The sequence below is a fragment of the Cupriavidus agavae genome (assembly GCF_004217045.1).
GTDB classification, from domain to species: Bacteria; Pseudomonadota; Gammaproteobacteria; order Burkholderiales; family Burkholderiaceae; genus Cupriavidus; species Cupriavidus agavae.
On the sequence record NZ_SGXM01000012.1, the window covers coordinates 56,905 to 114,575 of the forward strand.

Annotated in this window: 50 protein-coding genes (1 of these 50 running past the window's edge); 4 read left to right on the forward strand and 46 right to left on the reverse strand. The window is 68.0% G+C overall.

Features of this window, described 5'->3' with window-relative positions:
* The 5 genes from EV147_RS24500 to EV147_RS24520 all read right to left on the reverse strand — a co-directional run.
* Positions 1-777, reverse strand: partial view of a MinD/ParA family ATP-binding protein gene (locus EV147_RS24500; RefSeq protein ID WP_130393830.1) — the 5' portion only. 39 nt of this gene lie to the left of the window's left edge; only the first 777 of its 816 coding nucleotides appear in the window; it begins with the start codon at positions 775-777; the stop codon falls past the left edge of the window.
* A gap of 12 nt (positions 778-789) precedes the next feature.
* On the reverse strand, positions 790-3,345 hold the full coding sequence (gene flhF, locus EV147_RS24505) for a flagellar biosynthesis protein FlhF (RefSeq protein WP_130393831.1): 2,556 nt from the start codon (positions 3,343-3,345) through the stop codon (positions 790-792).
* A 10-nt stretch (positions 3,346-3,355) separates the two neighbouring features.
* Positions 3,356-5,446 carry a flagellar biosynthesis protein FlhA gene (flhA, locus tag EV147_RS24510; protein ID WP_130393832.1) on the reverse strand — a complete coding sequence of 697 codons (2,091 nt, stop codon included), beginning with the start codon at positions 5,444-5,446 and terminating at the stop codon, positions 3,356-3,358.
* On the reverse strand, positions 5,443-6,588 hold the full coding sequence (gene flhB / locus EV147_RS24515; RefSeq protein ID WP_130393833.1) for a flagellar biosynthesis protein FlhB: 1,146 nt from the start codon (positions 6,586-6,588) through the stop codon (positions 5,443-5,445). Before flhB ends, flhA begins: the two co-directional genes overlap by 4 nt.
* A 331-nt stretch (positions 6,589-6,919) precedes the next feature.
* Positions 6,920-7,627, reverse strand: a complete 708-nt coding sequence (locus EV147_RS24520) for a YceH family protein (protein ID WP_130393834.1) — start codon at positions 7,625-7,627, stop codon at positions 6,920-6,922.
* Positions 7,628-7,774: 147 nt separating this feature from the next.
* On the opposite strand from EV147_RS24520, the gene EV147_RS24525 reads away from it, so the two are divergent.
* Positions 7,775-8,725: an ABC transporter substrate-binding protein gene (locus EV147_RS24525; protein WP_130393835.1), complete on the forward strand. Its 951-nt coding sequence runs from the start codon at positions 7,775-7,777 to the stop codon at positions 8,723-8,725.
* A gap of 88 nt (positions 8,726-8,813) precedes the next feature.
* Here EV147_RS24525 and cheZ read toward each other — a convergent pair whose 3' ends face one another.
* The 18 genes from cheZ to EV147_RS24615 form a co-directional block, all read right to left on the reverse strand.
* A complete protein-coding gene (gene cheZ, locus EV147_RS24530; protein ID WP_130393836.1) occupies positions 8,814-9,449 on the reverse strand; it encodes a protein phosphatase CheZ in 636 nt (211 codons plus the stop codon).
* Positions 9,450-9,461: 12 nt separating this feature from the next.
* Positions 9,462-9,848, reverse strand: a complete 387-nt coding sequence (cheY, locus tag EV147_RS24535; protein ID WP_124685961.1) for a chemotaxis response regulator CheY — start codon at positions 9,846-9,848, stop codon at positions 9,462-9,464.
* A gap of 92 nt (positions 9,849-9,940) precedes the next feature.
* Positions 9,941-11,011, reverse strand: a complete 1,071-nt coding sequence (locus EV147_RS24540; protein ID WP_130393837.1) for a protein-glutamate methylesterase/protein-glutamine glutaminase — start codon at positions 11,009-11,011, stop codon at positions 9,941-9,943.
* Between the two features lie 24 nt (positions 11,012-11,035).
* Positions 11,036-11,698, reverse strand: a complete 663-nt coding sequence (gene cheD, locus EV147_RS24545) for a chemoreceptor glutamine deamidase CheD (protein WP_407923286.1) — start codon at positions 11,696-11,698, stop codon at positions 11,036-11,038.
* Entirely contained in the window at positions 11,695-12,606 is a 912-nt protein-coding gene (locus EV147_RS24550) for a CheR family methyltransferase (RefSeq protein WP_130393838.1), read from the reverse strand. Before EV147_RS24550 ends, cheD begins: the two co-directional genes overlap by 4 nt.
* Before the next feature lie 69 nt (positions 12,607-12,675).
* Positions 12,676-13,170 (reverse strand): chemotaxis protein CheW, encoded by a 495-nt coding sequence (locus EV147_RS24555; RefSeq protein WP_130393839.1) that lies wholly within the window; start codon positions 13,168-13,170, stop codon positions 12,676-12,678.
* Positions 13,171-13,194: 24 nt separating this feature from the next.
* Complete coding sequence (gene cheA, locus EV147_RS24560; RefSeq protein ID WP_130393840.1) at positions 13,195-15,225, reverse strand: chemotaxis protein CheA; 2,031 nt, start codon at positions 15,223-15,225, stop codon at positions 13,195-13,197.
* Between the two features lie 60 nt (positions 15,226-15,285).
* A complete protein-coding gene (motB, locus tag EV147_RS24565; protein ID WP_130393841.1) occupies positions 15,286-16,263 on the reverse strand; it encodes a flagellar motor protein MotB in 978 nt (325 codons plus the stop codon).
* A 13-nt stretch (positions 16,264-16,276) separates the two neighbouring features.
* Positions 16,277-17,140, reverse strand: coding sequence for a flagellar motor stator protein MotA (gene motA, locus EV147_RS24570; RefSeq protein WP_130393842.1), 864 nt, complete (start codon positions 17,138-17,140; stop codon positions 16,277-16,279).
* Positions 17,141-17,267: 127 nt separating this feature from the next.
* Complete coding sequence (gene flhC, locus EV147_RS24575; protein ID WP_130393843.1) at positions 17,268-17,873, reverse strand: flagellar transcriptional regulator FlhC; 606 nt, start codon at positions 17,871-17,873, stop codon at positions 17,268-17,270.
* Positions 17,870-18,187 carry a flagellar transcriptional regulator FlhD gene (flhD, locus tag EV147_RS24580; protein WP_008647543.1) on the reverse strand — a complete coding sequence of 106 codons (318 nt, stop codon included), beginning with the start codon at positions 18,185-18,187 and terminating at the stop codon, positions 17,870-17,872. Before flhD ends, flhC begins: the two co-directional genes overlap by 4 nt.
* Before the next feature lie 398 nt (positions 18,188-18,585).
* Positions 18,586-19,338 (reverse strand): DUF4088 family protein, encoded by a 753-nt coding sequence (locus tag EV147_RS24585; protein ID WP_130393844.1) that lies wholly within the window; start codon positions 19,336-19,338, stop codon positions 18,586-18,588.
* A gap of 91 nt (positions 19,339-19,429) precedes the next feature.
* A complete protein-coding gene (locus tag EV147_RS24590) occupies positions 19,430-21,307 on the reverse strand; it encodes a methyl-accepting chemotaxis protein (protein WP_130393845.1) in 1,878 nt (625 codons plus the stop codon).
* A gap of 176 nt (positions 21,308-21,483) precedes the next feature.
* Positions 21,484-23,121: a methyl-accepting chemotaxis protein gene (locus tag EV147_RS24595; RefSeq protein ID WP_130393846.1), complete on the reverse strand. Its 1,638-nt coding sequence runs from the start codon at positions 23,119-23,121 to the stop codon at positions 21,484-21,486.
* A gap of 70 nt (positions 23,122-23,191) precedes the next feature.
* Entirely contained in the window at positions 23,192-23,677 is a 486-nt protein-coding gene (locus EV147_RS24600) for a chemotaxis protein CheW (RefSeq protein ID WP_130393847.1), read from the reverse strand.
* A gap of 189 nt (positions 23,678-23,866) precedes the next feature.
* A complete protein-coding gene (locus EV147_RS24605; RefSeq protein ID WP_130393848.1) occupies positions 23,867-24,250 on the reverse strand; it encodes a response regulator in 384 nt (127 codons plus the stop codon).
* Between the two features lie 208 nt (positions 24,251-24,458).
* A complete protein-coding gene (locus EV147_RS24610; RefSeq protein ID WP_130393849.1) occupies positions 24,459-26,456 on the reverse strand; it encodes a putative bifunctional diguanylate cyclase/phosphodiesterase in 1,998 nt (665 codons plus the stop codon).
* A gap of 136 nt (positions 26,457-26,592) precedes the next feature.
* Complete coding sequence (locus EV147_RS24615; protein WP_130393850.1) at positions 26,593-28,374, reverse strand: methyl-accepting chemotaxis protein; 1,782 nt, start codon at positions 28,372-28,374, stop codon at positions 26,593-26,595.
* Between the two features lie 457 nt (positions 28,375-28,831).
* Here EV147_RS24615 and EV147_RS24620 point away from each other — a divergent pair, with 457 nt between their 5' ends.
* Complete coding sequence (locus tag EV147_RS24620; protein ID WP_130393851.1) at positions 28,832-29,143, forward strand: H-NS histone family protein; 312 nt, start codon at positions 28,832-28,834, stop codon at positions 29,141-29,143.
* Positions 29,144-29,251: 108 nt separating this feature from the next.
* On the opposite strand, the gene galE is transcribed toward EV147_RS24620, so the two are convergent.
* Together galE and EV147_RS24630 are read right to left on the reverse strand one after the other, a co-directional pair.
* Positions 29,252-30,271, reverse strand: a complete 1,020-nt coding sequence (gene galE / locus EV147_RS24625) for a UDP-glucose 4-epimerase GalE (RefSeq protein ID WP_130393899.1) — start codon at positions 30,269-30,271, stop codon at positions 29,252-29,254.
* A gap of 106 nt (positions 30,272-30,377) precedes the next feature.
* Positions 30,378-31,451 carry a tyrosine-type recombinase/integrase gene (locus EV147_RS24630; RefSeq protein ID WP_407923287.1) on the reverse strand — a complete coding sequence of 358 codons (1,074 nt, stop codon included), beginning with the start codon at positions 31,449-31,451 and terminating at the stop codon, positions 30,378-30,380.
* Positions 31,452-31,618: 167 nt separating this feature from the next.
* Here EV147_RS24630 and EV147_RS24635 point away from each other — a divergent pair, with 167 nt between their 5' ends.
* Positions 31,619-32,608 carry an NAD(P)H-dependent flavin oxidoreductase gene (locus EV147_RS24635; protein WP_130393853.1) on the forward strand — a complete coding sequence of 330 codons (990 nt, stop codon included), beginning with the start codon at positions 31,619-31,621 and terminating at the stop codon, positions 32,606-32,608.
* Positions 32,609-32,611: 3 nt separating this feature from the next.
* Here EV147_RS24635 and EV147_RS24640 read toward each other — a convergent pair whose 3' ends face one another.
* Positions 32,612-33,193: a PadR family transcriptional regulator gene (locus tag EV147_RS24640; RefSeq protein WP_130393854.1), complete on the reverse strand. Its 582-nt coding sequence runs from the start codon at positions 33,191-33,193 to the stop codon at positions 32,612-32,614.
* Between the two features lie 339 nt (positions 33,194-33,532).
* On the opposite strand from EV147_RS24640, the gene EV147_RS24645 reads away from it, so the two are divergent.
* Entirely contained in the window at positions 33,533-33,766 is a 234-nt protein-coding gene (locus EV147_RS24645; RefSeq protein WP_130393855.1) for a hypothetical protein, read from the forward strand.
* 182 nt (positions 33,767-33,948) lie between these two features.
* On the opposite strand, the gene EV147_RS24650 is transcribed toward EV147_RS24645, so the two are convergent.
* The 20 genes from EV147_RS24650 to EV147_RS24745 form a co-directional block, all read right to left on the reverse strand.
* On the reverse strand, positions 33,949-34,953 hold the full coding sequence (locus EV147_RS24650; RefSeq protein WP_130393856.1) for a Bug family tripartite tricarboxylate transporter substrate binding protein: 1,005 nt from the start codon (positions 34,951-34,953) through the stop codon (positions 33,949-33,951).
* 112 nt (positions 34,954-35,065) lie between these two features.
* Positions 35,066-35,797, reverse strand: coding sequence for an SDR family NAD(P)-dependent oxidoreductase (locus EV147_RS24655; RefSeq protein ID WP_130393857.1), 732 nt, complete (start codon positions 35,795-35,797; stop codon positions 35,066-35,068).
* A gap of 261 nt (positions 35,798-36,058) precedes the next feature.
* A complete protein-coding gene (pcaF, locus tag EV147_RS24660) occupies positions 36,059-37,261 on the reverse strand; it encodes a 3-oxoadipyl-CoA thiolase (protein ID WP_130393858.1) in 1,203 nt (400 codons plus the stop codon).
* 29 nt (positions 37,262-37,290) lie between these two features.
* On the reverse strand, positions 37,291-37,938 hold the full coding sequence (locus tag EV147_RS24665; RefSeq protein WP_130393859.1) for a 3-oxoacid CoA-transferase subunit B: 648 nt from the start codon (positions 37,936-37,938) through the stop codon (positions 37,291-37,293).
* Positions 37,939-37,956: 18 nt separating this feature from the next.
* Positions 37,957-38,649, reverse strand: a complete 693-nt coding sequence (locus tag EV147_RS24670) for a 3-oxoacid CoA-transferase subunit A (RefSeq protein WP_130393860.1) — start codon at positions 38,647-38,649, stop codon at positions 37,957-37,959.
* Between the two features lie 428 nt (positions 38,650-39,077).
* Positions 39,078-42,131 (reverse strand): AAA family ATPase, encoded by a 3,054-nt coding sequence (locus EV147_RS24675; RefSeq protein ID WP_130393861.1) that lies wholly within the window; start codon positions 42,129-42,131, stop codon positions 39,078-39,080.
* On the reverse strand, positions 42,128-43,273 hold the full coding sequence (locus tag EV147_RS24680) for an exonuclease SbcCD subunit D (protein ID WP_130393862.1): 1,146 nt from the start codon (positions 43,271-43,273) through the stop codon (positions 42,128-42,130). Before EV147_RS24680 ends, EV147_RS24675 begins: the two co-directional genes overlap by 4 nt.
* 97 nt (positions 43,274-43,370) lie before the next feature.
* Entirely contained in the window at positions 43,371-44,735 is a 1,365-nt protein-coding gene (locus tag EV147_RS24685) for a sigma 54-interacting transcriptional regulator (protein ID WP_130393863.1), read from the reverse strand.
* A gap of 10 nt (positions 44,736-44,745) precedes the next feature.
* The gene (locus tag EV147_RS24690) at positions 44,746-46,449 is read right to left on the reverse strand and encodes a TadG family pilus assembly protein (RefSeq protein ID WP_235844983.1); all 1,704 of its coding nucleotides are present in this window, start codon (positions 46,447-46,449) and stop codon (positions 44,746-44,748) included.
* 11 nt (positions 46,450-46,460) lie between these two features.
* Positions 46,461-46,799, reverse strand: a complete 339-nt coding sequence (locus EV147_RS24695; RefSeq protein WP_130393864.1) for a DUF3613 domain-containing protein — start codon at positions 46,797-46,799, stop codon at positions 46,461-46,463.
* Positions 46,796-47,635 (reverse strand): tetratricopeptide repeat protein, encoded by an 840-nt coding sequence (locus EV147_RS24700; RefSeq protein WP_130393865.1) that lies wholly within the window; start codon positions 47,633-47,635, stop codon positions 46,796-46,798. The genes EV147_RS24695 and EV147_RS24700 overlap by 4 nt, the downstream gene beginning before the upstream one ends.
* On the reverse strand, positions 47,632-48,723 hold the full coding sequence (locus EV147_RS24705; protein ID WP_198680358.1) for a type II secretion system F family protein: 1,092 nt from the start codon (positions 48,721-48,723) through the stop codon (positions 47,632-47,634). Before EV147_RS24705 ends, EV147_RS24700 begins: the two co-directional genes overlap by 4 nt.
* A gap of 18 nt (positions 48,724-48,741) precedes the next feature.
* Positions 48,742-49,680 carry a type II secretion system F family protein gene (locus EV147_RS24710; protein WP_130393867.1) on the reverse strand — a complete coding sequence of 313 codons (939 nt, stop codon included), beginning with the start codon at positions 49,678-49,680 and terminating at the stop codon, positions 48,742-48,744.
* Positions 49,661-50,977, reverse strand: coding sequence for a CpaF family protein (locus tag EV147_RS24715; protein WP_130393868.1), 1,317 nt, complete (start codon positions 50,975-50,977; stop codon positions 49,661-49,663). Before EV147_RS24715 ends, EV147_RS24710 begins: the two co-directional genes overlap by 20 nt.
* A 1-nt stretch (position 50,978) precedes the next feature.
* Positions 50,979-52,199 carry a cellulose synthase operon protein YhjQ/BcsQ gene (locus EV147_RS24720; RefSeq protein ID WP_130393869.1) on the reverse strand — a complete coding sequence of 407 codons (1,221 nt, stop codon included), beginning with the start codon at positions 52,197-52,199 and terminating at the stop codon, positions 50,979-50,981.
* Between the two features lie 36 nt (positions 52,200-52,235).
* Entirely contained in the window at positions 52,236-53,645 is a 1,410-nt protein-coding gene (locus EV147_RS24725; protein WP_130393870.1) for a type II and III secretion system protein family protein, read from the reverse strand.
* A 13-nt stretch (positions 53,646-53,658) separates the two neighbouring features.
* A complete protein-coding gene (gene cpaB, locus EV147_RS24730) occupies positions 53,659-54,606 on the reverse strand; it encodes a Flp pilus assembly protein CpaB (RefSeq protein WP_130393871.1) in 948 nt (315 codons plus the stop codon).
* Between the two features lie 24 nt (positions 54,607-54,630).
* On the reverse strand, positions 54,631-55,092 hold the full coding sequence (locus EV147_RS24735) for a TadE/TadG family type IV pilus assembly protein (protein WP_130393872.1): 462 nt from the start codon (positions 55,090-55,092) through the stop codon (positions 54,631-54,633).
* A gap of 362 nt (positions 55,093-55,454) precedes the next feature.
* Positions 55,455-55,649 carry a Flp family type IVb pilin gene (locus EV147_RS24740; RefSeq protein WP_130393873.1) on the reverse strand — a complete coding sequence of 65 codons (195 nt, stop codon included), beginning with the start codon at positions 55,647-55,649 and terminating at the stop codon, positions 55,455-55,457.
* 423 nt (positions 55,650-56,072) lie between these two features.
* Positions 56,073-57,263, reverse strand: a complete 1,191-nt coding sequence (locus tag EV147_RS24745; protein WP_130393874.1) for a collagen-like triple helix repeat-containing protein — start codon at positions 57,261-57,263, stop codon at positions 56,073-56,075.
* Positions 57,264-57,671: the final 408 nt, after the last annotated feature.

Sequence of the window (57,671 nt, forward strand, 5' to 3'; positions counted from 1 at the left end):
TTCGTGGCGCAGCGGCCAGGCGCCGGTACGGCTGGCGATATGCCGCAACGCACCGGTGGCCGCGGCGGCGGGGTACGCCTCCACCACGCAGCGTCCCAGCTGGAGCGCACGCGCCACCAGCGGATCCATCGGCAGATGCCCTGCCAGGCTGGCCTCCACGCCCAGGTACTGGCTCGCCGTGCGAGCCAGGTTGCGCGCGAGGGCCGTCACCGTCCCTTCCGCCGTCGCAAGATTGACGACGAGCTGGAACTGACGGCATGCGTATTCATGGTGCAGCCGCTTGATGCATGCGTAGGCTGCGGTAATCGAATTGGCTTCCGGCCGCACCACGATCACCACGTTGTGCGCGGTGGCGGCGAGCGGCGACAGCGCGCCAGTGGCGTCGCGCCGCGCATCGACGATCACGGTGCGCAGGTCGGCCCACTGGCCCTGCAGTGCCGCTTCGTCGAGCCGCTGGCCCGGCGCCATGGCGCCAGCCGGCAGCACGGCGATGCCGCTCGCGGCACGCGTGCCGATGGCCGCGGCCAGGCCGGCCCGCCCGGCCAGCACGTCGGCGCACGTGGCCGTCGGCACAGCGCCGGAGAGCCGCGTGGCGCGCGCGCCGAACGTGTCCTCGTCGACCAGCATGACGCGCTCGCCCTGCATGGCCAGCGCATTGGCCAGCCCAAGCGCCACCGTGGTGGTGCCGGCGCCAGAGTCGGCGCCCACCACTGCAATCCGCCGGGTGACGCGCGGCGCCAACAGGCGGCGCAGGCTTTCGGCCTGATCGGAAGCCATCGGATTCAAGGCTTACTCCTCTGCGGCCGCGAACTGCGGCAGCGCTTCCATGGCTTCCATGGCCTGCATCGCGTGCAGGGCGGACTCCGACGGCTCGTCGGCGAGGTGCGCGGCAGGCGCGTCATCGACCTGAGCCGGCGCGGCGTTACGGCCCGGATAGTTCTCGAGCACATCCAGCAGCGCCAGCAGGCGGCCCATGCCTTCGTTGAGCACGGTGCCTGCGACCGGCGCGTTGACGCGAGCCGAGGCACGGCCGGCCAGACGCGACAGGAATGCCGGAGCAGTGGGGGTCGGCGCATGTTGCAGGCGCAGCGTGGTCAGGCCCAGTTGCAGCGATGCCAGGCTCGTGCCGAGCGCGGCCTCGTCGTCGCCGGGCTGTGCGAAATGCTCCATCGCATGGCGCAGCGTGCGGAACTGCTCCTCGGCGGCCAGCGTCCATTGCGACCAGCGTGCCACCTGTGCGGCCACATCGGCCAGCGCGGGATCGCACAGCAGGTAGTCCACCGACAGCATCTCGCCGGTCTGGCGGTCCACCAGGCGCGACACCACGAGGCAGGCTTCGCTGCCCACCTCGCCGGCACCGCGCTGGCGCGCCGCCGTGCGGACCTGGCCGTCCGGAATGCGGACGATGCCGTGCGCGAGCCAGTGCACGGCGTCACGCTCGCGGTGGAGCACGTCGCCGATGGCGTGGAACGTCAGCGTGTCGGCGATCGTATCGAGCTTGTTGGCCTGGCCATCGGCAATCACGCGCGTGGTCTTGCGCGTGCCAGCCACCCAGCGCTCGCCCAGTTGCTGCCAGCGGGCCAGCGTGGCCGGCGTGGGCAGCGACGAGACCAGATTCACGACCGTGCGGGCCGCGGCCAGCGTGCTGCGCACGGTGGCGGCCTCGGCATCTGCCTCGGCTTCGGCGATCGACTGGCGCGCACGCGTGGCGGGCACCACGGTGGTGGCCAGCGGCATGCCGTCACGGTCGGCCAGCCACAGCGTGTGCTGCATCATCTGCGGCGCGCGGCGGCCCTGCACGGCGTGCGCGGCGTTGTGCGTGACGGCCAGCACGTAGCGCTCGCAGGCGCGGCTGGCTTCGCGGCACATCGTCAGGCGCACCTGCTGGGCCATCGGGCGCAGCGCGGTGGCACCGGCCGTGCGCTGCAGCCAGAGCTGGCGGGCCAGCTCGAAGCCATAGCGTTCGGTATTCAGTTCTTCCACGCAGACGCCCACGGCGCTGGCGCTGTCGGTCAGCGAGCGCAGTACGTCATCGGCGCCGCTGCGCTCGGCCTGGCGCGGGGCTGCGGCTTCGGCGCTGGCGGCCTGGCGGCGCGCCACGTCGACGTCATTGAACAGCGAGCCACGGCGCGGGGTCAGGAAGGCACGCTCCACGAGCGCGCCGGCCTGTGCCAGTTCCAGGTGTTCGGGCACGCGCTGGCCGGTGGACGCGTAGTACACCGGCAGGCGGTGGCGGATCACCACGTCGAGCACGGAACCCAGGTGCGTGGCTTCGTCGAGCTTGCTGATGATGCAGCCGTCGATGCCGCCGGCCGCGCCGGCTGCGTCGTTGCGGTACGCGTGCACCACCTCGTTGAGCGTATCGCCGTGCGCGGCGCCGTTGAGCAGCAGCACGCGCTGCATCGGCGCCTGCACGCCGGCCAGCATCGCGATCTGGTCAGACAGGCTGCGGTCGCGCTGGCTCATGCCCACCGTGTCGATGATGACCAGGTGCTTGTCCTTCATGGCCGACAGCGCGAAGCGCAGGTCCGCCGCATCCTTGACCGCGTGCACCGGCACGCCGAGGATGTCGCCGTAGATGCGCAGCTGTTCGTGCGCGCCGATCCGGAAGCGGTCGGTCGTCAGCAGCGCCAGGCTTTGCGGGCCGTGGCGCAGCACGAAGCGCGCGGCCAGCTTGGCCGTGGTGGTGGTCTTGCCCACGCCGGTCGGGCCGATCAGCGCCAGCACGCCGCCCTGGGCAAACAGTGAATCCTCGTTCTCCAGCACGGGAACCTTGCTGGCCAGTTCGGCGCGAATCCACGCCATGGCCGCGGGGCGGTCGGTGCCCACCGGCAGGCGCGCCAGCAGCGTGCGCGACAGCTGGCCCGAGAAGCCGGCGTTGATCAGCCATTCGAACAGCGACTCGCGCAGCGGATCGCCGGCAGCCACGCCCGGCGCGCTCTGGCCCAGGCCGGCGAACTGCCGCTCCAGCAGCGAGCGCATCGACGCCAGCTCGCCGCGCAGGTCGCCCAGGCCGGTGTCGTCGGCGCCGGACAGCGGCGCGGTGGCGGCGAACGCATGCGGTGCGGACAGCGCGGCGGCCAGCGGCGCCGCCGACGGATAGGTATCGTGCACGGCTGCCATCATCGGCAGCGCCGCGGCCATCGGCTCGCGCACCGGCGCGGCAGCCTGGTAGACCGGGGCGCTGGCGCTGACCGCGCCGAGATCGGTGTCGCGCATGGCCACGATCTCCACGCCGCCTTCGATGGAGCGGTTCGACAGCACCACGGCGTCGGGACCCATGGCCTCACGCACCTTGCGCATCGCTTCGCGGCCATTGGCCGCCACAAACTTTGCCACGCTCATGATTCAGTCCTTACGCTGCACCGCCGATCATGGCGGTAATGCGGATGTTGCGGTTGTCGGGTACTTCGGCGTGCGACAGCACCTTCAGTTGCGGCAGGGTGCGACGCAGGAAGCGCGCCATCAGCGTGCGCAGCGGCGCCGGCACCAGCAGCACCGGATCGAGGCCCATCTGCTCCTGGCGCACCACGGCGCCCTGTGCCTGCTGCAGCAGCGCATCGGCCAGGCCCGGCTCGATGCCGCCGCCGTTGACCATGGCCTGCGACAGCACCCGCTCCAGCCCGGCGTCGAGGCCAATCACCTGCATGTCGGCGTTGTTCGGGAACAGCTGCTGCGTGATGGCGCGGCCCAGCGCCACGCGCACCAGCGTGGTCAGCTCGGACGGATCGCTGATCTTCGGCGCCTGCTCGGCCACCACGTCGAGGATGGTGCGCATGTCGCGGATCGCCACGCCTTCGTCCAGCAGGTTCTGCAACACCTTCTGCAGGCCTGTCAGCGAGATCGTCTTCGGCACCAGGTCTTCGGTCAGCTTCGGCGCTTCCTTGCCGATGCGGTCCAGCAGCGACTGCACTTCCTGGCGGCCCAGCAGTTCGGACGCATGCATCTGGATCAGGTGGTTCAGGTGCGTGGCCACCACGGTGCTGGCATCCACCACCGTGTAGCCGTACGCCTGCGCCTGCTCCTTGAGGTTGGCGTCGATCCACACGGCCGGCAGGCCGAACGCCGGATCGCGCGTGACCGCGCCCTGCAGCGTGCCGCTGACCTGGCCCGGATTGATGGCCATCCACTGGCCGGGGTTGGCCTCGCCGCTGCCGATCTCCACGCCCTTGAGCGTGATGCGGTAGGCGTTGGGCTTCAGTTCGAGGTTGTCGCGGATGTGCACCACCGGCACCAGGAAGCCGATGTCCTGCGCGATCTTCTTGCGGATGCTCTTGATGCGGCCCAGCAGTTCGCCGTTCTGGCCGCGGTCCACCAGCGTGATCAGGCGATAGCCCACTTCCATGCCGAGCGGGTCCACCATCGTGACGTCTTCCCAGGTGGCTTCCGCCGCCTCGGCCGCCACGGCCGGCTTGCGCTCTTCCTTGGCCTTGGTTTCGGTGGCCTGGACCTCGCGCTTGCTCATGTGCCGGCCCAGCCAGATCAGGCCGCCGGCCAGCAGCAGGAACGCGAAATGCGGCATGCCCGGGATCAGGCCCATCAGGCCGATGATCGCGGCGGTGATGTACATCACACGCGGGTTCGAGAACAGCTGGCCCGTCAGTTGCTGGCCCACGTCCTGCTCGTTCGAGACGCGCGACACGATCACACCGGCCGCCGTGGAGATCACCAGCGCCGGAATCTGCGCCACGAGGCCGTCACCGATGGTCAGCAGCGTGTAGTTGTGCACGGCGGTGCCAAAGTCCAGGTCGTGCTGGACCATGCCGACCACCATGCCGGCGGCCACGTTGATGAACATGATCAGCAGGCCGGCGATGGCGTCGCCGCGCACGAACTTCGAGGCACCGTCCATCGCGCCATAGAAGTCGGATTCCTGTGCCACCTCGGCGCGGCGCTTGCGGGCGCCTTCCTCGTTGATCAGGCCGGCGTTCAGGTCGGCGTCGATGGCCATCTGCTTGCCGGGCATGGCGTCGAGCATGAAGCGCGCGCCAACTTCGGCAATACGGCCGGCACCCTTGGTAATCACCATGAAGTTGATCACCACGAGGATGGCGAACACCACGATACCGACCGCGAAGTTGCCGCCCACCAGGAAGTGGCCGAAGGCTTCGATCACCTTGCCGGCGGCGTCCGGGCCGGTGTGGCCCTCCAGCAGCACCACGCGGGTGGAGGCCACGTTCAGCGACAGGCGCAGCAGCGTGGAGAACAGCAGCACGGCCGGAAACGCGGCGAAGTCCAGCGGGCGCTGCGTATACATGCCCACCAGCAGCACCATGATGGCCAGCGCGATATTGAACGTGAACAGCAGGTCCAGGATGAACGGCGGCAGCGGCAGGATCATCATGCCGAGGATCATGACGATCAGCAGCGGACCCGCCAGCGCCTTCATCTGGGCGCCACCGCGCATCATCGCGGGCAGGTTGAAGAGATTGGTCAGGGCGTTCATGCGCGGCTTTCCGGTACGGCGAGTTCATCGGGCACAGCCAGGTCCGACGGCGCGTCGGGCTGCGGTCCATAGCTGTAATGCCAGTTCTTCAGTTGAAACACCCAGGCCAGGAGTTCAGCCACGGCGGTATACAGACCCGCCGGGATTTCATGGCCCAGTTCCACGTGCCGGTGCAGCGCCCGCGCCAGCGGCGGAGCGGACAGCACCGGTACGCGATGCTCGGCGGCCAGCTCGCGGATGCGGGCGGCCACCTCGTCGGTACCCTTGGCCACGACGCGCGGCGCATTCCAGCCCCCTTTTTCGTCGTAGCGCAGCGCCACGGCGAAGTGGGTGGGGTTGGTCACCACCACGTCCGCCTTTGGCACCTCGGTCATCATCCGGCGGCGCGCCATGGCGCGCTGTTGCTGGCGGATACGGCCCTTGACGTGCGGATCGCCGTCGGTTTCCTTCATCTCCTGCTTGACCTCTTCCTTGGTCATGCGCAGTTTCTTGTAGTACTCCCAGAGCTGCCAGGGCACGTCCAGCGCCACTACCAGCAGCAGCGAGCCGGCCACGATTCCGCACACGTACAGCACGATCTCCATCGTGTGCAGCATGGCCTCTTCCACCGGCGCGCTCATCAGCGCGATGGCCTCTGGCAGCTTGCGCCAGACCATCCAGCCGCCCACGCAGCCCACCAGCGCCGACTTGGCGATGGCCTTGGTCAATTCCACCAGCGAGTGCGCCGAGAACATGCGGCCCAGGCCGGACAGCGGCGACAGGCGCTTGAAATCGGGCATGAACGACTTGGTCGAGAAGATCCAGCCGCCCAGCGCCAGCGGCGCCACCAGCGCCGCCACGCCGAACATCAGCAGCAGCGGCATGAATGCCAGCAGCGCGTCGAAGATCGCCATGGCGAACTGCGACAGCATCCGGTTGGTATCGAATGCGGTGGCCGGCTCGAACGCCAGGCTGCCGTGCATGACCGCGTTGAGCTTGCGCCCCAGCGTGCCACCCATGGTCCAGAGCCCGATCACGCCGGTCATCAGCATCACGAACGTGCCGAGCTCGCGCGAACGCACAACCTGCCCCTCCTCGCGCGCCTTTTCGAGGCGCCGGGGTGAGGCGGGTTCGGTTTTTTCGAGATCGCTTTCCTCGGACATGAATGCTCCAGTACGACGCGCGCGCACGGCACTTCGTCACCGAGGATTATCAAATCCCGGACTGGAAAGCATTGGGGGGAAAAGGCGGGGAAACAGGTGCCTGTTTCAGGAATGAAGGGGGCAGCGGAAATAACGGCCCAGGGGGTGCGATCTTTAGAGCCGGATCGCCGATTTTGTGACGTTTGTGACGGATATCAGGCCGATTTGGCCGGAATCCGACCGCATGATGGCACGTTTCGGCGGTGAACTCCGGGAGATAAGCGGCCAGTTTCGCAGGGTTGCGCGGGCGGTGGGCCCGCGCCGGGCACCCTGCGTATACATATAGATGCGCCTAATCCAGCCGCCCCGGCTCCACGTCGATTCCCAACTGGCCGGCCATTTCCACCACCAGCGCCTGCAGGCGCTCCACCTTGTTTTCCAGCGCCCGATGACTGATGCGCAGCGCTTCGAACTCGGCGGGCGACGCCTGTGGGTCGGAACCAGTGCGGGTGGCCGGGGCAAGGTCCGCGGCACTGACTTCGCCGCAGAGCAGGTGCATCCAGCGATGCTCGCGCTCCCCGGCGCCGCGCGGCAGCCTCACCACCAGCGGCGGCGTGCGCTCGGCCAACTCGTCCAGGAAGCCCTCGACCGACGAGATATCGGCAAAGGCGTGCAGGCGCGCGGTGTTCAGGCGCAGCTCGGCGGCGGTCTGGGCGCCACGCAGCAGCAGCGTCGACAGCAGCGCCGCCGACTGGCTCGGCACGCCCAGCACTTTCGCCAGATTCTGCTCGAAGCGTGGCACGCGGCTGCTGCTGCCCTCGAAAACGAGGCTCAGCGACTTGAGCCCATCGATGGCGGTCAGGATCTCGGCCTCGGATGCGTTCATCACGGGCGCGCGGGCGGTCTTCTGGTTGCAGCCGGCCGCCAGCGCGTTGAGCGAGAGCGGGTAGGTATCGGGCACGGTGTACTGCTTTTCGAGCAGCACGGCCACGACGCGGCCTTCGAGGGGCGTCAGGGCGCGCAGGGCGGGACGGGAGGGCGATGCGGGAGTGGATTCCATCGGGATTCGGCAGGCGGTTGGCAGTTGCCCATTGAATCGCAACCCTCGTGGCGATGCAACCGGACATAAGGATCCGCGAAAACATTCGTTGGCCGGGATGGCCTTTGGCCGTAGGTTCAGGGTTTTCGGCTTCCCGACCTGCCTGCCATGAATTCGTCCCGCCGCCACTTCCTGAACACCGTCAACGCGCTGGGCACCGGCGCCCTGCTCGGTCTTGCCCCGGCCATACACGCCCAGACCCGCCCCGTGCTGAAGGCCGGCGACCAGAAAGGCGGCCTGCGCGCGCTGCTGGAAGCGGCCGACGGGCTCAAGGGGCTGGCCTACGACATCCAGTGGACCGAATTTCCGGCCGCCGCCCCGCTGGCCGAGGCGCTCAATGCCGGTGCCGTGGACAGCGGGCCGATCGGCGACGCGCCGGCAATCTTCGCACTTGCGGCCGGCACCCGGATCAAGCTGATCGGCGTGAACCGTTCGGACCCGTATGGCACAGCCGTGCTGGTGCGGCCGGATTCACCGCTGAAGACCGCCGCCGACCTCAAGGGCCGGCGCATCGGCACCAATCGCGGCTCGATCGGGCATTTCGTCACACTGAAGGCACTGGCGTCTGCCGGGCTCAGGCCCGAGGACGCAGACATCCGCTTCCTGCCTCCGGCCGATGCCAAGCTGGCGCTGACCAATGGATCGGTCGATGCCTGGGCGACATGGGAGCCGTACACGGCCATGGCAGAGACCAGCGGCCACGCACGGGTGCTGGTGAGCGGACGGGGATTGTGGTCTGGCCTGAGCTACCTGGCGGCTACGGAATCGGCGCTGGCGAGCAAGCGGGCGGTACTGGGAGATTTCCTGCAACGCGTGGCGCGGGCGCAGGCGTGGTCCTACCAGCACGTGCCCGAGTTCTCGGCCACGCTGGCACGTATCATCGGCATTCCGCCGGAAGCCGCACGGCTGCAGTTCGAGCGGCGGAAGACGCAGTGGCAGCCGATCGACGCAGAAGTCGTGGCCGTGCAGCAGCAGACGGCGGATTTCTACCTGAAGTCGGGATTGTTGAAGCAGCGGCTGGAGGTGGCGGGGACGTTCGAGCGGTTGGCGGTGGGGTGAGCGCCTTGCGGGTGGTTTGCTCGCCAACGGTTTGCTCCCCTCGCCCGCGATGCGGGAGAGGGGAGCCAGAACAGCGGGCAGGTCTGCCTCAGAACCCCAGACTCGCCAGCAAGTCATCCACCTGAGACTGGTCGGCCACGACATCGGCCTTGCCTTCGGGGTTGATCTGCGGGCCGTTCATCAGCGTGGGCGGCGCTTCCACGCGGCGGTCGGCCGGCACGTTGTCGATCAGCACCTGCAGCAGTTCCTGTTCCAGGCCGCGGATCATGTCCATCATCTTCTTGATGACCTGGCCCGTCAGATCCTGGAAGTCCTGCGCCATCATGATTTCCAGCAGGTGGCTGCCCGTGGCGCGGGTCTTGGCCGGCACGTCGGTCAGGAACTCACGGGTGTCGAGCACCAGCGCGCGGGCGTCGCCCAGTTCCACGGGCTTCTCGAACCAGGCTTCCCAGCGCTTGTCGAGCGCGTTGGCGCGGGCTTCGAGTTCTTCCTGCAGCGGCTGGGCCAGTTCCACGGCCGTGAGCGAGCGCTCGGCGGCCTGCTCGGTCATCGCGGCGATGTAGCTCAGGCGGTCGCGCGCATCGGGAATGGCCTGGGCGGCCTTCTCGATCTCCTTGTCGAGCCCCAGCTCCCGCATGTTGTCGCGCAGCATGCGCGTCAGGTTGCCGATGCGATGGATGATCTGATCGGCCGATTCTTGGCTGAAAGTCGGAGTCGTCGACATGTCGCGTACCTCTTATTGACCCAGCTTCTCGAAGATCTTGGTGATCTTTTCGTCGAGCGTGGCGGCCGTGAAGGGTTTCACGACATAGCCGTTGGCACCGGCCTGCGCCGCGGCGATGATGTTTTCCTTCTTGGCTTCGGCGGTCACCATCAGCACCGGCGTCTTCTCGATGCCGGGCGTGGCACGGATCGATTGCAGCATGGTCAGGCCGTCCATGTTCGGCATGTTCCAGTCCGACACCACGAACTGGAAGCTGCCGTCCTTGGCCTTCTCCAGGCCGGCGGCGCCGTCCTCGGCTTCCTCGACGTTGGTGAAACCCAGCTCCTTGAGCAGGTTGCGGATGATCCGACGCATGGTCGGGAAGTCGTCGACCACGAGGATCTTGATGTTCTTGTCCACTGTACGGCTCCAATACGGTTGCGGATGACTTTGCCATCCGGTTGTTGTTGCTGATCTGACCTCTTCGCGCGCCGCGCCGGTGGCGTCCCGGCCTACACGCGCTGCGCCCGCGCGCCAAACGTGGCCAGGTGCGCCATGACGCGCTGGCTCATCTGGTGCAGGGGCACCACTTCATGCACGCCGCCGGTGGCGATGGCCTCCTTCGGCATGCCAAACACGATGCAGGACTGTTCGTCCTGCGCCAGGTTGTACGATCCGGCGTCCTTCATGCGCAGCATGCCGCGCGCGCCGTCCTTGCCCATGCCGGTCAGGATCACGCCGGTCACGTTCTTGCCGCCGTGCACAGCCGCCGAATCGAACAGCACGTCCACCGACGGACGATGGCGGTTGACCGGCGCCTCCTGCGACAGGTGCGCCACGTAGTTGGCGCCGCTGCGCGTGAGCAGCAGGTGCGAATCGCCGGGGGCGATATAGGCATAGCCCGGCAGCACGCGCTCGCCGTGCTCGGCCTCCTTGACCGTGATGCGGCACAGGCCGTTGAGACGCTGTGCGAACGATTTCGTGAAGCCGGCAGGCATGTGCTGCACGATCATGATCGCGGGCGAATCCGGCGGCAGCGGCATCAGGAATTCCTTGATGGCCTCGGTACCGCCCGTCGACGCGCCCACGATGATCAGCTTCTCGGTCGACAGCAGCGGCGCGCGCAGCATCGGCGCGGCGGTGCCACCGGCGGCGGCATCGGGCCGCGCCTTGACGCGGGCACGCGACGCCGCGCGCAGCTTGTCGGCGATCGTCTGCGTATAGTCGATCAACCCCTCCCGGATGCCGAGCTTGGGCTTGGTCACGAAATCCACGGCGCCCAGTTCCAGCGCGCGCATCGTGATCTCGGAGCCGCGCTCTGTCAGCGACGACACCATCAGCACCGGCATCGGGCGCAGGCGCATCAGGCGTTCGAGGAAATCCAGCCCGTCCATGCGCGGCATTTCCACGTCGAGCGTCAGCACGTCGGGGTTCAGGCGCTTGATCATCTCGCGCGCCACCAGCGGATCGGGGGCGGTACCCACCACCTCCATGTCGGGCTGGCTGTTGATGATCTCCGTCATCAGGCTGCGAATCAGCGCGGAGTCGTCCACGCACAGCACCTTGATCTTCGCGGCGGTCATGTTTGTCTCTACGTCTCTCAGGTTTCAGGTCGGCGTCTTGGCCGATGCCTGCCGCGTGAACAATGCGACGGCGCCACGCGCGGGCGCCTTGGTCGACGTGGACAGCGTGCGTGCCAGGGCGCGTTCCTCGCGCTCCACGCCCACGGTGTCGTCCTGGCGGGTCAGCCTGCGCACCAGCCCCAGCCCCGTCTTCGGGAAGTAGCTGACGCGGCGCGCATGCGGCCCGCGCAAGTCCTGCGCCGCGACCCGGATCTCTTCGGTGCGCAGGTACTTCAATACGAAATCGGCATTCCGGTCCCCAATATTGAGGGTCGTCATGTTCGCCAGCACCGCACCGCCGCCAAAAACCTTGGCTTCCAGCCGCTCGCGGCGCGCGCCCATCTTCAGCAGCTCATTGATCAGCACTTCCAGCGCATAGCAGCCGTAGCGCATTGACGCCGACAGCATGCGGTCGGGGCCGGCGTTCTCGTCGTCCGGCAGCATGAAGTGGTTCATGCCGCCCACGCCCGCGTATTCGTCGCGGATGCAGGCCGATACGCACGAACCCAGCACCGTGGTCAGCACCACGTCGTCGCCGGTCACGTAGTACTCGTTGGGCAACAGCTTGATGGCCTGCTTGTCGAACTCGCGGTCGAAATACTTGCGGGTGGCAATGGCCTCGGGCATCTGTGGGGTGCCGCGCATCATGCACCTCCGCCCTTGCCCGACAGTTCGTACACGGTCTGCCCGCGCAGCTGGAACGCGCGCGTGACATACGAGAAATTCTCCGAATGCCCGGCAAACAGCAGGCCGTGGGGCTTGAGCATCGGCGCAAACCGCTCCAGGATGCGGCCCTGGGTCGGCTTGTCGAAGTAGATCATCACGTTGCGGCAGAAGATCGCGTCGAACTTCTCGCGGATGCCCCAGTCCGGCGCCAGCAGGTTCAGCGGATCGAACGTGATCGTCGAGGCCAGGTCGGGCTTGACCTTCACGGCGCCGGCGCGTGCACCCGTGCCCTTCAGGAAGAAGCGCCGCAACTGCTCCTGCGACAGCCGCGCCACCTGTTCGGTCGTATAGACCCCCGCGCGGGCCTTGGCCAGCACCTGGGTGTCGATGTCGGTGGCCAGCACCGTGCCGGCGCGGTCGCCCAGCGCCTCGGCCAGCGTGATGGCGATCGAGTAGGGCTCCTCGCCGGTCGATGCTGCCGCGCACCAGACGCTGTACGGGCGGCCCACCTTCTTCGCATGCTCGGCGAGCAGCGGAAAGTGATGAGCCTCACGGAAGAACGAGGTCAGGTTGGTGGTGAGCGCGTTGGTGAAGTACTCCCACTCGTCGGAGCGGTCGTCGGCTTCGAGCAGTTCGAGATAGGTGCCGAAGTCGCTCAGCTGCAGCGACCGCAGGCGCCGCGCCAGGCGGCTGTAGACCATCTCGCGCTTGTGCGCGCCCAGCGAGATGCCGGCGCGCTTGTGGATCAGCGCCCGCACTTTCTCGAAATCGCGTTCGGTCAGCAGGAAGTCACGCATGTCGTCGCGCAGCGGCGCCAGCACCGGCGCCGCCGGGCTGGCGGCCGCGCCTGGCTTCCCGATGGGGCTGGAGGAAGAACGGAGCGGCGTCATGGGTGTGTGTCGTCAGGAATGCCGATACGCGGCAAGGCAGGGGCTTCGGGGTTGCTACCGGCGCGCTCTTCAGGCGAGCTCGGCTTCGATCAGCGACATTTCCGCGCTGGTCATCATGCGTTCGATATCGATCAGGATCAGCATGCGGCCTTCCACCGAGCCGAGCCCGGTCAGGTGCTCGTTCGACACCGACACGCCAAACTCGGGCGCCGGCTTGATGTCGTCGCCAGTCAGCGTGAGCACGTCGGACACACCGTCCACGACGATGCCGACCACGCGTCCCGCCACGTTCAGGATGATGACCACGGTCTGGTGGTCGTAGCGCACGTTGCCGAGGTCGAACTTCAAGCGCAGGTCGACGATCGGCACGATCACGCCGCGCAGGTTCGTCACGCCCTTGATGAAGTCCGGCGCGTTGGCAATGCGCGTCACGGTTTCGTAGCTGCGAATCTCCTGAACCTTCAGGATATCGATGCCATATTCCTCGGTGCCCAGCGTGAAGACCAGGTATTCCTGGCCAGAGGCTTCGCTGCCCTGGGTATCGATCTGTCCGATGCCGGCCATGTCCGTTCTCCTTGCTTCTTTCAATTACGCTACGGCCACCGGGTCCTGGCGGCGCACGCCGGTGCGCTGCAACGCACCCACGTCCACGATCAGCGCGACGCTGCCGTCGCCCAGGATCGTCGCGGCCGAGATGCACGGCACCTTGCGATAGTTCGTTTCGAGGTTCTTCAGCACCACCTGGTGCTGGCCGATCAGCTGGTCCACCAGCAGCGCGAAGCGCTTGCCCTCGGCGGCCAGGATCACGGCGATGCCCTGCGTGGGCTCCTGCACCGCGTTGGCCACGTTGAAGACCTTGTGCAGCTCCAGCAGCGGCAGGTACTCGCCGCGCACGTTCATCACGCGCTCGCCGTTGGCGGCCGTGTGCACGTCCTCGGATTTGGGCTGCAGGGATTCCATCACGCAGTTCAGCGGCAGGATGAAGGTCTCCTCGCCGGTGCGCACCGACATGCCATCGAGGATGGCCAGCGTCAGCGGCAGCACGATGCGGGTGGTGGTGCCCAGGCCCGGACGCGAGCCGATTTCCACGTGGCCGCCCATTTCCTGGATGTTCCGCTTGACCACGTCCATGCCCACGCCACGGCCCGAGACATCGGTCACCACTTCGGCCGTGGAGAAGCCCGGCGCGAAGATCAGCTGCCAGACCTCGTCGTCGGTCATGCTTTCCGATGCGCCCGGCAGGTTGTTCTGGATCGCCTTGGCCAGGATGCGCTCGCGGTTCAGGCCACCGCCGTCGTCGCTGACCTCGATCACGATGTTGCCGCCCGCATGTTGCGCGGACAGGATCAGCTGGCCCGTGGGTTCCTTGCCGGCGGCCACGCGCTTCTCGGGCGTCTCGATGCCGTGGTCCAGGCTGTTGCGCACCAGGTGCGTCAGCGGGTCGATGATCCGCTCGATCAGGCTCTTGTCGAGTTCGGTCGCCTTGCCGAACGTGACGAGGTCGATCTGCTTGTTCAGCTTGCTGGCCAGGTCACGCACCAGGCGCGGGAAGCGCGAGAACACGTAGTCCATCGGCATCATGCGGATCGACATCACCGCTTCCTGCAGGTCGCGCGCATTGCGTTCGAGCTGCCCCATGCCGGAGAACAGGCGGTCGAACAGCACCGGGTCGAGCGACGACGCGGTCTGCGCCAGCATCGACTGCGTGATGACCAGTTCGCCCACCAGGTTGATGATCTGGTCGACCTTCTCGGTCGGCACGCGGATCGAGCCGGAATCCGGCGCGTGCGCGGCGGCTGCGGCGGCCGGCTTGGCTTTGTCCTTGGCGGCGGGTGCCGCGGCCGGGGCAGCGGCCGGAGCCGGGGCGGCTACCGGAGCGGGCGCGGGGGCCGCTGCGGCTGCGGCGGCCGGAGGCGGTGCCTCGCCGGCTGCCACGGTTTCCACCACGATCTGCTTCTCGTCGATCACGAAGCAGCAGACCGCGATGATGTCGTCGGGGCCGCAGGCGCTGTTCAGCCAGATGGTCAGGTCACCGTCGGCTTCTTCCTGGCCGGTGATCTCGCCCAGGTTGGCCAGTTCCTCGCGCAGCAGCGCCTGGTCGGCCGCCGATACCTTGACCAGCCGGACCTTCAGGTTGCCGGCGCCGCCGGCCGGCGCGGCGGCCGGGGCTGCGGCGGCAGCAGGTGCGGGGGCCGGAGCCGGAGCCGGGGCCACGTCGCCGTTGGCCTCCTGGGCCAGCTGCTGCAGCACGGCGCAGATGCGCTTGAACGTTTCCGGATCGGGTTCGGTGCCGTTGCGATAGGCGTTGAGCTGGTCTTGCAACACGTCCTTGGTTTCCAGAAAAGTGTCGATGATGACCCGCGTCAGGGCCAGTTCCCGCCGACGCGTGCGGTCGAGCAGGTTCTCGAAGATGTGCGTGGTCTCGGTCAGCGCCGTGAAGCCGAACGTCGCGGCGCCGCCCTTGATGGAGTGCGCGGCACGGAAGATGGCATTGAGCGCCTCGGCATCGGGGGACTCGATGTCCACCTCGAGCAGCAGCTGCTCCATTTCAACGAGCAGCTCTTCCGCCTCCTCGAAGAAGGTCTGATAGAACTGCGTGATATCGATATCGACAGACATGATCGTCCTGACTCGCTAGATTGCTCTGGAAGATGCGCCGCCCTCCCCAGGCGGCGCGCCTCATTCTGTCCTGCCCCTGGGCGCGGAGGCCGGGCGGGCTGCCGGTGCGGAGGCGGCTTCGAGCTGCGTCTGCATCTCGTCGGCCATGCGCCCCTTCTGGGCCTGCACGGTCACTTCGGCAGCGCTGGCGTTCTCCGCCTCGAACTGCGCCTGGGCCCGCTTGTTCAGCACCACGATGCTGATACGACGATTAACGGCAGCAAGTGGGTCTTTCTGTTCCAGCGGCATCGTTTCCGCCAGGCCGAGTACGCGCAGCACCTTGCCGGCCTGCATGCCGCCGGCGATCAGTTCCTGCCGCGACGCGTTGGCGCGGTCCGCCGAGAGCTCCCAGTTGCTGTACGCGCGCTCGCCCATCATGTAGGTGGCCGAATCGGTATGCCCCGACAGGCTGACCTTGTTGGGCATCTCGTTGAGCACCGGGCCGATCTCGCGCAGGATGGTGCGCATGTACGGCTCCACGGCGGCGCTGCCGGTGCGGAACATTGGGCGGTTCTGGGTATCCAGGATCTGGATGCGCAGCCCCTCGCTGGTGATGTCCAGCAACAGCTGCGGCCGGAACTGGCGCAGTTGCGGGTTGTTCTCGATGATCTGTTCGAGCCGGCCCTTGAGCGCGCGCAGGCGCTCGGTGTCGAGCTGGTCGCGGCGGCGCTGGGCGTCGGCCGGATCGTTGGTCATGGCCTTCATGACCTCGCCGTCCTTGGCCATCGGGTCCTTGCCGCCGCCGGGAATCACGCTCTTCGACAGGCTGCTCTTGTCGCCGCCCGCCATCGCCACCTTGAGCGGCGTCTTGAAGTAATCGGCCACGCCGACCAGGGTCTTGGGCGACGACGAACTCAGCAGCCACAGCACCAGGAACAGGGCCATCATCGCCGTCATGAAGTCGGCGTAGGCGATTTTCCAGCTGTGGTTGCCATGGGGCTTGGAATGCCCCTTGACCTTCTTGATGACGATGGGACGGAGGTCCTGGGCGCTGCTCATGGCTGCTCTCCCGTCAGGTCAGGCTCTTGACTTCGCGCACATGGTCGTCCAGCTCAAGGAACGACGGACGCACCGTCGAGTACAGCACCTTGCGGCCGAATTCCACCGCTACCAGCGGCGCGTAACCATTGAGCGAAGCCAGCAGCGTGACCTTGATGCACTCGTACATCTTGATGCTCTCGGACACCTGGTGCTCGACCCGCGAGGCCAGCGGCGAGACAAAGCCGTACGCCAGCAGAATGCCCAGGAAGGTACCGACCAGCGCGTTGGCGATCAGCGCACCCAGCTCGGCCGGCGGCAGGTCGGCCGAGGCCAGTGCGTGCACCACGCCCATCACCGCGGCCACGATGCCGAAGGCGGGCAGGCCGTCGCCGACGCGCGACAGCGCATGGGCGGGAATCTCGGCCTCGTGGCGGTACGTTTCGATTTCGTGGTCCATGAGCGCCTCGATCTCGAAGGCGTTCATGTTGCCGTTGACCATCATCCGCAGGTAGTCGGTCAGGAACTCCATCATCTTGGCGTCGGCCAGGATGCGGGGATACTGGCTGAAGACGCTGCTGGAGGCAGGATCGGCAATTTCCTTTTCGAGGAACAGGATGCCCTCGCGGCGGGCCTTGGACAGCAGCACGTACAGCAGTGCCATCACGTCCAGGTAGAGTTCCTTCTTGTACTTGGAACCCTGCAGCAGCATCGGCATGGCCTTCATGGTGGCCTTGATGGCCTTGCCGCTGTTGGAGCTGATGAACGCGCCAACGGCCGCGCCGCCGATGATGATGAGCTCCGCCGGTTGGTAGAGCGCGCCCATGTGGCCGCCGACGAGGGCGTAACCGCCCAACACCGCCACCACTACGACGACATAGCCAAGAACTACTAGCACGATCGGATCCCCGTCTGAAAAACACGCGTCAGGCGCACAAGGGCTCCCTGGCGTACCGGCGAGCGCCTTCAGCGCCTGCCGGTACGACCGGGGCCCACCTGCCTTGCAGACGTACCGCCCGATGAACTCAGGCTGCGGTCTGCGCGGCTGTGGCGTCCTTCGAGAGCTTCTTTACCTTTCCGGCCCGCGAGGGCGGACGGCACAGGCTGCAGACAAAGTTCGCGTGCGGCTCATAGGCATGCGTCACGAACTGGCCGCCGCAACAGGTGCACGTGGAAAGCTGCAGCATGTTGCTCTCGAAAAACCGTACTAACGTCCAGGCACGGGTGAAACTTAAGACGATTTCGCCGCCGAGCAGCGAAACGTGTTCCAGGTACAGACGGTAAGCGGCCACTACGGCACGAATGCCCGACGTCTCGCCTTCCTGCACCATGAACTGGTACGCGGAGAAGAACAGCGACGAATGGATATTCGGCAGCCAGGTCGTGAACCAGTCTGTCGAGAACGGGAGCATGCCCTTGGGCGGCGAGGCGCCGCGCAGCTCCTTGTAGAGGCGGATCAACCGGTCGCGCGAGAGCGTGGTCTCGGCTTCCAGCACCTGCAGGCGCGCACCCAGGCCAATCAGCTCGATGGCGAGCTGGGTCTGGTTGGCGTCCTGCAGGACGCTTTTACGGTTGGGTACCGGTGTGGCCGTAAAGCTGCGGCTCGGCGTAGCCTGGAGGAGCGCGGTCAATTGAGCGACTCCACAGGTTGCCGGGCCAGCAGGATAGCAGCGTGGATCTGCTGCATATCATGGCTCTTGGCCGTGTGGGTGAGCGTGGACAGCAGCGCATGGTCGTCAAAGCGGAAACGGCACAGCACCATGTTGGATGCTGCCAGCTTGACGAGTTGCGCCGAGGTCAGCTTGGCAAGAATCTCAGCAATTTCCTTGCTGACACCAAGCCTGAACATGGCTTCCACCTGGTTTTCGCGCACCAGTCGTTGCGCAAGCAGAAGATAGGCAAGGTTGACCTCCCTGATCTCCTGGAGAACTTCACTGCTTTCCAATTTTTCCCCGCTACCAAATAACCTCTCGACCGCTTGTCCGGCGCTTACCGGCAGGTACTGATTGCCGGCGACCAGATCGTTTGGTGCGTGTTCGAGTAGGTACGACGTACTACGAAAGGAACTTCGCCCGGTTACACCTCTTCTCTGAAACGTTACAGATGTTACAGAGTGTAAGTGAAACTGTTACGTTTATATCGGCAATCGACCCGGAATGCCAATCCCTACTTACGTTGGGGTTTGGCAAATGTCGCAAGGATCAGACATAGGGGGCGAATTTTGTAACAGCCGCGATTTCTGACTTCTGATTTACATCAAGGCTGTGACAGTTGTGTACACAACGCAAGCCGCCCTGCTGCGGTGCACACGTCACAGCGCGAGAAAGTTGTTACTGAATTCCACTATTGACGAGCGAGCGCAGTTTGGCTAAACGCGCGCCGCAGCCAGGCGGCCAGCCGTGCAAACACGTCGTCGGGCGCCTCGCGGAACAGATGGGGCCGCGAACGCTCCACTTGCTCCAGCACCCGGGCGGCTTCCTCGGCACTCACCGAGCCATATTCCAGGGCCAATCCCAGCAGCGCGCGCAGTTCGCCCACCTTGCTGCGTCCCAGCGCCTCGCTCTGTTCGGTCTGGAGCGCATACATCACGTCATAGGCACGTTGACGCAGCCCGTCGGCCATGCGCCAGGCGGGCGTGCGCATGCGTTCCTCCAACGTGCGGATATCCACCGCGGATGACGCAATCTGGCCCGCCAGCGCCTCCGTAAAGGCGGCGTCGGCCCCGGCCTCGCTCAGGATGTTGGTGGCCCACTCCCGCGCGTGCTCCATGCGCTGTTGCTGGGTCCAGGCCGGCTGCACGGCCAGCCCGAAGCCGAATCGTTCGGCGTCGCGCATCAGGGCCGCCAGCGCGTTGGGCAGTTGCTTGTCGAAGACCTTGCGGGCCCAGCCGTACTCGCCGCTGGCCAGCAGCCGCATCACGGCGCGCTCGGTCAGCGGGCCGTCCTGCTGCAGCAGGCGTGCGCGCAGGAAGTCGTCGAACGCGGGCGGGATGAACTCGGCGTCGAGTCCGGTTGAAACTCTTACAAAGGCGTCGAAGTCCGCGCGCAGCCGCGCCGTGGCTTCGGCCGACAGGGACAGGCTGATATCGGTTTGCATGATGTTCTTTGAACGAGTGAGCGCCCCGGCGTAACTTTTTCAAGTCACGCCGGGGCGCGGGCCTGGGCAGGCGTGGCGGATCGTCAGCCGATCAGAATGCGCTCCAGTCGCCGTTGTCGGCCGCCGCGCTGCCGCCAGACTTCGCGGCGAGCGCAGGACGCTTCATCTGGGTATCGGCAACTTCGTCGTCGACTTCAGCCAGTGCCGGCGCGGCAGAAGCCGCCACCAGCGCCGTGCCGGCAGCCTTGGCGGCGCGGCTCTTGGCATTGCCCCGGGTAGCGGGCTTGCTGCGGGCCACCGGCGGGCGGACGGCCGGACGGGCCGCCGGGCGGGCGGCGGGCGCCGTCGAGGCGGCCGCTCCCGGCGCCGGAAGCGCCAGCGCGGGCGCGCCATCCTCGTCCGAGAGGCGGAACGTCGACACCGATTCCATCAGCCGGCCCGCCTGGTCCTGCAGCGAACCCGCCGCGGCGGCGGCCTGCTCCACGAGCGCGGCATTCTGCTGGGTCACTTCGTCCATCTGGGCAACCGCCTGGTTGACCTGCTCGATGCCCGAGCTTTGCTCGGCCGAGGCCGCGCTGATCTCGCCCATGATGTCGGTCACGCGCTTCACGGCCTGCACGATCTCGTCCATCGTCGTGCCGGCCTGGCCCACCAGCGCCGCCCCGGTGTCCACCTGGGCCACCGAGTTGTCGATCAGCGTCTTGATTTCCTTGGCCGCGTTGGCGCTGCGCTGCGCCAGGCTGCGCACCTCGCCGGCCACCACGGCAAAGCCACGGCCCTGCTCGCCGGCCCGCGCCGCTTCCACGGCGGCATTCAGCGCCAGGATGTTGGTCTGGAAGGCGATACCCTCGATCACGCCGATGATGTCGACGATCTTGCGCGAGGCATCATTGATCTCGCCCATCGTCTTGACCACTTCGCTGACCACTTCGCCACCGCGCACGGCGGTTTCCGACGCATTGGCGGCCAGCCCGCTGGCCTGCCGCGCGTTGTCGGCGTTCTGGCGCACGGTGCTGGTCAACTCCTCCATGCTCGACGCGGTTTCTTCCAGCGACGCGGCCTGCTGTTCAGTGCGCTGGGAGAGGTCGTTGTTGCCGGCGGCAATCTCGCGCGAGGCGGTGCCGATCGATTCGGCCGACTCCTTGAAATCGCGCACCATGTGCGACAGTTGCTGCTGCATCTGGCTCATCGCGTGCAGCATGCTGGCCTGATCGCCGGTACGCAGTGCCACGCGGCCCGAGAAGTCGCCCTCGGCGATGCGCGAGGCAATCGACGCCGCATAGCCCGGCTCACCGCCAAGCTGGCGCGACAGCTGGCGCGCCAGCAACCAGCCCAGCAGCACCGAGCCGGCCACGCCGCCCAGCACCAGCAGCAGCATCACCACGCGCGAGCTGTTGTAGACGCTCGTCGACTCCTCCATGTTGGCCTTGGCGCGCTCATCGCGGCGCTTGACCATCTTGAACAGGATTTCTTCCAGCGTGCGGCTGTCCTTGAGCAGTTCGGTGCTCTCGGTGAACACGTTGCTGTCGAACTGCGAGGTGTCGAGCGGCTGCTTGCTCACCAGCGCCATGTACTTCACCATCCGCTCCCGGAACGGCGGCACCAGCGTCTCGTACTGCTTGTAGAGCGCCTGGCCCTCGGGCTGGGAGAAAGAATCCTTGGCCGTCTTGACGCGCGCTTCCATGGTGGAGAGCGCCTTGTCGATCGTTTCCTTCTCGGTGGCGCGCTCGCCCATGGTCGAGGCCGACAGCAGCGCGATCTGGGCACGGCTGGCGTAGACCAGGTTGATGTTGCCGTCCTGCACCGCCTTGAGCGCCTGCAGGTCGGTGTTGTAGATCTTGCCGGTCCATTCCGCCATGCGGCCCATGTTGACCACGCCCAGCAGGCCGATGATGGCGCCGATCACGGAAACAACCAGGAAGCCGGCAATCAGCCTGGTTGTCACACGTAGTTGATTGAACCACTGCATAGAACTACCCCCTTCGTCTGTCAGAAATACCGGAGCGGCCAGCATCACCGCCCCGAGTTGTTGTCGCTGCCGCCTGCGTGGGCGGCAAATCTACCCCGTTCCTGATGCCGCGCCTGTAAACGCGCGGCGCTTTGGTCGGCTCCGCGCCCATGCGGACGCTGGCCGTGCTCCCCACTTCAACCGGCCGCTGCCTCCGCCAATTCCGCCTGCCGGCGGCGCGCGGGCCGGGCTTCGGCCTGCGTGCTGACGCGGAAGGTGGAAATCGACTCGCGCAAGCGGTCGGCCTGTTCCTCCAGCGAGCCTGCCGCCGCGGCGGCCTGCTCCACCAGCGCAGCGTTCTGCTGCGTGACTTCATCCATCTGCGCCACGGCCTCGTTGACCTGCTCGATGCCGGCGCTCTGCTCGGCCGAGGCCGAACTGATCTCGCCCATGATGTCGGTCACGCGCTTCACGGCCTGCACGATCTCGTCCATCGTTGCCCCGGCCTCCGACACCTGCGCGGCGCCGTTCTCCACGCGCCCCACGGTATCGGCGATCAGGCCCTTGATCTCCTTGGCCGCGTTGGCGCTGCGCTGCGCCAGGCCGCGCACCTCGCCGGCCACCACGGCAAACCCGCGCCCCTGCTCGCCGGCCCGCGCCGCTTCCACGGCGGCGTTGAGCGCCAGGATGTTGGTCTGGAAGGCGATGCCCTCGATCACGCCGATGATGTCGACGATCTTGTGCGAGGCCTGGTTGATCTCGTCCATGGTCTGCACCACGCGGCCCACGGCTTCGCCGCCGCGCAGCGCGGTTTCCGACGCATTGGCGGCCAGCCCGGTGGCCTGCCGCGCGTTGTCGGCGTTCTGGCGGACCGTGCCGGTCAACTGCTCCATGCTCGACGCGGTTTCCTCCAGCGACGCGGCCTGCTGTTCGGTGCGCTGCGACAGGTCGTTGTTGCCCGCCGCCACCTGGTGCGTGGCCGTGGAAATGCTGACCATGCCTTCCTGGATGTCGTGTACCACCGACAGCAGGCTGCGCTGCATCGTGCGCATGGCGCGCGACAGCGCGCCTACCTCGTCACTGGCGCGGTGTTCGTACGTGGTGGTCAGGTCGCCCGCGCCCATGCGCAGCGCGAAGTCGAGCATCTCGCCGACGGGCCGGTCCACGCGTGCCGCCAGCGCCGCACCCGCCGCCGCCGACGACAGCACGGCCAGCGCGAACGCACCCCAGAGCCACGGCCAGAGTTGCGTGGCGGCGGCCGGCGACATCCAGTGCACGCCGGCCAGCGCCACGAGGAACCAGCTCACCCCGGCCAGTTGCGCCAGCAGGATACGGCGGCGCAGCGTCAGCCGCGTCAGGCGGCCCAGCAGCCCGGCCACGCCGGTGCGCACCACCGCGCCATCGCGGATCGCCAGCCCGGCGGCGCGGTTCTCGCGAAAGCGCCTGTAGGCCGTCTCGGCCGCTTCGATCTGCTCGGGCTTGGCCATCGAGCGCACCGACGTATAGCCGATGATGCGGCCATCCACGCGCGTGGGCGTGACGGTGGCCTGCACCCAGTAATGGTCGCCGTTCTTGCGGCGGTTCTTGACGATGCCCACCCACGACTTGCCAGCCTGGACGGCCGACCAGAGATCGGCGAACGCCTCGGGAGGCATGTCCGGATGGCGCACGAGGTTATGCGCCGCACCGAGCAATTCTTGCGCCGTGAAGCCGCTTACTTCGACGAACGCCCGGTTCGCAAACGTGATCCGGCCCTTGAGGTCGGTCCGCGAGATCAGGTAATCGTTCGGCGAGAGCGGGTGCTCGCGCTGGGTGACAGGCTGGTTGTTGCGCATTGGAGTGACTGCTTGGAAGTTGTGGGGCCGGTGGGGAAGCCCCGGCTCCGGCGCTCCCCGTTCCCTGGCGTCAGGCGCCGGCCGCGGCGTCGAGCGCCGCGAGGTCGTCCACGTTCATCAGCTTCTCGATGTCGGCCAGGATCAGCATGCGGCCTTCGAGCGAGCCAAGCCCACGGATGTATTCGGTCTCCACGCCACCCGAGAGCGCGGGCGCCGGCTTGATCTGCGCGGGCGTGAGCGTGAGCACGTCAGACACGCCGTCAACCACGATGCCGGTGGTGCGTTCATGGATATCGACGATGATCACCACGGTGTACTGGTCGTAGCTGATCTGGGCCTGCCGGAACTTGATGCGCAGGTCGATGATCGGCACGATGGTGCCGCGCAGGTTGACCACGCCCTTCAGGTAGTCGGGCGCGTTGGCGATCTGCGTCACGTTCTCGTAGCCGCGGATTTCCTGCACCTTCAGGATGTCGATGCCGTACTCTTCGCGGCCGAGCCGGAAGGCCAGGAATTCTTCTCCCGCGCTGTCCGCGCGGTTGTTGCTGGTGTTCATGGTTGCCCCCGCTGGCATGGTGGGTCGTGGCCGGCGGTAACGTGCCCCCGGCTGCTGGCGACCCGATGCAATGGCCCGCCCCGCCACGCCGCAAGACAATGCGGGCGCCGCCGGGCCGGTCCACCTGATATGGCCTTCCAGTGATAACGGCAGGCAACGGGGTGGATTAAGGGCGACTCGGCGCCGCTTTTACCCCTCGGAGGGAGGGGTCAGCAGGGCGCCGACCGACGCCATCAGGTCCTCGGGGTCGAACGGCTTGGCCAGGAAGCCCGAGGCACCGGCCTCGCGGGCGCGCTCCAGGATGGTGTCGTCGTGCTCCGTGGACAGCATCAGGATCGGGATCGACGCGTAGTCGGGCGTGGCACGCAGTGCGCGGATCAGCGACAGGCCGTCCATGACCGGCATCACCTGATCAGTCACCAACATGCCGAAGCGGGCCTGCATGGCAACTTCCAGCGCCTCCTTGCCGTCCGATGCCTCGGTCACCGTGAACCCGCCCGCGCGCAGGCAGGCGCCCGTCATGCGGCGCAGGGAGGGCGAATCGTCGACGACGAGGATGTGAGGAAGAGACATTCAGGGACTCCGGGAAGAAGTGGGTCCGCCATTGGCAGGGCCATGCGGGCGGCGACGGACAAGGCCAGCGCGCTGGCACCGGCCCCGAAACCTCGAAGGCGGCCGTGCCACTGCCCTGTCTTCGAGATATCGACACACCGGCCGCCGGATTTAGGTCCGGCACCCGCGTGCCGGACGCGCGGCCCCGTGTTTAGAGTGCTCGCTCTAATCAGGCCGCCGACTGGGCGTGCGTCGGCCGGGCGCCGAGCAGCAGTCCGGCGAACACCGGCGCGTCGAGCGGCATGGCCATCAGGTAGCCCTGCACCTCGTCGCAGCCCATCTCGTCGAGGATGTCGAGTTGGGACGCCGATTCCACGCCTTCGGCCACGACCCGCATGCGCAGTTCGTGCGCCAGCGCCACCATCGATCCCACGATGGCGCGGCCCTGCGGATCGGCATCAAGCCCGCCGATCAGCGTACGGTCGATCTTGAGCGTTCCCACCCGCAGCCGCTTCAGGTAGCCCAGGCTCGAATAGCCGCTGCCGAAATCGTCGAGCGCCACCTGGATGCCGAGCGACTGCAGCTCGGTCAGCGTCTCCAGCGACTTGCCGATGTCCTTCATCGCCGCCGTCTCGGTAATTTCGAGCGTAATGGCCGACGGCGGGATGTCGTGCTGGTGAATCTGGTCAAGCAGGTACTGCGGGAAGTTGCGGCTGGCGAAGCGCAGGCCGGAAACATTGATCGCCACCGGCGCGGGCGGCAAGCCGGCGTCCTGCCAGGCGCGCACCTGGCGGCAGACCTGCGAGATCACCCAGTCGTCGAGCTTGTCGATCTGGCCCGACTGCTCGGCCACCATGATGAACTCCGCCGGATTCACCGCGCCCAGCGTGGGATGCCGCCAGCGGCACAGCGCCTCGGCGCCGATCACGCTGCGCGTCTTCACGTCGTACTTGGGCTGGTAGACCAGCGACAGCGCGTCGTCCTGGATGGCCGGCCAGAGATCGCGGCGAATCACGCGCATGCGGCGCGCGCGCTCGCCGGCTGCCGAATTGAACATGCGGAGCTGGTTCGAACCGCTCTCGCGCGCCTCGGACAGGCTCACGCGCGCGGCCTGCATCAGCGCCTCGGAGGTGGTGGCGTCGCGTGGCGAAATGGCGATGCCGATATTCACGCCGATCTGCATCTGCAGCCCGCGCGCCGCCACGAACTCCGACAGCGAGCCCAGCACCTTGTCGCCCAGTTCATGGGCGCGGCTGTGCTGCACCAGTTCCGGCACGCCGACGGCGAATTCGTCGCGCGCCAGCCGTGCCAGGAAGTGGTGCGGCTCCAGCGCGGCCTGGGCCAGCGCGCCGGCATCCTGCGCCAGGATATCGTCGGCGCGCACCTCGAAGACCTCGTCCACCTCGCGGAAATCGGCGATATGGATCAGCAGCACCGCGCAGCTGGTGTCGGACAGCCGGGACTGCGCAATGCTCTTGTCGAGCCAGCGCGCGAACGCGGTGCGGTCCGGCAGTTCGGTGCTGACGCTGTATTCGCCCACCTGGCGCTGGTTGCGTGCCGAGAGCCGCACGGTCAGCCCGCCAAAGCGGCCCAGCGGGCGGCGCCCGCTGGCTGCCTCGACCACCGTGCCGGCCCGGCCCGCCAGCGGCAGGTCGTCATGGAATTCGCCGGCTGCGCCAACCTCGGCGGCCGCCAGCGGCCACCGGTTCGACTGGATGCGATGCATCAGGTAAAGGCCCGTGCAAAGCAGCGCCAGGCCGCCGGCCAGCCAGCCCGGCCCCTGCACGCCCGTCGCGTCGAAGCATTCGCGCGGCGTCAGCGACGTGCCGCCGCACACGCGGCCCAGCCGCGCGCCGGCCATGGCCACCAGCCCGGCGCCGGCCACCATCGCCGTGGCCACGGCCAGTTGCCAGCCGCGGCCATGGCTGCGCAGCCAGTGCCAGGTCGGTGCGAGCATCTGCGAGGCCAGCACGCTCGCCGCCAGGCTTACCGCGAAAGTGGCGGCGAGCTTGGCACCGTTGTTGGCCGCCGTCAGCGTGCCCGAGGCAAGCGCCACCCAGAGCGGCATGCCAAGCGTGGCCTGCGACATCAGCGCCGCCCACCAGGTGAGCGAGCGAATGGATCTACGCCCCGGCGCGCCGTCCGCTTGGACCGCGCGCAGGCCGAGCGCGGCCATCAGGCCGAGCAACGCCGCAAGCAGCAGTAGGCTGAAATTCGTGGCAATCATCGGGGCTGCGCGAAAAGGAATACCGGGGGCGGGCGAGACAACGGGAGGCGGGCCAGACCTGCGGCCCGCTGCCCTGGCATCTCGCGCCCGCCAGGCCTCCCTTGTTGCACGCGCTTGTTACGTGAGTCCGAAACGATCAGAAGGCCGACCAGTTGTCGTCCGGCGCCGAAGCCGTGGCCGCAGCCGGCTGGTTCAGCTTCGGGCGCAGCAACTGAGGCTCGCGGGCCTTGCGCACGATCGGCGGACGCTTGGCCGCCGCCCGCACCGGCTCTTCCGCACGGGCTGCCACGGGCGCGGCAGCCGGCTTGGCCACCAGCGCCGCGAAAGCCGGCGCGCTGACCACCTGGCGCGACACCGTACCGTCGGCCGACACCGTGAACACCGACACCACGCTCTTGAGCTTCTGCGCCTGTTCCTCCAGCGCGCCCGCCGCGGCCGCCGCTTCTTCCACCAGCGCGGCGTTCTGCTGCGTGACCTGGTCCATCTGCGCCACGGCCTGGTTGACCTGCTCGATGCCCGTGGTCTGTTCCTGCGACGCGGCGCTGATCTCGTTCATGATGTCGGTCACGCGGCGCACGGCCTGCACGATCTCGCCCATCGTCTGGCCGGCCTCGGCCACGAGGCGCGTACCGCTTTCCACGCGCTGGCCCGATTCACTGATCAGGGACTCGATTTCCTTGGCCGCGTTGGCGCTGCGCTGCGCCAGGCTGCGCACCTCGCCGGCCACCACGGCAAAACCGCGGCCCTGCTCGCCGGCCCGCGCCGCTTCCACGGCGGCGTTCAGCGCCAGGATATTGGTCTGGAAGGCGATACCCTCGATCACGCCGATGATCTCGACCACCTTGCGCGACGCGCCGTTGATCTCGTTCATCGTATCGACCACGCGGCCCACCACGTCGCCGCCCTTCAGCGCGATCTGCGAGGCCTCGCCGGCCAGCACGCCAGCCTGGCGCGCGTTGTCGGCGTTCTGCTTGACCACGGTGGTCAGCTCTTCCATGCTCGCGGCGGTCTGTTCCAGCGAGGCGGCCTGCTCCTCGGTGCGCTGGGACAGGTCCGTGTTGCCCGCCGAGATCTGCTGCGTGGCCGAGGCAATCGAATCGGTGCCGCCGCGCACTTCATGCACGATGCCCGACAGGCTCTGCTGCATCTTGGCCAGCGCCTGCATCATGCGGCCGATTTCGTTGTTCGACATGCTCGTGATGCGCGAGGTCAGGTCGCCGCCGGCCATGCGTTCGAACACGGTCAGCGCTTCCTCCACCGGGCGCACGATGGCACGGTTGAGCATCGTGGCCGCCACCACGGCAATGACGATGCCGAACGCGATCAGCAGGACCGACATGGCACGGATCGTCTCGAAACGCGACTGCGCGGCCTCGAAATTGGCCTTGCTGGCCTCCATCTGGAATTTTTCGAGCTTCTCGTGCGCGCTGGACATCGAGCGCTGCAGCTCCGGCATCACATCACGGCCCATGCGCAGGGCTTCCTCGCGGTTACCTTCCGCGAGTGCCTTCTGCCACAGTGCCACGCCCTTGTCGAAGAACTCCTGGCGCTTGGCGGCCAGGGCCGAGGACAGGACCTTTTCCTCGTCGGTCTGCGGCAGCGCCATGTAGCGCTTCCAGCCGCGCTCCGAGGTTTCCACGAACACCTTCGATCGGTCGACGTGCTTCTGCAGGTCCTCGCCCTCGGAGCCGGGCATGATGCCGCGATCCAGCGCCAGGCGCAGGCGCGTGGTGCCCACCATCGCGTCGGCCAGCGCCTGCGACGACGCCAGCTGGTTCGAGTAGGTCTCCTTCAGCGCATCGTTGGACCGCGAGATGCCATGCAGTCCCGCGCCGCCCACAAGCAGCAGGATGGCCGTGAGCAGGGCCATGGCGCCCCGTAGCAGGGTCTTGATCTGGATATTCTGGTGAAAGGACATGATGTGCTGGTCATAAGGAGATAACCCGAAGCCACTCCCTTGCTCCGGTCCGGCAGACCGACACCCCGTACGGCCTGCTCAGGATTCCATAACGGCGCCCATCCATTCAACCTTGAGATGCCCGGCAAATAGAAAAGTGCAGAATGGCGCGTGACGCACATGGCCACGCCACTGCCATATTCGGCGATCCGGAAAGCGCCCAGGATTTTGCGGGCGGCCGAATTAAACGCTGCCGATATTCAGGGCACACCAAAACCGGGAGCGGCCCGCCCGCCCGCGTGCATCCGCGCCCGTGCCGCCGGTGACCGGCAAGCATTGGCGAAGTTCAGTAATAATTTCTAATTGAGAATTTTCGCATTTTGGAACCGGCGGGGGAAAATAGATTTGCACGGCTGCGCGCAGTGGTTATAATGGCCTGCGTGAATTCACGGACCCAACTGTAAATAGAGGGATACAAATGGCGACATATCAGGAAATCGTTCAGAAAATCAGCGAACTGCAGAAGCAGGCCGAAGAGATCAAGGCGCGCGAACAGGCGAGCGTGATCGCGGAGATTCGCGAGAAAATCGAACAATTTGGCCTGACTGCCGAAGACCTCGGATTTGGCGGCAAGGTGGCGGGTACCAAGAAGGCAGCCGCGGCGCGCAAGGTGCCGGTGCGCTACCGCGACAGCGCCGGCAATACCTGGACCGGCCGCGGCAAGCGTCCGGGCTGGCTGACCCAGGCGCTCGCCAATGGCAAGTCGATGGACGACTTCCTGATCCGCTGAGTACTGCCGGTTCCCGGTGCGTCTCGGACGCGCCAGGCGGGCCAATAAAAAACCGGGCTTCTGCCCGGTTTTTTATTGGTAGCGGGAAATCCGCCGGCGCGGCGATATTCAGCCGGCAAACCCCTGCGGATTCATCGACTGCCAGCGCCAGGAATCCTCGCACATGCGGTCGATATCGTGCCGTGCACGCCACCCGATCAGCGACGCCGCCAGGGCCGGATCGGCATAGCACGAGGCAATATCGCCCGGGCGGCGGTCGACGATCTGGTACGGCACCGGCTTGCCGCTGGCCCGTTCGTAAGCCTTCACCACCTCCAGGACGCTATATCCACGGCCGGTTCCAAGGTTGACCGTCATGCCGCGCGGGTTGTCGCGCAGGTAGTTCAGGGCCGCCACGTGGCCATCGGCCAGATCGCAGACATGGATATAGTCGCGCACGCCGGTCCCGTCCACGGTGGGATAGTCGCCGCCATAAACGCTGAGCTTTTCGCGCCGGCCGCCGGCCACCTGCGCCACATAAGGCATCAGGTTATTGGGAATACCGCCGGGATCCTCGCCGATCAGCCCGCTTTCATGCGCCCCGACCGGGTTGAAATATCGCAGAAATGCGATTCGCCATTCCGGGTCGGAAATTTCCACATCGCGCAGGATTTGCTCGCCCATGAGCTTGGTCTGGCCATACGGATTGGTCGCCGACAACGGAAAATCTTCAAGAATCGGCACGGCATGCGGATTCCCGTAGACCGTGGCCGACGAGCTGAACACCAATTGCTTGACGCCGGCCGACTGCATGGCGCTGCACAGCGTGATCATGCCGTCCAGATTGTTGCCGTAATATTCGAGCGGCTTGCTGACCGATTCGCCCACGGCCTTGAGCGCGGCAAAATGAATCGCCCCGGCGATCTTGTTCTCGGAGAACAGCCGGTCGAGCAGCGCGCGGTCGCGAACGTCGCCTTCGACAAAATTCGGCGTGGTCCCGGTGATCTTCGCCAGGCGATTGACGACTTCGCGGTTGCTATTGCAAAGATTATCGAGTCCGATCACCTGATAGCCGGCCTCGTGCAATGCCACCCAGGTATGCGAAGCGATATAGCCGGTGGCGCCTGTCAGCAGTAGGGTTTCAGCCATGGATTCTTGAGTCGGAATACGTTTGAAAAAAAGGCGTGACGCCTGCCCGGCCATGGAATGCGCCCCGCGAGCGGGTTGCCGGGCCTGTCATCATAACCGCGCGGGATTAATCCTGTGTGGCTTCTCCGCCCGACCGCGCGGTCGGTTTTGCCGCGACCGGCAGCCCGGTACGTGCCTGCCACGCCTCATAGGCCGAATGCAGCCGCCAGCCCGATTCCAGATCGCGCATGCCGAGCAGTTGCGCCACGGCCGCCGGCGTGGTGCCGGCATCGAAATGCATCGCGCCGCAAGTATTGCGCAACGTCTGCGGCGATGCCCGCTCGCTGCGCCCGGCCAGCACGCCAGCCTCTTCCAGCAGGATCTCGATACGCCGGTAGACGGACGCCGCGTGCATGGCCCGGCCATTCGCCATCGCCGGAAACACCAGTTCGCCGAGCGAACCGGCCGCCTGCCGTAGCGCCAGCCAGTGGCGCAGCGAGCCGTGCGCGAACGCGAACAGCGGCACCGTATAGGTCCGGCCATTGTCGGTACACACCATGCGAATCGATATCGGACCACTGGCGATTCCCTGCAACGCGTCGAGCCGCAGCGCCCGCACTTCGGCCACCTTGAGGCCGCCCCCGAGCAGGACGGCCAGCAGCGCGATATCGCGGGCGCGTTTCCATTGCGTCGGAGAGATGCCGCGCGCTTCGTCGCCGGCGGGGAGCGGGTCGGGCGAAGGCGCCAGCACGCGTGCCACCAGCAGGTCGCGCTCGCCGGGCAGAAGGAACGCGGTCGGATCGTTCTCGCCATCGGCCAGATGCGTCCGCACCGCCTGGCTGCCGGGGTTGTGCAAATTCTGTTGCAGTGTCGAAAGATGGTGGAACACGCGTTCGATCAAACGCGCGTACCGATAGCGATGCCGCTTGTGCAGGTCCTGGGCGTCGAGAAAGGCGGCGATCTGGTCGGCGGACCACTTCAGCGGCGGCATGCCTTGCTCGCCGGACCAACGCAGCAGCTTGCCCCACATCGCGCGATAGACCGTGGCCGTGCCGGGGCGGAAGCCATGCCGCGCCAGCCAGCCGTCGAAGGCCCGCTCGGGATGCGCATACCAGGAGGCCAGGTCGCTGTCGAACAGGTCCGGCGCCGCAGTCTGGTCGGCGCCAGCCGATGGCGAGCCGGTTGGGGTGCGAGTAATCACTGACTTCTTCCGTCCTGCCGGGAGTGGCAATCCGCTCATTGTAGACAAAGCGCCACTGACGCTGGCCTGCCCCGCCCACATGCGCCATTGCACGACGCCTGGGGCCATGGTATTTTCGCCATCAATATGCAACTGGTTGCATAAAACGTGTAATCCGGAGACTTGTGATGGCCCTTCCCGCCCTGCTGCAAAACCTGTCGCTGCCGGCAGTCTGCTCGCCGCTGTTCATCATTTCCAACCCCGATCTGGTCATCGCCCAGTGCAAGGCCGGCGTGGTGGGCTCGTTCCCGGCGCTGAACGCCCGGCCCGCGGAGAAGCTGGCCGAATGGCTGGACCGCATCACGACTGAACTGGCCGAGCACGACGCAAAGCATCCGGACCGCCCGGCCGCGCCGTTCGCCGTGAACCAGATCGTGCACAAGTCCAACGACCGCCTCGAACACGACCTGGAACTGTGTGTGCGCTACAAGGTGCCCATCGTGATCACGTCGCTGGGTGCGCGCGTGGAAGTTAACCAGGCCGTGCACTCGTACGGCGGCATCGTGCTGCACGATGTGATCAACAATACCTTTGCCCGCAAGGCCATCGAGAAAGGCGCCGACGGCCTGATCGCCGTGGCGGCGGGCGCGGGCGGCCATGCCGGTACGCTCTCGCCGTTCGCGCTGCTGCACGAGATCCGCGAATGGTTCGACGGCCCGCTGCTGCTGTCCGGCGCCATCGCCAGCGGCGACGCCGTGCTGGCCGCCCAGGCCGCCGGCGCCGACCTCGGCTATATCGGCTCGGCCTTCATCGCTACCGAAGAAGCCAACGCCGAGGATGCCTACAAGCAGATGATCGTCGACAGCAATGCCGACGACATCATCTACTCGAACCTGTTCACGGGCGTGCACGGCAACTACCTGCGCGAGAGCATCGTGCGCGCCGGACTGGACCCGGCCGCGCTGCCCACGTCCGACGCCTCGGCAATGAACTTCGGCTCGACGCGCGTCAAGCCCTGGAAGGAAATCTGGGGCGCCGGCCAGGGCGTGGGCGCCATCAAGCGCGTGGTGCCGGCCGCCGAGCTGGTGCGCCGCTTTGTCGAGGAATACGCGCTGGCGCGCCGCCGCCTGGGCCTGGCCGTGCCGGCACCGGCCGGCCGCGAGGTCGATCTGGCGTAACGGCTATGCCGGCGACGATCCCTTCGCCGGCAATTCCAGCAACGGCAGCAGCGCGCGTCCCCAGGCGATCCAGTCTTCCTGGAAGCGGATGCCGCGCTGCAGCAGCGCATACTGGATCTGCTGGCGCCGATCCAGCGTGCCGGCGAAATCCTTGCGCTCGATGCTCCGGTAGAGCGCGAGCCGCTCTTCGTGCAGCGCGATCAGCCGCGCCATCTCGCGGTCAAGCCCGAGCGGGCCGATTGCAGCATCTGCACGTAGCTTGACCAGAATTTCCTCGCGCTGGTCGAGTCCCGCCCCGGGCGACAACACCCACCGCGCCAGTTCCTCCCGTCCGGCCGGCAGCACGCTGTACACCTTCTTGCGGTTCTTCCGTTCCGCGCCATCCCCCTCCCCGGTCCGGGCCGCCGGCCCGGCATCCTCGGCGGCAATCCACCCAAGATCGGCCATGCGCCCCAGCTCGCGGTAGATCTGCTGATGCGTGGCGTGCCAGAAATATCCGATCGACTTGTCGAAACGGCGGGCCAGGTCGTAGCCCGAGGAGGGTTTCTCGATCAGGGAAATCAGTAGCGCGTGCTGGGTGGACATTCGCGGCGTAGTGGCGTGGCGGGGCGATTGGCGGCTGGCACGGGAGTTGCTCCCTCAAGCCACCAGGATTCAGGTGACGTAATGGTAGCGCGCAAGTTCATCGTGCGTCATGCCGTTAACCCGTGAGCGTCACCGGCGCCACAGATGCGCCACCCCGCGCCCACGGCGCGCCAGACACCGAATTATGACAATTTAGTCAATTGTCTCGATACTGATATAAAAAAGTCGAAATGGCATTCCGCGACCGCCTGCAATACATTCCAGACAATGCGACCCGCACGCGCGCGCCTTCGTTTTACCGGCCCAACGTTCAGCGCCGTGCGTCACTGGAGAGTTGAGATGAACGCAAGACCGGAAATCACGTTGACGGAAGGCACGGCCGCGGGGGAATCGTCCCTGGCGCCCGCCGCCTTCGTCAGCGCGGCCCGCGCCCGGGCCGGCACCGCGCCGATCTACTACCGGCTGCCGGATACGCCGGAAGGGCTGCATATCAAGGAATACGCCAGCGGCCTGCGCCAGCTGGTGCGTTTTGTCGGGGTGGAGGAACAGGTCGTCAAGTACGTGGTCAGCTGACCCGTCCGACCCGGCTTCCGCTTCGCCCCGTACCTGATGTCTCCTCCCGTCCGGCAAGGACCTGGGATTTCTGCCCGCGATGATCTCGCGGGCTTTTTCTTTCCGGGCCATGAAAAAAACCGGCCGCGAGGGCCGGTTTCAGTACCGCGAACTGCTTGAACCGCTTGAAACGCCGGACCGGATCAGTCCACCGTGGCGCCCGAAGCCTTCACGACCTTGGCCCACTTGGCGGTCTCGGACTTCATGAACGCGGCCAGCTGGGCCGGCTTTTCCGGGTTGGGCTCGGCGCCCTGCTCGGCCATCTGCTTCTTCACTTCCGGCATGGCCAGGATCTTGACCACTTCGGCGTTGATGCGGTCGACGATCGGCTGCGGCGTGCCGCCCGTGGCGTACAGCGCAAACCACGAGGTGGCTTCATAGCCCGGCACGCCGGCTTCGGCCACGGTCGGCACGTCCGGCAGGGCCGGCGAGCGCTTGCCCGACGTCACGGCCAGCGCGCGCAGCTTGCCCGCCTTCACGTGCTGGAACGACGACGGCAGGTTGTCGAACATCAGGCCGATCTGGTTGCCCAGCAGGTCATTCACGGCCGGGGCGCTGCCCTTGTACGGAATGTGCTGGATGTGCAGGCCGGTCATCGAGTTGAACAGCTCGCCCGACAGGTGCATCGACGAACCGCTGCCCGACGAACCGTACGACAGCTTGTCCGGGTTCGCCTTTACGTAGGCGATCAGTTCCTTGATGTTGTGGACCGGCACCTTCGGGTTGACCACGACGATGTTCGGAACCATGGCGATACGCGTGACCGGCGCGAAATCCTTGACCGGATCGTACGGCAGCTTCGAGTACAGCGACTGGTTGATGGCGTGCGTGCCGATGGTGCCCATGAACAGCGTGTAGCCGTCGGCCGGTGCCTTGGCGGCCAGCGAGGCGCCAATGTTGCCGCCGGCACCCGGACGGTTGTCCACGACGACCGGCTGGCCCAGCGCCTTGCCCAGTTGCAGGCTGACGATGCGGGCCAGGATATCGGTGGTGCCGCCCGCCGAGAACGGCACGACCATCGTGATCGGCTTGGTCGGGTAGTTGCCTTGCGCCTGCGCGCCGGAAACGGTGGCAAAGCCGGCGGCCAATGCCACGCCAGCGGCCAGCAGGCGTCTGCGCGCCTTCGAGGTGTGATTGGTGATGCTCATCTTGTGCTCCAGGAGTTGATGCTACGCACGCGGGCAAACCTTGTGAGCGCCGCGGGCGCAATGCTTGAATCGCTCTTCCACCCCGTGCCTGGGGGCGGGCAACTGCTACTACTCAGACCGGCGCCACACCGAGCGTGGTTCCGCCGCAGACGTACAGCACCTGTCCGGTGACGAAGCCATTTTCGGGGGCGAGGAAGAACAGCGAGGCACGCGCCACGTCTTCCGGTGTACCCATGCGCTTCACGGCAATGCTTGCCAGGATGCGCCGGGTCTGTTCGCTGCCCTCCGGATTGCTCTTTCGGAACAGCTCGGTGGCGATGGGACCCGGTGCCACGGCATTGACGGTGATACCGTCTCCGCCCAGCTCCATCGCCAGCGTTCGGGTCATGCCAACCAGCCCCGCCTTGGCCGCGGAATACACCACGCGCTCGGGCTTGCCCAGCGCCGCGCGCGAGGCCATGTTGACGATGCGGCCAAAGCCGGCCGCGCGCATGGCGGGCAGGCAGGCCTGGGTCAGCAGCATCGTGGCCTGCAGCGTGAGGCCCACGACGTAATCGAGATCCTCGGCGGTGGCCGTATCGGCCGTGCCGGGGCGCGTGGCGCCGGCGTTGTTCACGAGCCGGGTCACCGCGAATTGCGAGGTCACCTGCTCGGCCGCCGCGCGCGTGGCGTCGGCGTTGGTCAGGTCGGCCTGGAAGAAGGTCAGGTTCGGATGCGACCACGTCGGCGCTGCATAGTCGACGTTGATCACACGCGTCACGCCGTCGGCGAGCAGCATTTCGGCAATGGCACGGCCAATACCGGAACTGGCGCCGGTGACAAGCGTGGCAACGGGAAGGGACATCTCGGTACTCCACCAGCGTCGGACGCCGGGTCAGTCTGAAAAAGATGCGGCAAGACCGGCGAGCCCGTCGGTCCGGCCGCAATGCTCTACCTCGTTGAGGAAGAGACACCACTGAAACTTCCCGCCCAAGCTAACGGCGGGAAATGTCGGAAATTAAGCGCTTTGAGGTAGTGATACACCTTGCGATTTCTGCCTTGTTTGTCTTTCTCCCCTCTCCCATTTCATGGGAGAGGGGAGCAAACCATCAGGCAATCAACACCCTCAAACCCGCTCGATCACCATCGCGATACCCTGGCCCACGCCGATGCACATCGTGCACAGCGCGAAGCGGCCATTGGTGCGTTCCAGCTGGTACAGCGCCGTGGTCACCAGGCGGGCGCCGCTCATGCCCAGCGGGTGGCCCAGGGCGATGGCGCCGCCGTTCGGGTTCACGCGCTGGTCATCGTCGGCGATGCCCAGTTCGCGCAGCACGGCCAGGCCCTGCGCCGCGAAGGCTTCGTTCAGCTCGATCACGTCGATCTGGTCCAGCGTCATGCCCAGTTGCTTCATCAGCTTCTGGGTGGCCGGTGCCGGGCCGATACCCATTACGCGCGGTGCCACGCCAGCCGTGGCCATGCCCACGATGCGGGCACGCGGCTTCAGGCCGTGCTGCTTCAGGCCCGCTTCGCTCGCCAGCAGCAACGCGCAGGCGCCGTCATTGACGCCCGAGGCGTTGCCGGCCGTGACCGTGCCGTCCGGGCGCACCACGCCGCGCAGCTTGGCCAGCGCTTCCATGCTCGTGGCACGCGGGTGCTCGTCACGATCCACCACGATCGGGTCGCCCTTCTTCTGGGCGATCGTCACGGCGGTGATTTCCTGGGCCAGCGTACCGTCGGCCTGGGCGCGCGACGCCTTCTCCTGGCTGCGCAGCGCCATCAGATCCTGGTCTTCGCGGCTGATCTTGTAGTCCGTGGCCACGTTCTCGGCGGTCTCGGGCATCGAGTCCACGCCGTAGGCCGCACGCATCGCCGGGTTGATGAAGCGCCAGCCGATGGTGGTGTCGAAGATTTCGGCCTGGCGCGAGAACGCCGAGGTGGCCTTGCCCATCACGAACGGGGCGCGGCTCATGCTTTCCACGCCGCCCGAGATCATCAGGTTGGTCTCGCCCGACTTCAGCGCGCGCGCGGCCGTGCCGGTGGCGTCCATGCCCGAACCGCACAGGCGGTTGATCGTCGAGCCCGGCACGTCCTGCGGCAGGCCGGCCAGCAGCGAGGCCATGCGGGCCACGTTGCGGTTGTCCTCGCCAGCCTGGTTGGCGTTGCCGAAGATCACGTCGTCGATGGCCTTCCAGTCCAGGTTCGGATTGCGGGCCATCAGGGCCTTCAGCGGCACCGCGCCCAGATCGTCCGCGCGCACGGCGGACAGGCTGCCGCCGTAGCGGCCGATCGGGGTACGGATGGCGTCAACGATAAATGCGTCGCTCATGTTCTGTCTCACTCGTTCTGGGTGGAGGGTCAGGCGGCTACGGCCTGCTTCAGGGGCACGCCGGTCAGGCGTTGCAGTTCGTCGAACGACAGGCCGTCCACGAGATCGCGGGCAACCAGTCCGTCCGGCGTGACGTCGATCGTGGCCAGGTCCGTGTAGATGCGGGTCACGCAGCCGATGCCGGTCAGCGGGTAGGTGCACTCGGCCACCACCTTGCTTTCGCCCTGCTTGGTCTGGTGTTCCATCATCACGAACACCTGCTTGGCGCCGATCGCCAGGTCCATCGCGCCGCCCACGGCGGGGATGGCGCCCGGGGCACCGGTGTGCCAGTTGGCCAGGTCGCCGCGCTCGGACACCTGGAAGGCACCCAGCACGCAGTAGTCGAGGTGGCCGCCGCGCATCATCGCGAACGAGTCGGCGTGGTGGAAGTACGAACCGCCGGCCTTGATCGTCACGGGCTGCTTGCCGGCATTGATCAGGTCACCGTCTTCCTCGCCCTTGGGCGGCGCCGAGCCCATGCCGAGCAGGCCGTTCTCGCTGTGCAGCAGGATTTCGCGGTCGGCCGGCAGGTGATTGCCAACCAGGGTGGGCAGGCCGATGCCGAGGTTCACCACGGCACCTTCCGGAATGTCTTTGGCCACGCGGGCGGCCATCTGGTCGCGGGTCAGGCGTTGCATCGTATTTTCTCCTTGCGCTCAGGCGGCCTGGGTGGCCTGGGGTGCGGCACCGCCGACCTTGACCACGCGCTTGACGAACAGGCCCGGCGTGACGATGTGCTCGGGGTCCATCTCGCCCAGCTCCACCACGTGGCTGACCTGCACGATGGCGCACTTGGCGGCCATGGCCATGATCGGGCCGAAGTTGCGGGCGGTCTTGCGGTAGGTCAGGTTGCCCCAGCGGTCCGCCGTATCGGCCTTGATCAGCGCGAAGTCGGCGTGGATCGGGCTTTCGAACACGTAACCCTGACCATCGATGATGCGCGTTTCCTTGCCTTCGGCCAACGGGGTGCCATAGGCCGTGCGCGTGAAGAACCCGCCAATACCGGCACCGGCGGCGCGGATGCGCTCGGCCAGGTTGCCCTGCGGCACCAGTTCCAGCTCGATCTCGCCCGCGTGGTACAGCGAGTCGAACACGTAGGAATCCACCTGGCGCGGGAACGAGCAAATGATCTTGCGTACGCGCTTGGTCTTGAGCAGCGCCGCCAGGCCAGTGTCGCCGTTGCCGGCGTTGTTGTTGACGATGGTCAGGTCGCGCGCGCCCTGGGCGATCAGTGCGTCGATCAGTTCCGCCGGCATGCCTGCCAGGCCAAAACCACCGATCAGGATCGTGGCGCCATCGTGGATGCCGGCAACAGCCGCCTCCACCGAGTCATATAGCTTGTTGATCACTTGCGTTCCAGTACGGAAAAGTCCGGCGTCGCACCGGAGCCGGCCGCAAGGGGGCGGCACGCAAAGAGGTCTCCGGCAGTCTGCCCGGACGGGCGTCAGGTCCGGGCCACCGCGCTCGATTGCGGCGGCAGGACGAGGTCCAGCCTGCAGTTGTTTTGACAGCCGTCTTCAAAGCGGCTTGCGAGACTCTGCGCAAGTTGAGTGGCCGGGGGCCAAATTGTTCGCTATACGAACCTCAATTCGCAGAATGAACAAAGGTTACACCCCGCCCCTGCGCGCGGCAATAAGGGTTGGCGCGGGAAGGGCGATAATCGCGCAGCGGACGTTTTGCAGTGCAGCAAAGTGGGGGAGGGGAGGTTACTCCCCTCTCCCCCGGCCCCTCTCCCGCGAGCGGGAGAGGGGAACAAAACAGGCGGGAAAAGAGAGCCTCAAGGCATCCTCAACACGGCCTGGCTCCCACTTACCCCCGGCCTGACCTCCAGCCGCACATCGATCCGTTCACGCAACTCTGTCACGTGCGAAATGATGCCAACCAGCCGCCCGGCCTGTTGGAGGTCCAGCAAGGTGCGGATCGCAAAATCGAGGCTTTCGGGATCGAGGGTGCCAAAGCCTTCGTCCACGAACAGCGTATCGAGCTGGATGCCGCCGGCGCGCGACTGCACCACGTCGGCCAGCCCGAGCGCCAGCGACAGCGAGGCCAGGAAGCCCTCGCCGCCCGACAGCGTGTTGGCCGGGCGCGTGGCGCCCGAATCGTGGTCGAACACTTCGAGTTCGAGCCCGCCGGCCATGCGCTGGTCGCCCTGCTCGCGCACGCGCTGCAGCGCGTAGCGGCCCCGGCTCATGCGCAGCAGGCGCAGCGACGCCGCCTCCAGCACCTCGTCCAGCAGCGTGGCCAGCACGAAGCGCTGGAATGTCATGCGGCGCGGATTGTTGCCGTTGGCCACCTCCGACAGCCGGCCCAGCACCGCGTAGCGCGTCTCCACGTCGCGCCCCTCGGCGGCCAGCGATTCCAGCAACCCCTTGCATTGCAGCAGCGCGTCGCGCTGGGCCGCCACCTCGCTGCGTTCGCGGATCGCGGCTTCGAGCCGGACCGCCGCCTCGTCGCGCGCGGCCAGCAGCGCGGGCACGTCCGGCGCCTGCAGGGCCTCGGCAATCGCCGCGGTACGGGTGCGCCATTCGGCAGCGCGGGCCAGTTCCACGTCGAACGCGCGGATCGCGTCATCGAGCGCCGCCAGCGCATCGTCGGGCAGGCTCGCGGCCCGGCAGGCATCCAGATCGGCGAACGCGGCAGCGGCCAGCGCCTCGGCCAGTGCCGCTTCGCGCTCGGCCAGACGCGCCCCGGCCTGGGCCTGTCCGGCCTGCGCCGCCGCCAGCGCCGCCGCCGTGGCGGCCCGCAGCGTCACGGCATCGCGCTCGGCGCCAAGCGCCGCCTGCAAGGCGGCCTCCAGCGCCCCGGCTTCGCGCCGCGCGGCATCGAGCGCGGCGCGCATGACATCGGGATCGCGGGAATCTTCGGGTACCTGCGCGCAGGCCGCCTGCCATTCGCCTTCGAGCCGCGCGTGTTCGCGCACGGCCACGCGCACCGCATCGTCGGCCGCCACGGCAGCGGCCTCGGCCGCTTCCCGCGCCTGCCGGGCCTGCGCGAGCGTCTGCGCCAGCTTGCCGGCACGCTCTGCGGCCTGCGCGGCCGCCTTCACCGCCTGCGCCAGCGCGCCAATCTCGGCATCGAGCGCCTGCGCGCCCGCGTCGGTGGTGTCGCCGGCCGCTTCGGACAAGTCAGCCAGCCGGGCCTGCGCCTGCTGCAACCGCGTATCGGCCTGCTGGTGTGCGGCGGCAGCCTGCGCCAGCGCGTCGTCGGCGCGTTGCTGCGCGGCGCGAACCGTGTCGAGATCGTCATCGCTGACCAGCGCCAGCGCCTGCTGGGCCAGCGCGGGATGATCCTTGCCGCCGCAGACCGGACATTGGTCGCCGCGCCGCAGTCCGGCGGCGAGCCGCGCGGCCTGGCCGAAACGCCAGTCGATCTCGGCCTGCTGCACGGCGGCACGCGCGGTGTCACGGACGCCGGTCGCCTGGCGCTGCACCGTGGCCGCGGTTGCCAGCGCCTGCCGCAGCGGTTCGAGCCCCGCGCCGATCTCGCGGCAGCGCGCCACCCGGGCGGCACGTTCGCGGGCATGCGCCAGGCGCAGTTCCAGCGCAGGCAGGCCGGCGCTCTCGGCGCGGGCCTGTTCTGTATCGGTTTCCGCCTGCTTGAGCGTCGCGGTGGCCGCGCGGAACGCATCGACCTTCTTCGCGCACGAGGACTGCGCCATGGCCAGGGCCGTGCCAGCCTGCGCCACGGCATTGCGCAGCACGCCCAGGTTGCACGCCTGCGGCAGCAGGTGTTCGAGCGTGGTGACGGTGCGCTGGGCGGCCTGCCGCGCGCCATGGCGCGCCAGTTCGGCCTGCAGCGTCCGGGCCGCCACCTCGGCCGCCTGTGCTGCGCCGGCCGCGGCGGCCTCGGCGCGCGCACACTCGGCCACGGCCGTGGCGCGCTCCTGCCCGGCGGCGTCCCGATGCTGCAGCACCGGCGCCACCGTCGCCGCGCGCCGCGCCGCCTGCAGGCGCAGGCGATCGGCATCGACGGCGGGCAGCCTTGCCGTCAGCACCGCGTGCGCGCCCTCGGCCTCGCGCCAGGCGCGGATCTGCGTGTTCTCCAGCTCGCCCTTGCGCAGCGAGGCCTGCGCAGCCTCGCTCGCGGCGCGCGCCACATCCTCGCGGCGCAGCAGCTCGGCCAGCGTCTCCTGCAGCGCGCCGATATGGGCGGCCATCACCTCCACCGACTCCATCCGGTACTGGTCGAGCAGCGCCTTGCGGCGCACCGAGATTTCCTCGGCTTCGCGCCGGATGCCGGCGGCCTGCTCCTTGAGCAGTTCCTCCACGCGGCGATACAGCTCGGTATGGAACAGCCGCTCCAGGATGCCCTGGCGCGCCCGGGAATCGGCGGTCAGCAGTTCGCGGAAGCGCCCCTGCGGCAATACGATGACCTGGCGGAACTGCGCGCTGTCGAAGCCCAGCAGGTCGCGCACGGCGTCGCTGACGCGGTTGGGCTGGCTGGCGTGGCTCTTCCACGCGCCGTCCAGTTGCACGTCGATCTGCGCCTTGGCGGTCTCCTTGACGAAGCCGCCGGCCGCGCGCTGGCTGGGGCGGTCCTGCGTCGGCGAGCGGGTCACGCGGTAGTGCATCGACCCCAGCGCGAACTCCAGCGTCACCTCGGTACGCAGCGCCGGGTCGGCGTTGGCGCTGCGCATGTCCTGCGGGCTGCGCTCGCCGCCCGACGTGTCGCCGTAGAGCGCGAAGCAGATGGCATCGAGCAGCGTGGTCTTGCCCGCGCCCGTGGGGCCGTGGATCAGGAAGAACGCCTGGTCGCCGAGCCGGGTGAAATCGATGGTTTCCGTGGCGGCGAACGGTCCGAACGCCTGGAGCTTCAGGTACAGCGGTTTCATGCCGATTCCCTTTCCGATGCCTCCATGCCGGCGAGCAGATCGTCGAGTGCACGGCGCTGGTCGCCGTTGAGGTCCGCGTCAGACACTTCGCGGAAGAAATTGGCGAACAGGCTGCCGGTGTCGAGTTCGCGTAGCTGGCGCCCTGCTTCCCCCGCCTGGCCGCTGCGGGCCAGGATCGCCCGCTCGATGGCCAGCGCGTTGGGGTAAGCCTCGCGCAGCCGGGCCATCGGATCGAGCAGCGCGCCCGTATCGGTCAGCACGGCGTAGACATAGTCGTCGCGGCGGGCGTCGCCGGGCCCGGCCGCGATCAGGTCTGCCAGTTCGCCCTGCAGGATGCGCAGGTCGCGGCGCGGCTGCAGGCCGATCTGTTCGATCCGCACCTCGCCGCTTCCGTCCAGTTCGATCAGCGACACGCTCTTGCGGTGATCGGCTTCGGACAACGAATACTTGAGCAGCGAGCCCGAATAGTGCACCCGGCCGCCGATGGTCTGGGGCCGGTGCAGGTGGCCCAGCGCCACGAGGTCGAAGCCGTGGAACAGTTCGGCCGCCACGGCGCCGCTGCCCCCCACCGACAACGGCCGCTCCGATTCACTGACCGCGCCGCCCACCACGAACGCATGGCCCACCGCCACGGCGCGCACACCCGCCGGGTGTGCCGCGCGGATCGCGTCCAGCTGTGCGCCCAGCGCGGCCTCGTGCGATGACAGGTCAACGCCGAACGCGTCGCGCACCGCCGCCGGCTCGGCATAAGGCAGCGCGTAGATGCGCACCTCGCCATGGGCATCCACCAGCGTCACGCAGGTCGTTTCGGCACCGACCCGGCCCGCCACGTGCAGCCCGCGCGCCGCCAGCAGCCGCGCGCCGAAATCGAGGCGCTGGGCGCTGTCGTGGTTGCCGGCGATCATCACCACGGGCACGCCCGCGCCGATCACGATGCGCGCCAGCACGTCGTCGAGCAGCGCCACGGCCTCGGGCGGCGGCACGGCGCGGTCGTAGACGTCGCCGGCAATCAGCACGGCGTCCGGACGCACGTCACGCACCAGCGCCACAAACTGGTCGAGCACGAACGCCTGATCCTCGATCAGGCTGCGGGCATGGAAAAGCCGACCCAGATGCCAGTCGGCGGTGTGCAGAAAACGCAATTCGGTTCCTTCGGAGCGGTGACGCGGCAGGCACGGCGGCGCCGCGCGGTCCCGCATCATAACGTTGCCGCGCCGCCGCGCCACCCCCCGCCGCGTTTCAGACCGGTTCCGCCTCGCTGTCGGCGATCTGGAACTTGCGCATCTTTTCCCACAGCACCTTGCGGCTGATGCCCAGGCACGCCGCCGTATCCTGGCGCCGCCAGCCGTTGGCGTCGAGCGCGGCGATGATGCGCCGGCGCTCCTCGGCATCGCCGCGCGGGTCGGCCCGCTCGGTGCCATCGAACGCGCCGGGCCGCAGCGAGCGGAACAGCGGCCGGATCCGTTCCTCGTCCCAGGCCCGGCAGTGCTGCACCGTGATGCCCACGCGCTCGGCCAGGTTACGCAACTCGCGCACGTTGCCGATGAAGAACGCGGTGCCTACCGCCCCCTTGAGCCAGTCCGGCATCGGCGGCAGGGCGTCGTAGGTGGCCGGGCCCATCATGTGGCGCAGGAACGACTGCAACAGCCCTACCTTGTCCGATGCGCCACGTTCCTCCAGGTTCGGGATGCGCAGTTCGATCACGGCCAGCCGGAAGTAGAGGTCGGCGCGGAAGCGCCCCTGGCTCACGGCCTCGCGCAAATCCTTGTTGGTGGCGGCAACCAGCCGGAAGTCGAGCTTCACCGCCATGGCCGAGCCGAGCCGGGTCAGCGCGTTCTCCTCCAGCACGCGCAGCAGCTTGACCTGCTGGAACAGCGGCAGGTCGCCGATTTCATCGAGAAACAGCGTGCCGCCCGTGGCCTGCTCGAAGTAGCCCCGGTGCGCGAACATCGCGCCCGTGAACGCGCCCTTGGCGTGCCCGAAGAACTGCGACTCAAACAGGCCGTCCGGAATCGCCCCGCAGTTGACCGCCACGAACGGCCCCTTGCCGTAGGTGGGGTTGCGGTCGTGGAACAGGCGCGCGATGCGCTCCTTGCCGGCCCCGGTCTCGCCGTACAGCATCACGTTGCTGTCGAACGCGGCAAACGTGTTCACCTGTTCCAGCAGTTGCTGCATGGCCGGCGAGCCGGCCACGAGATCGGCCACGTCGGGGCGCGCCTCGGCCGCCGCCAGCAACTGCGGCATCAGCTTGGCGATCTGCGTGCGCAGGTCGGCACCCGTGAAGTCGTGCGGCAGGATGTGCGCGTACTCGGCCGGAAACCGGCCCGGATCGGCCTCGCGGTCCGGCGCGCCCACCCAGATCACGGGCATGCCGTGCGCGGCCTCCCAGTCCAGCGTGAACTTGGCCGACCCGATGGCCGACGCGCTGATCACGGCAATGCACGGCTTCACGCGGGTCTCGCCCGGCAGCGCATCGAGCGCCCCGGCACGGATGACTTCGGCGCCCAGCGGCGTCAGGAAGCGCGCCACGCGATCGGCGATCTCGTACTGGCCTTCCCAGACATAGACTTCGAGGGATTCATACGCCCAGCGCTCTGCTTTCATGATGTTCAGTTCAATACACGATTTCAGCGTTGTTGCAGTCGATGTGGTTGACCTTGATCTCGGCGTTGGCCAGGCTCAGGCCGAGGGTTGCCGTGAGCCAGTCGACCACGGTTCGGAGCAGTGAGAGGACTGGGTCCAACAGCGCGTCGAGCAGTCCGCCCAGCGGCACCTTCGCGCCGACCACATCGAGCGTAGGGTTCAGGCTGTTCACCAGCGCATCGACCGCGCCGGGCACCGCGCTGTCAGACGAGACTTTGGCATGCGTACCGGGCGCCAGCGTCAACTCGCGCGAGGACTGCCACGCCCGATTCGGCGCGGTCGGATGTGCGGTGATACCGGTCACCGGCGCGTTCAGCAGGTAGACGCGCGCGATGGCCGTTGGGTTCGGCGTGCATTGGCGCCCGTTGACGTCCGTCAGGCAGACGTCCAGCAAGGCCGTCGAAACGTTGACCGTTGCCCGCCGCTGCGCCGGCGCGGCAGCACATTGCAGGCCCGTGAGATCGGCCCGGGCCGGCGCTGCCCGCACCAGCACCGGCAGCGTCACGTCCGCCCGCAGCAATGCGCCGAGATCGAGCGCGGCGTTGACGCGCAGGTTGATGCCAAGCTGCGCCGCCGAGGCGGTGGTGCGCCAGCGGCCATCGGGCAACTGCCGGGCGGGACCCACGGCCACCTGCGGCGGCTGGATCACGGTCAGCGCCGCCGTGGCCGAGGCCTTGGCAAGCCCTAGGTCGACGTTCAGGTTCGGCACGTTGAGCGCCACGGCATCGGTGCCGCGCGCCACGTAGGCGGCGGCGGTCAGCAGCGACGCCACGTTCAGGCCCACTTCCGCAGCTGATGACGCCGCCGGGGTCAGGACGCCAAGATCGAGTAGCTGGCTCAGCGTCAGCCGGGTGCCGATGCCGTTCACGCCGAGTTGGGTGGGCGGACTACCCAGCGCCGCGCCGAGCAGTGCCTGCCGGCCGGCGGCGTTGAGCACCAGCGCATAGAAATCCTGGATCGACAGCGCGGTGTTCAGCAATTGGTCCACGGTGCCCGCGCCGAGTTGCAGGCGCAGGTCGCCGAGCGTCACGTTGGCGCTGGCCAGCCCGTTCCAGTCCGCCACCGAAAGACTGACGTTATTGCCCAGCAGCAGCCCCAGCACGCTGCTGGCCGAACTGAAATCCACCAACCCACTCCCCAACGAAAACGAAGCCACCGGCGGACTGCCCGCCGCGATGGCCTCGGCGCTCAGTTGCCGCGACTTTCCGCCCGGCAGCACGAACAGCAGCGGCACGGTACGCGTGACCTGCACCCGCACCGCGTTCGGCGACACCGTGGCCGGGTTGTACGCGGGGTTGAAGTGCCGCACGCTGTCGCCGTTGGCGGGGTTGGCCGGGTCCCACAGCCCGAGGCAGGCGCGCAGTCCGTCCGCGGCGCCGGCCGCCACCTCCGCGCAGTTCGTGCTCACCGCGTCGCCATAGCCGTTCTGGCTTGCCGCCGCGCTGACCGACGCCGCCACGTTCGCCGCGGTCGTCGCCAGGTCGTCGGCGCGCTTCAGTTGCTGCGCACCCGAGAGCGCCGCCAGGTCCGCCACCTTCTGCAATTGCCGCTGGTTGTAGAACACGAGGCCGATATCGATCGACACCAGCGCGCCCAGGGCAACCGTGGCAATCAGCACGGCCGCCATCAGGCTGACGGCGCCGCGTTCTCGGGTGAAGGTGGCGGGGCTGGCCATGGCGCGCCGGGCTACCTGCCGTTGAGCGACTGGGCGCCGCCACCGCCGCCACGCAGCGGGCTGCCCGTGGCCTGGCTCGTGTAGAACTCGGGCAGCGGGTACTGGAAGCTCTGCATGTAGCGCGCGTAGCTCAGCGCCGCCTGCTCGCCGGTCAGCGGCTGCAGCGGCCCGGCCTGCGTGCCGCTGCGCTGGATGGCCAGCAGGTTGCGCGTGGCGTCGCCCACCGGCACGGCGTTGGGGCGCTGCGGGCCGGGCGGTTGGCCGGCGCCGGCCTGCGCGAACGCCGTCAGCGATACGGCGGCCAGCGCGAGCGCCACAGAAGCGCGGACGAGGGAATGAACGAGGGTCATGGTCTGGCTCCTGCGTTGAGCGCCACGGCGTGCGTGGCGATGCCGGATGCGGCCTGTGCCGCGCCGGCCGGCGTGCGTGGCAGGGCCTTGTCGCGCTGCTGGGCGGCGCGGGCGATGCGGTCCGCCTCCTTGCGCACGGCGGCGCGGGTGGCCTCGGGCATCGCGGCGCGCTGCATCATGGCGGTGGCTTCGCTGCGCTTGCCCGTGGCGAGCATCCACACCACCGCGTTGCTGATGGCGCGCGGGTTGTTGGCGTCGAGTTCCAGCGCCTGCATCACCGGCACGCGCGCCTCCTGCACCGCGCCGCCGCGCATCAGCGCGTAGCCCAGGTCGTTGGCCACCTGCGCGTTGACCGGATCGAGCGCGGCGGCCTGCCGCAGCTCCACGGCGGCGCGCATGAACTCGCCCTGCCGGCCGAGCAGCAGCCCGATACCATGCCGCGCGCGGGCGGCGCGGTCCGTGTTCAGCAGGTCGCGGTAGGCTTGCAGCGCCGCGTCGTCCTGGCCGGTCTCGCGCAGCGCGTCGGCACGCAGCACCAGCAGCGCCGTGTTGCTCCCGAACTTCTGCTGGAACGCGTCGATGTGTGCCAGCGAGGCGAAATACATCCCCTCCTGCTGCATGCGGCCGATCAGCCCCAGGTAGACGCCCTGGTCGTTGTACTCGGCGCGCGCCTCCTTCTCCTGCAGGCGCGCCAGTTCGATCTGTGCGTCGGTCTGCCGGGCCATGGCCTCGGCGCTGCCGGGCGTGTTGGCGCAGCCCGCCAGCGCGGCCACGGCCATCATGGCCGTGGCCGCCGCCAGCCGGCGCAGGCCCGGGCTCAAGCATCGTTGACTCATCCATTCCCTCCGTTCATGCGCGACAGCATGCGGATCACGCCCAGGAAACCGGGCCCCGCCGTCAGGATCAGCAGCACCGGCAGCAGGCTCACCACCATCACGCCGGTCATCTTGACCGTGAGCCGGCCAATCTTGTCTTTCATGCGCGCCTTGCGCGCCACCTGCAGCCGCTCGCCGAATTGCCGCAGCGGCTCCTGCACCGCGCCGCCGTGGCGGTCCACCTGCGTCAGCAGCATGATCAGGCTCTTCAGGTCTTCGTCGTCGAACAGCTTGCCGATGCGCTGCAGCGTCTGCTCGCGCGAGCGGCCCGAGGCGAACTGCTGGTTGGCGCGCTGCAGCTCCGGACCCAGCACGCGCAGCAAGGTGCCGAACTCCGCCACGATGATCTGCAGGCTCTGGTCGATCGACAGGCCCACGCCCTGCAGCAGCCGCAGCATGTCGATCAGCACCGGCAGTTCCTCGGCTACCTGCCGCACGCGGTTGCGCGCCCAGCGCCGCAGCACCATCTTCGGCAGCAGGAAGGCCACCGCGAACGCCACGAACGTCCACACGAGCGCCGACAGCAGCGTGCCGTCCAGCCGCCACGCGAACACGCAGGCCGCCAGCAGCAGCGGGCCCAGCACGCGCAGCCCGCCGAACACCGCGCGCGGCTGCACGCCGTAGAAGCCGCACTGTTCGAGCAGCGCCTGTTCCTCGGCAGTGACCACCGCACGGCCGAGCCGCGAGTCGAGCCAGCGCTGGTTGAAGCGCTCGCCGAATTCCGCGCCGAGCTTCGCGCCCAGCGAAGCGGGTGCCGTGGCCGCGCCCGCAACACCGGCCGGCGCCGTGCCTCGGGCCAGCGCGGCGGCGGCCGCGGCCGCACGCGGCGACATTGCCGCTGCGCCCTGCCCCGCCGCCTCGGCCCCCGGCGCGGCTGGCGCCGCCGCTTGTCCCGCCGTGGCCTGGGCAGCCTGCCGTTGCAGCGCGGCGTCGATAGTGCGCGTGGCCGCGCGCCGCTGGCGCCATTGCTGCACCAGCGGCCACGCCAGCAGTGCCAGCGCACCGGCGGCGGCGAACAGGCTGCCGGAGACCAGGATCGAGGTATCGATGGCCATGGTGCGTGTCCCCTAGATCGACTTCGCCAGCCGGTACAGCATCAGCACACCGGCGATTTCCAGCGCCGCCGCGCCGATCAGCATCGCGCGGCCCGAGGGGTCGCGCCACATCAGCAGGATGTACCCGGCGTTCATCACGAACAGCCCGCCCGCCACCACCAGCGGCAGCAGCCCGAGCACCCAGGCCGAGAGCCGCGTCTCGGCCGAGAGCGCCAGCAGCTCGCGCTGGGCTTCCTCTCGGTCACGCATGAATGTGGCGGTGCGCTCCATCACCACGTCGGCCCGCCCGCCGTAGCGTTGCGAGAGCCGCAGCACCGACGCCACGATCACCAGCTCGTCGATGCGATAGGCGCGGCCCACCAGCGACACCGCCTGGTCCAGCTCCTTGCCCGCCCGCTGCAGGTGAATGGCCTGCACGAGGCAATGGCGCAGCGGCGCCTCGGTGTTGGCCACGGCGTTCTGGAACGCGGCCGGCACGCTGCTGCCGATCGTCATCAGCCGCACCACGCCGTCGAGGAAGCCCGGCAACTGGCGCAGCATCTTGTCCTTGATGCGGCGGATGCGCATCGACAGCATGAACACCAGCAGCGCGGCGGCCAGCACCAGCATCGACGCGGCGCCCACCAACCCGCCGGCCAGCGCGCCAACCACCACCAGCGCCAGCGGCGGCATGCCCCAGCGCAGATAGACGCCGCGCGACGGCGTCAGGTCCGCCCGACGCAGCAGTTCGGTCCAGCGCCGGCGCAGGTCGCGCGCGCTGCCGGCGGGCACCGGCTCGGTCGCCACCGCGTAGCGCGCCCGCACCTGCTCGGTCTGCGCCGTCAGGTGGGCCCGCGCATGCTCGGCCTGGGCGCGGCCACGCGCGCCGGCCAGCATCAGCAGGCCCAGCCCCAGCAGCACCAGGGCACATGCGGCAAGGAGCAGGCTGGCGCTAGAGGTCAAAGCGGTCATCCAGCGTGAAGCCGGCCGGGCGCATGCGGGCCAGCTTGGGCGAATGGGGCAGGATGCCGAGCGATTGCCAGCGGTCCGTCTCGGTGCCGTCCGGGTTCTGCACGGGGTCGTGGCGGTACAGTTCCTGCGTCGAGATGATGTTGTCGCCGAGCCCGGTGACTTCGGTGACTGACACGATGCGGCGCCGGCCACTCGACAGCCGGCCGATCTGCACGATGAAATCCACCGCGTTGGCGATCTGCCGGCGCAGGCTCACCTCGCTGCCCTGGAAGCCGGCAAAGCCGGCCAGCATCTCCAGCCGGTACAGGCATTCGCGCGGGCTGCTGGCGTGGATCGTGCCCATCGATCCGTCGTGGCCGGTGCTCATGGCCTGCAGCATCTCCAGCACCTCGCCGCCGCGCACCTCGCCCACGATGATGCGGTCCGGGCGCATCCGCAGGCTGTTGCGCAGCAGGTCGCGGATCGTTACGGTGCCGGTGCCCTCGAAGCCGCCGGGCCGGCTTTCCAGCCGCACCACGTGCGGGTGGTTGAGCGCCAGTTCGGCGGTGTCCTCGATCGTGATCACGCGCTCGGTGACCGGCATGAACGTGGCCAGCGCGTTGAGCAGCGACGTCTTGCCCGAACTCGTGCCGCCGCTGACCAGGATGTTGCAGCGCGCCCGCACGGCGGCTTCCAGCAGCTCGTTGATCTCGGGGCTCATGGTGCCGAGCGCCTGCAGGTCGGCCGGTGTCAGCGGATCCTTGCGGAACTTGCGGATGGAGACCACCGGGCCGGCCAGCGCCAGCGGCGGGATGATCACGTTGATGCGGCCGCCGTCGGGCAGGCGCGCATCGACCATCGGGTTCGATTCGTCGAGCCGGCGCCCGATCGGCGCCAGGATGCGGCGCACGATGCGCAACAGGTGGCCGTTGTCGGCAAAGCGCACCGGAATCCGCTCCAGCACGCCATGGCGCGACACGTACACGTCATGATGCCCGTTGACGAGGATGTCTTCCACGGCAGCGTCGTGCAGCAGGTCCTCGATCGGGCCGAAGCCGGCCAGCTCCTTGGTCAGTGCCTCGGAGATCTGGCGCAGCTCGGCCTCGTTGATCGGGATGCGGCGCAGCCGCGTGAAACTCTCCAGTTCCAGGTCGACGAAGCGCTGGATCGCCGCGCGCGACCAGCGCCCGAACTCGGCACCCAGTTCCTCGATGCGCGTGAGCAGGTGTTCGTGCGCGGCCTCCTTGATCTTGTGGAACTCCTGCGAGACAGGAAACGGAGCGGCGGGGTTATCCGAGAATTCGATCGCGTCGGTCATGTCAGTTCCCGGCCCGGGCGGGGCGCGCCACACGCAGCGCCTCGGGCAGTTTGTCCTTGATGCGCGCCAGGATGCCGCGCTCGGCAGCCTGCCCGGCGCGGTAGCCCAGTTGCTCCACCAGCGCGCCCAGCGCCCGCACGTAGGGGTCGGCCGGGGCCTCGTCGGCCAGCACCACGCCCCGGTTGGCCGCCTGCAGCAGCGCGGCGCGGCGCTCCGGCAGCGTGGCCACGCTGGCCACGCCGATGCGCGCGGCAATCTCCCGGGCGTCGACGTCGAGGTCCGGGTCGAAACGCGAGACCAGCAGATGCAGGTCCTGGCGGTCGATCTCGCGCTTGCGCAGTTCCTGCAGCAGTTCGGCGGCCGAGACGATGGCGCCCACGCTCTGCTCGGCCACCACCACCACGGCATCGGCCGCCTTCACGATCTGCGTCATGAACTCGGCGTTGGTGAAGCCGCCGAGGTCGATCACCTGCAGGTCGAAGAACGCGCGCAGGCGGTCGAGCAGCGTCAGTGCCTCGGCGTGCGAGATGTCGCGCAGTTCGCCCAGCGCGGCCGGCAGCGGCAGCACCGATACGCCGTTGGCATGGCGCGCCAGCGCGGTCTGCACGAACACATGGTCGAAGCGCCGCACATTGCGCACCGCCTCGACGAAATGGAACTCGGGGGAAATGTTCAGGTACAGCGCGCCGTCGCGTGCGGGCAGGCCCAGGTCCACCAGCAACACCTCGGCGTCCTGCTGCTGGCGCACCGCCGCTGCCAGGTTCACGGCCAGGCTCGTCACCCCCACGCCGGGGCGCGCGCCGAGCAGGGCCACCACCTTGCCATGGCGGTCCTTGTGCGTCACCGCGCGCACCTGGGCGCGCGGCACCATCAGGCGCCTGACGGCCGCCGTCACCTGCGCGGGCGCGCCGCGCAGCTCGATGAAATCGCGCACGCCCGCGCGCAGCGCCGTGAGCATCGTCTCGGCTTCGGCCGCGTGGCCCACGGCCACCAGCGGCAGTTGCGGGAACAGCCGCACCACCTGCTCGGCCAGCCGCGCCGAATCCGCCGCGTGCGCCGCCGTGAAGTCGAGGAAGACCAGGCCCGGCCGCAGCGCGCCGATCTGCTCGATGAACGCCTCCTGCGCGCCATCCTCGGCCACGAGCTTGCCGCTGCCGTGGAGCGCCTGCGCCAGCCAGCGGCGCACGTCCTCGTGCGTGGTGTTCAGCAGAAACTCATCCATCCGGCTGTCTCGCTCCCTCTGCAATCAAGGTGACGGTTACCGGGAGAAGCCCGGCAGCGTCGGATCCACGTACTCGCCCATCACGAAGCGGCCCCAGACGTTGGGGCTGGCGCTCGTGCGGCCCTCGTTGCCCACGCTCGCCACGGCCTGCGAATCGCGGGCCAGCGGCTTCACCAGGTGCGGCGTGACGACGATCATCAGTTCGCGGTCCTCCTGGTGGAAATTCAGGTTCTTGAAGAAGCTGCCCAGGATCGGCAGATCGCCGAGAAAGGGCACCTTGCTCACGTTGCTGACCGTGTTGCGGCTGACCAGCCCGCCAATCACGAAACTCTCGCCATCGCCCAGCTCGATCATGGTGTCGGCGCGCCGCGTGACGATGGCTGGCACCGACGCGCCGTTGATCGAGATGCCGCGCGAGGGGTCGAGGTCGCTGGCCTCGGGTGCCACCTTCAGCGCGATGCGCTCGCTCGACAGCACCGTGGGCGAGACCGTCAGCCCGATGCCGAACGGCTTGAACTGGATCGTCGTGGTGCCCAGCGCCTGCGGCACCGGAATCGGAATCTCGCCGCCGGCCAGGAAGCTGGCGCTCTGCCCCGACAGCGCCACCAGGCTCGGCTCGGCCAGCACGCGCACCAGCCCGTTCGATTCGAGCAGGCTCAGGTTGGCGAAGATGCCCTTGGACGCCGAGACCGCCACGAGGTTGAACGCGCTGCTGATCGGCGAGACCATCTCGATCGACGGGTTCGGCATCGTGATGTTGTCCGCCTTGGTCAGCGAAGACGGGCTGAACGATCCGAACGCGAAGCCGTTCTTGCTGCGCAGGAAGTTCAGCCCCACCTCCTTGAGCACGGTCTTGCTGATCTCCACCACCTTCACGTCAACCTGCACCGTGCCCGAGACCGGCACGATCGAGCGGTCCACCACCACGCCACCCTTGCCGTCCGGGCCGCCGACCGCCGCGCGGGCGGCCTGCTGGACGCGCGCCGCGGCCGGGGCATTGGGCGACTGGCCGCTGATCGCGGCGCCCGAGGCCGACAGGTCGAGCTGCGCGCCATCGGCCTCGCGGGCCACCGCATCCACCTGCACCGCGTACCGCACGGGCGCCGCGTTGCGGCTCCACAGCAGCAGGTCGGTGACGCCGGGCTTCTTCGCCACCACGAGCACCGACGGGACACCGCCCTTGTTCTTGAGCAACAGCGCGTCGGCCACGGCCGGATTGCCTACCGCCACGCGCTCCAGCGCCTGGCCGGGCCGGATCTCCTGCTGCGCGCCGGCCAGCAGCCGCACGGTGCGGGCCGGCTGCGCCTCCGCCGGCGCCGTCTGCGCGGCGGTGGGGCGCATGGTGAGCGCAGAGGCGGCGGCCAGCGCCAGCAGCGCGGCCAGCATCCACTTGGTCATCGTCGGTCGCGTCCGCGCCATCACACGGTCCTGATTTGGTTTGCGCATGCCGTGTTGTCCGTTATTCGATCTCTCGCTTGCCGGCGCGGATCACTTCCACGCCGCCACGGTTGTCCTGGGGCTCGCGCCGTGCCGCCGCCGGGGCCGGCTGGGCCACTGCCACCTGCCGCAGCGCCGCTGCCGGCGCACGCGGCGTGTCGGTCCCCACCAGCCCGGCCAGGCTCACGCCCGCCGCGGCCTTGTCCACGGGCGCGCGTTCGGCCGGCGGCGGCACGCCGGCACGCGCCTGCAGCACCGGCGCCGGCTCGGCGAACATGCCCTCGCTCGGCAACGCCTCGTCATGCGGGTTACGCAGCGCCAGGATCAGCCGCCCGGCCTGCTGCGCCATCGCCAGCTTGCCTACCTGCTCCACGGGCACCGCCAGCACCGCCGTCTTGGCGCCTTCACGGCGCGCCATCATCTGTTCGCCCTGCGGCCTGGCGGCCTCGTTGACCGCGCCGGCACCGTAGGCCAGCACGCGCAGGTGCGGCACCAGCAGGCGGGTCTGGCTGTCGGCAATCTCCTGGCTGTCGCGGCGCAGGATCACGAACACGTCCACGAAATCGCCGGGCTGCACCTGATGGCCCACGCCCACCACCTCATCCACCGCCACGGCCAGCGCGCGGCTGCCTTCGGGAATCTGCCGCGCCAGTCCGGCCAGCAACTGGCTTTCGAGCACGGGCACGTTGGCGCCGAGGTTGACCAGCGGCACCTGGCCGGCCACGCGCGTGACGTCGCGGTAGGCGCCGGCGGGGTCCATCGGCAGTTGCATCACGGTCAGGGCATCGGCCGGCAGCGGCTTGCCTGCCTCCACGGCCCGCGTGGTCACCACCACGGCATGCGTGGCGGCCGGCGTGTTGCTGGCCACCGGCAATGGCTGGTGGCGCGCCACGCGCCAGGCCATCAGCGCCAGCAGTCCGGCCAGGACCAGCAGCACGATGGCCAGGATCCGTATCTGTTTGCTGCTCATATCAGCCACCTTTGCGTCATCGATTCAGATATCCGGGGAAAGCTGGACCACGGCGTGGCCGGTCAGCGTGGTGGGAACGGGGACGAACGGGACCACCGGCAGCAGCGTGCTGGTTCGCAGGTTCAGCGTGACCTGGACGCATTGCTGGCCGGGCGGCGCGGTGCAGGCCATGGCCTGCGCGCCGGAGCCGTTCAGGAGCCCGTTGGCCACCGAGGCAGGCAGAACGCCGCGGGCGGTCTGGTCGGCCGCGGAGACACGCAGCGCGAGGGTCTCGGCCAGCGTGCCGTTGTTCGAAGTGAGCGGATAACGCAGGGCAGCCCGCGCACCTTCCTCGGCGGCGAGCGTGAGCACCTGCTGCATGGCCAGGATCACGCCGTAGTAGGCGATTCCCAGGACCAGCGCCAGCAGGACCGGAAACACCAGTGCGAATTCAACTGCCACGGCACCGTTGTCGCGATGACGGTGCGCGTCTCCCCGTGATGCCATGCTTCACCCAGACTTGTTCGCTACGCCAACCCGATGGCGATCCGACACCGCGCCACCGGCGCCGGCATGGCTGCCGGCGCCGGGGACGGTGTGCCCAGTGGGCGTACCCTTGCTGCTCTTGCGCGACTTGGAACCACTCTTACTGTCTTGCCTGGCCGTCCGTGATTGCCTGCGGCCAGTGCCGAGCTACCACTGCTTCAGTTGCCTGCTGCAAGGCTCGTCTGACAGGCGATTGCCCCCGCGTGCCACCGCCTGCCTGGCGAGATCAGTGTTGACGCACGAGCGAGCCCCTTCACCGCCGCGCGTGAAGCCGCGGCCGGTGATTGCCATGCGTTTTCAGTGAATGGTGCGGCGGTCGGCTGTCAGGGGCCGGTCTTGGGAACGATGGAGCTGACGGATTCGCCAAGCTTGACGAACACGGTGCCGAGATCGGTGCCCAGCGCCTTGGCGCCGGTGACGATCCCGAGTGCGATCAGGCCCACGATGAGGCCATACTCGATGGCGGTGGCACCGCGCTGGGTGCGTTTGGAAAGCTTGAATTGCGCCAGTTGCTTCATGATGAACGTCACTCCCGAAAGGATTTGCCCTGATGGATCCCAGCAGCACGTCGTGACCCCGATCCGGTTGCCATCTAGTGACTACTTGTGGCGCTTATGTTGTTTTTGTTGCTGGTAGACAATTTATAAGACAAGGCTTGTTTCATCCATACCCCCCATTCGAGCTATGGCTGGACCAGCTTAAAGTAGGACAAACGTTTGAAACAACAGCGCCCCTCTCCGCCTTCGGTATGAGGCAAAGCTAATTGTTAAAGAGCGCGCAATAAAAACAGGTCTGCCGTGCACGGGTCCGCACGTTTGGCGGCGGCACAGTGCACGGCAGGAAATAAAAGGATGCGCCGCGCGGGGTAAGGACGACAACGCACCGTAAAGTAGTCGGACGGGATGGCAGGGAAAGTCCCAGTCATCCCGGTAAAACGTGTCTCACTGGCGCGTCAGTCCGCCGAGCAGGCCCGTCAGCGGCGCGAGGACATTGCCACCGGCGTTGTTGCCCGAAGCGGCTCCCGTGGCGGTTGTCGTGGTGGTCGTGGTGGTCGTCGTGATGGTGCCCGTCACCGTGCCCAGCAGCCCGGTCACCGGTGCCAGCGGGCCGGCACCGCTGCCCGAGGTCGCACCGCCGAGGGCCCCGGTGAGGTTGCCGAGCAGGCCCGTCACCGGCGCCAGCGGGCTGTTGCCATCGCTCGCGCCGGCAAGCGGCAGCGTGTTGAGCAGGCCGCCGAGCGGATTGCCGCCCGCGCTGCCATTGCCGTGCAACAGCACGCCGGTCACCGCCACGGTCTTGCCGGCCTCGGTGACCACGCCGCCCAGCGGCGAGACGATCGGCACGTTCTGGTTAGACAACATGCTGCCGCCCGTGGCCAGCGTATTGCCCAGCTTCGTGAGCAGGCCGTTGACCGGGGCACCCAGTCCCGTGGCCGCGCCCAGCGTCTGCGTGGTGCTGGTGACCTGCGTGGTCAACGGCACGATGGCCTTGCTCACGCCGCCCGTGAGCTGCGCCACGGGTCCCGTCGACAGCGCCTGGCCCAGCTTGTCGCCGCCGGTCATCACCACGCCGCCCACCTGTTGCACGAGACCGCCTACCGGATTGGTCACGGCGGCGAGCGGTGCCAGCTGATCGCTGCCGATCGCCTTGACCAGGTCACCGGCGCTGACCACGGTGACGCCGGCCTGCGTGACCACATTGCCGGTGTTGGCCACGGTCACGCCAAGCGGATTTTCCACCGCGCCCATCTTGCCCAGCCCGTCGCGCACGCCGGCGCCGAGCGTTTCCACCGTGTTGCCCGCATGGATCACCACATCGCCGGTGGCGTTCTTCGCTGCCACAGGCACCAGCGGCACGTTGGCGTCCTTGATCTGCTGACCGATCTGGCTCACGGCGTTGCCGGTGGCCACCACGGTATTGCCGGCACCCTCCACCACCTTCGAGGTGGGCGTGGTCTCGGCCGTGGGCTGCGGATTGTTGGTGCCGGGGTTGGTCGGCGTGGGCGGCGTGGTGGGATTGGCCCCGCTGCCGCCGCCCGAGCCGCCCGAGGCGCAGCCGGCCAGTGCCATCACCATGGCCGCGCAGGCGAGCGTCGTCAGATTGAGACCGCGCGTTTGCATCGTCGACTTCATGACCTGATCTCCTTCGATGTTCTGTGTGTGGGCTGCTGCGAATCCTGTCTGCCGCGCCGTTGGCACGGCGTCGCGGAACCGGTAGCGCAATCGGTGTGCCAGCCTCAATCGCATGTTCGATACGGACGCGGCGCCGGGGCCTGCCATCGCCCGCCAGCCGTTCTGCGGCGCGGTTCTCCGCAGTGCCGCCACGTCTTGCAGGGGGCGTTCCTGGCGCTCGCCGCACCGGGCCGCGCGGCGTTACGTGCTACGTAACGCGCCGCCCGCGCCGTAACACCGCCGCCGCGCCAGGCAGGCCGCGTCCTGCCCGTGTTTCGTTCCGCTTCGTCACGGCGGCGTTACGTAACGCGTAACGCGAAACCCGGCGCCACGCGGCGCCGTCCGCTTCATGCGCCCGTTTGACCCATC

What these genes read in the sequence shown, in the direction of transcription:
- cpaB (WP_130393871.1), bottom strand. Translation starts at nt 54,606, where the DNA reads ATGAGCAGCAAACAGATACGGATCCTGGCCATCGTGCTGCTGGTCCTG.
- EV147_RS24685 (WP_130393863.1), bottom strand. Translation starts at nt 44,735, where the DNA reads ATGAAAGCAGAGCGCTGGGCGTATGAATCCCTCGAAGTCTATGTCTGG.
- EV147_RS24700 (WP_130393865.1), bottom strand. Translation starts at nt 47,635, where the DNA reads ATGAGTCAACGATGCTTGAGCCCGGGCCTGCGCCGGCTGGCGGCGGCC.
- flhB (WP_130393833.1), bottom strand. Translation starts at nt 6,588, where the DNA reads ATGTCCGAGGAAAGCGATCTCGAAAAAACCGAACCCGCCTCACCCCGG.
- flhF (WP_130393831.1), bottom strand. Translation starts at nt 3,345, where the DNA reads ATGAGCGTGGCAAAGTTTGTGGCGGCCAATGGCCGCGAAGCGATGCGC.
- EV147_RS24620 (WP_130393851.1), top strand. Translation starts at nt 28,832, where the DNA reads ATGGCGACATATCAGGAAATCGTTCAGAAAATCAGCGAACTGCAGAAG.
- EV147_RS24610 (WP_130393849.1), bottom strand. Translation starts at nt 26,456, where the DNA reads ATGATTGCCACGAATTTCAGCCTACTGCTGCTTGCGGCGTTGCTCGGC.
- EV147_RS24745 (WP_130393874.1), bottom strand. Translation starts at nt 57,263, where the DNA reads ATGAAGTCGACGATGCAAACGCGCGGTCTCAATCTGACGACGCTCGCC.
- EV147_RS24665 (WP_130393859.1), bottom strand. Translation starts at nt 37,938, where the DNA reads ATGCAACGCCTGACCCGCGACCAGATGGCCGCCCGCGTGGCCAAAGAC.
- EV147_RS24595 (WP_130393846.1), bottom strand. Translation starts at nt 23,121, where the DNA reads ATGCGCAACAACCAGCCTGTCACCCAGCGCGAGCACCCGCTCTCGCCG.
- cheZ (WP_130393836.1), bottom strand. Translation starts at nt 9,449, where the DNA reads ATGTCGACGACTCCGACTTTCAGCCAAGAATCGGCCGATCAGATCATC.
- EV147_RS24555 (WP_130393839.1), bottom strand. Translation starts at nt 13,170, where the DNA reads ATGGCCGGCATCGGACAGATCGATACCCAGGGCAGCGAAGCCTCTGGC.
- EV147_RS24650 (WP_130393856.1), bottom strand. Translation starts at nt 34,953, where the DNA reads ATGAGCATCACCAATCACACCTCGAAGGCGCGCAGACGCCTGCTGGCC.
- EV147_RS24540 (WP_130393837.1), bottom strand. Translation starts at nt 11,011, where the DNA reads ATGACCGCCGCGAAGATCAAGGTGCTGTGCGTGGACGACTCCGCGCTG.
- EV147_RS24690 (WP_235844983.1), bottom strand. Translation starts at nt 46,449, where the DNA reads ATGGCCAGCCCCGCCACCTTCACCCGAGAACGCGGCGCCGTCAGCCTG.
- EV147_RS24695 (WP_130393864.1), bottom strand. Translation starts at nt 46,799, where the DNA reads ATGACCCTCGTTCATTCCCTCGTCCGCGCTTCTGTGGCGCTCGCGCTG.
- EV147_RS24600 (WP_130393847.1), bottom strand. Translation starts at nt 23,677, where the DNA reads ATGAACACCAGCAACAACCGCGCGGACAGCGCGGGAGAAGAATTCCTG.
- galE (WP_130393899.1), bottom strand. Translation starts at nt 30,271, where the DNA reads ATGGCTGAAACCCTACTGCTGACAGGCGCCACCGGCTATATCGCTTCG.
- EV147_RS24640 (WP_130393854.1), bottom strand. Translation starts at nt 33,193, where the DNA reads ATGTCCACCCAGCACGCGCTACTGATTTCCCTGATCGAGAAACCCTCC.
- EV147_RS24725 (WP_130393870.1), bottom strand. Translation starts at nt 53,645, where the DNA reads ATGCGCAAACCAAATCAGGACCGTGTGATGGCGCGGACGCGACCGACG.
- motB (WP_130393841.1), bottom strand. Translation starts at nt 16,263, where the DNA reads ATGAGCAGCGCCCAGGACCTCCGTCCCATCGTCATCAAGAAGGTCAAG.
- cheA (WP_130393840.1), bottom strand. Translation starts at nt 15,225, where the DNA reads ATGTCTGTCGATATCGATATCACGCAGTTCTATCAGACCTTCTTCGAG.
- EV147_RS24715 (WP_130393868.1), bottom strand. Translation starts at nt 50,977, where the DNA reads ATGACCGACGCGATCGAATTCTCGGATAACCCCGCCGCTCCGTTTCCT.
- flhA (WP_130393832.1), bottom strand. Translation starts at nt 5,446, where the DNA reads ATGAACGCCCTGACCAATCTCTTCAACCTGCCCGCGATGATGCGCGGT.
- EV147_RS24710 (WP_130393867.1), bottom strand. Translation starts at nt 49,680, where the DNA reads ATGACCGCTTTGACCTCTAGCGCCAGCCTGCTCCTTGCCGCATGTGCC.
- EV147_RS24590 (WP_130393845.1), bottom strand. Translation starts at nt 21,307, where the DNA reads ATGCAGTGGTTCAATCAACTACGTGTGACAACCAGGCTGATTGCCGGC.
- EV147_RS24585 (WP_130393844.1), bottom strand. Translation starts at nt 19,338, where the DNA reads ATGCAAACCGATATCAGCCTGTCCCTGTCGGCCGAAGCCACGGCGCGG.
- EV147_RS24675 (WP_130393861.1), bottom strand. Translation starts at nt 42,131, where the DNA reads ATGAAACCGCTGTACCTGAAGCTCCAGGCGTTCGGACCGTTCGCCGCC.
- EV147_RS24655 (WP_130393857.1), bottom strand. Translation starts at nt 35,797, where the DNA reads ATGTCCCTTCCCGTTGCCACGCTTGTCACCGGCGCCAGTTCCGGTATT.
- EV147_RS24740 (WP_130393873.1), bottom strand. Translation starts at nt 55,649, where the DNA reads ATGAAGCAACTGGCGCAATTCAAGCTTTCCAAACGCACCCAGCGCGGT.
- EV147_RS24605 (WP_130393848.1), bottom strand. Translation starts at nt 24,250, where the DNA reads ATGTCTCTTCCTCACATCCTCGTCGTCGACGATTCGCCCTCCCTGCGC.
- EV147_RS24735 (WP_130393872.1), bottom strand. Translation starts at nt 55,092, where the DNA reads ATGGCATCACGGGGAGACGCGCACCGTCATCGCGACAACGGTGCCGTG.
- cheD (WP_407923286.1), bottom strand. Translation starts at nt 11,698, where the DNA reads ATGATGCGCGGCACCCCACAGATGCCCGAGGCCATTGCCACCCGCAAG.
- EV147_RS24635 (WP_130393853.1), top strand. Translation starts at nt 31,619, where the DNA reads ATGGCCCTTCCCGCCCTGCTGCAAAACCTGTCGCTGCCGGCAGTCTGC.
- EV147_RS24615 (WP_130393850.1), bottom strand. Translation starts at nt 28,374, where the DNA reads ATGTCCTTTCACCAGAATATCCAGATCAAGACCCTGCTACGGGGCGCC.
- EV147_RS24525 (WP_130393835.1), top strand. Translation starts at nt 7,775, where the DNA reads ATGAATTCGTCCCGCCGCCACTTCCTGAACACCGTCAACGCGCTGGGC.
- EV147_RS24550 (WP_130393838.1), bottom strand. Translation starts at nt 12,606, where the DNA reads ATGACGCCGCTCCGTTCTTCCTCCAGCCCCATCGGGAAGCCAGGCGCG.
- pcaF (WP_130393858.1), bottom strand. Translation starts at nt 37,261, where the DNA reads ATGAGCGACGCATTTATCGTTGACGCCATCCGTACCCCGATCGGCCGC.
- EV147_RS24520 (WP_130393834.1), bottom strand. Translation starts at nt 7,627, where the DNA reads ATGGAATCCACTCCCGCATCGCCCTCCCGTCCCGCCCTGCGCGCCCTG.
- EV147_RS24720 (WP_130393869.1), bottom strand. Translation starts at nt 52,199, where the DNA reads ATGGATGAGTTTCTGCTGAACACCACGCACGAGGACGTGCGCCGCTGG.
- EV147_RS24645 (WP_130393855.1), top strand. Translation starts at nt 33,533, where the DNA reads ATGAACGCAAGACCGGAAATCACGTTGACGGAAGGCACGGCCGCGGGG.